We start from the raw sequence: 57,671 nt of genomic DNA on the forward strand, positions 1-57,671 counted from the left end.
ATAGGTTATCCTTTATAAGTTTTTTAATTTGCTGCTTGGAATCGGTTAAACGTGGAGGTTTAATATACATTTCGAAATCTCTGCTATATGAACAACCCGTAAAAAAGAATAAAAACAAAGTGATAACGCCAATAATTTTACAATTCAATTATTCCTTAGCCTCCGTTACTTCCATCTGTAGATGTCAAACTCTAAAACCTAAATGCAACTCATTTTTTCTTACAATTATAACATAAAACCCAAAATTTTGGCACGCTAAGCAAACTTTTTTCAAACAATAATATTTTCAAGGCGTTAGAATATTATAAAAACGCCTTCAAATATTAGGTTTTATTAATTACCTAAACATTCGAAGGCGTTCTTCATCTCATATTTTTCATACGATTATTTATCGTCTTATTTCTTTACACTTTCCTTAATCCATGGAAGCTTTCCGCCCACCTTTAAAATTTCCGCATCCAGTGCTGACAGTGTGTGGTTTAGCTCAACTTCAAATCCTTTTGTAACATTCTTAAGCTTTACCTCACCCTTCAAGTCTCCAATAGCGATTTCTATCTTGTCACCCAACTCTATCCTGTCATAATCTCCAGGATTTTTGAAAGTCAATGGTACAATTCCAAAATTAACGAGGTTCGCAAGGTGAATTCTTGCGAATGATTTAACAATAACAGCTTTTATTCCAAGATACTTTGGTGCTAATGCCGCATGCTCACGGCTTGAACCCTGACCGTAGTTTTCACCGCCGATTATGAATCCGCCGCTGCTTTCTAGTGCTCTCTTGTAGAAGTTCTCATCAACAGCCTCAAAAACGTGCTTGGATATCTCGGGAATATTGCTTCTTAACGGCAGGATCTTAGCTCCTGCGGGCATAATATGGTCAGTTGTTATATTGTCGCCTACCTTTAAAAGTGCTGAACCTTCCAAAACATCTGGAAGTTTATCAAAGGTTGGAAGAGGTTTTATATTAGGACCTCTAACAATTTCCACCTTAGCAGCTTCTTCTTGAGGCAGGGGTTTTAAAGTCATATTATCATTTATAAAGAATTTTTCAGGCATGCTAATTTTAGGACATTCACCTAAATCCCTCGGGTCAGTTATCTTTCCTGTAAGTGCTGCAGCAACTGCAACCTCAGGACTTGCAAGATATACATCAGCATCTTTCGTACCGCTTCTTCCTTCAAAGTTTCTGTTAAATGTACGAACAGATACTCCGGCAGAACAAGGTGCAGATCCCATACCTATGCAAGGTCCGCAGGAATTTTCCAGCATACGAACGCCAGCCTGGACCAAATATTTCATTTCACCGCTGTCTACAAGATGCTCAACCACTTGGCGTGATCCAGGGCTAACCATCATGCTGACATTTTCGTTTACAGTCTTTCCATTCAATGCATTTGCAACCATTTTTAGATCCCTTAATGATGAATTGGTACATGATCCAACCGCAACCTGGTCTACCTTTCTGCCCTGAACTTCTCTTACCTTTTTAACATTGCCCGGGCTGTGAGGTAAAGCGATCATCGGCTCTAAAGTACTTAAGTCAATATCTATTATTTCATCATATTGTGCATCATCGGAAGGAATAAGCTCTACCCACTGGTCGCCGCGTCCTTGTGCTTCGAGGAAAGCCTTTGTAACATCATCACTTGGGAATATACTTGTGGTACAACCTGTTTCTGTACCCATATTGGTGATTGTTGCACGGTCTGGTACCGACAAAGTCTTAACGCCTGGGCCAAAGTATTCTAAAACCTTTCCTACACCGCCCTTAACGTCGATCCTTCTTAAAACCTCAAGAATTACGTCCTTGGCAGAAACCCAGTCTGTAAGCTGGCCTGTAAGCTTAACACCAACAACCTTCGGGAACTTGATCCTGAAAGGTGCTCCAGCCATGGCAGCCGCAACGTCCAATCCGCCTGCTCCCATTGCAAAGCTTCCAATTCCGCCTGCTGTAGGAGTATGGCTGTCGGAACCGATCAACGTTTTTCCAGGACGTGCAAAACGCTCTAAGAATAGCTGGTGGCAAATACCATTTCCAGGTTTGGAAAAATATAAACCATATCTTTTTGCAACAGACTGAAGATAGAGATGGTCATCAGCATTCTTAAAATCTGTTTGCAGTGTGTTATGATCAACAAAGCTTACGCTTAGTTCTGTTTTAACTCTGTCCATACCTATGGCTTCAAATTGCAAATATGCCATAGTACCTGTTGCGTCCTGGGTTAAAGTGTTGTCTATGGTAATGGCAATTTCGTTTCCAATACTAAATTCTCCTTCAACCAGATGCTGTTTTAAAATCTTTTCTGTAATTGTTCCTTTCATTATCTTGACCTCCAAAATAAGATTTTATCTGTCTTTCATAGGTGTATATGCAACCTTTCCCAGCACATTTTTGTATGCCGGACGTATAATTCTTCCGCCATTAATAATTTCCTCCAAAAGATGGGCACTCCACCCTGCAATTCTTGATATTGCAAAGAGAGGCGTATACAATTCATGTGGGATTCCCAAGGATTTGTATACAAATCCTGAATAGAAATCTACATTGGCACTAACTACTTTATCAGATCTTTTCACCCTTGCAAATACCTCTGGGGAAAGTTTTTCAATCAGGGTGAAAAGGTTGTATTCTTCTTCATTACCTGTTTCCTTTGCAAGTTCCTGTGCTTTCTTTTTCAGCACTATGCCGCGAGGATCTGATAGGGTGTAAACAGCATGCCCCACACCATAAATAAGACCAGATCCATCATTGGCTTGCTTGTTTAAAATTTTAATCAGGTAATCGCTGACTTCGCCTTCGTCACTCCAGTTTTTGACGTTAGCTTTAATATTCTCCATCATTTGCATAACCTTTATGTTTGCTCCGCCGTGCTTTGGTCCTTTTAATGAACCTATAGCAGCTGCAATAGCAGAGTATGTATCTGTTCCACTGGACGAAACAACTCTTGTTGCAAAAGTCGAGTTGTTGCCACCGCCGTGTTCTGCATGGAGTACAAGCAGAAGATCCAGTATTTCCACTTCCGATCTTGTATAGCTGCAGTCAGGACGTATCATATGTAAAATATTTTCCGCAGTACTTGCACCTTCCTTAGGGCTGTGCAAAAACAGACTGTTCCCGTCATGATAATGGCTCTTTGCCTGGTAGCCGTATGCTGCCATAGCCGGGAATCTGGCAATAAGATCAATACACTGCCTCAAAGTGTTTTCAACACTTGTATCATCAGGATTAGAATCATAGGAATAAGAAGCTAGAACAGCTCTTGCAAGCTTGTTCATAATATCCCTGCTGGGTGCCTTTAAAATCATATCTTCTGTAAAGGCTCTTGGCAATTTTCTTCTCGAATCTAAAAGTGCAGAAAATTTATCAAGTTCTTCCTTGTTAGGAAGCTCTCCAAATAACAATAGATAAACGCACTCCTCAAAACCAAGACGTTTTTCATCCTGAAATCCTTTTACCAAATCAAATATATCTATGCCGCGATATCTCAGCCTTCCTTCTACAGGAACCTTTTCATTTTCATCCATTATGTAGGCATGAACATCTCCAACTTCTGTAAGTCCTACCAAAACTCCTGTTCCATCAGTATTTCTAAGCCCACGCTTTACATTATACTTAACAAACATATCAGACTCAATATTATTATTCTTTATTATCAGTTCAGAATAATCACTGTATAAACTTTCATAATTCATGATTATGTACTCCCTTCATAATTAAAATTATATATAAAATTTTTTAAATATTATTAAAATATTAAAAAAATCTAATTTCTTTATCTATGTTGCGAAAATCTCATTTATCATACTTCAAATGCAGTCTCACGGGCTTGACTCGCTAATGCAAGTCTTTTCTGCAATATATTTAGAGTTGTTTAGAAAAAACACTTTAATTTAATAGCATGTGCTATATATATTTGACTTTATAAAGTATTATGTATTAAGAAGTAATTGTTCAAAATGTATCTTTGTATCATTGTATACAATTATACACCATGAGTCAAGATAAATTTACTGCAATTTCTATATTAAAAGCTAGTATTAATACATGTAATAATACTAATAAATCTTTTGCTATTTTTTCAACCTCAATCTCTGTCGCAAGAAGCCTAAACATATATAAATGCTTCAATTTTACCAATTAGTTATTGGAAATTGGAGCATTTCAAATAAAAGTCCTGAATCAAGGCATGAATGAAAAATTACTTCAGCGTTGTATGCGGGTGTTGGCATTCCTTAATTATCCATATACCATAAAAGTCATATATCTGATCACATTAAAAATTTATCCCCATGACCGCCACCATAAAGTTGTTTGCCCCGTGTATAATTATTGGAGCCCACAGTGAGTCTGATTTTTTATATGTATACCCGAATAATATTCCCAAAGCCATTACCGGTATGACTTTAAATAAAGTAATACCTCCTTCGCTCATCAGCCATATGGGAAAATGTATTGTTACAAACAGTACTGAAACTATTATATTTGCCCACCAGAATTCTATGAATTCCTCAATCTTGTTTAGTAAAAAACCTCTGAATACTATTTCCTCAGTGAAACATGTCACAAGTACAACATTTATAATATTGTCCATTCTCATATTCATATTTAATCCAAACTTACCCCGTATGAACATTTTTATAAGGTTAATTCCTATAAGGGCTGCACCAATTCCAATCCCCCAAACCATTCCCGTCAAAATTCGATTATTAAGCTTTAGATATGTAAAAGGCTTATTGCCATCAAAATACATTATGTACATAAACACAGGTATCACCCATATAAAAACCTTTATGCCACCGTTTAGCAGAATTCCCGGCAGACCGGGATATTCCTTATAAATTATAGGTGACAATATGGTTCTATGCAGTGCCCACCCGACATAAAACAGCAAAAAATAAATTAATAAATAATGAACCTTGTGTGCTTTTACAAACGAAGTCACACCTTTTGTCAAATCACTTTTGTTATTCATACTGTCAATTCTCCATTCTGTTTTTAAGTTCCATAATTCTATCTCTTAATTCAGCAGCCCTCTCAAACTGCAAGTTAACGGCTGCATCCTTCATTTCCTTAGTAAGCCTGTCTATAATACTCTGTATCTGTTCCTTTGAATGTGCTTCTTCCTCACGATTAACCCCATACTCGGCTTCATCTTCTGCCGCTTTTGTAGCTTCAATAACATTTCTTACAGCCTTCCTGATAGTGGTTGGAGTTATGCCATGCTGTTCATTATATTCCATTTGGAGTTTCCTTCTTCTGTTAGTCTCATTCAATGCTTTACTCATGGAATCGGTAATTCTATCGGCATACATAATTACCTTACCTTCAGCGTTTCTTGCTGCTCTTCCAATAGTTTGGATCAATGAGGTTTCCGATCTTAAGAAACCTTCCTTGTCTGCGTCAAGTATTGCTACAAGGGAAACCTCCGGTAAATCAAGCCCTTCCCTTAAAAGATTTATTCCTACAAGCACATCAAAAACTCCAAGCCTTAAATCCCTTATTATTTCCATCCTTTCAAGGGTGTCCACATCTGAATGCAGATATCTGACCTTAAAATCCAGTTCCTTAAGATAATCAGTAAGATCCTCCGCCATCTTTTTTGTCAATGTAGTTACAAGAATTCTCTGATCTTTTTTAATCCTTTCACTTATTTCACCAATCAAGTTGTCTATTTGCCCCTTAATTGGATTTATAATCACTTCCGGATCAATAAGTCCCGTAGGCCTTATAATCTGCTCAGCAATCTGCACGGAATGCTCCCTCTCATATTTTGCAGGGGTAGCACTTACATAAATGGCTTGATTTACTCGCTCCTCATATTCCTGAAACTTAAGAGGCCTGTTGTCAAAGGCTGAAGGAAGCCTGAAACCATACTCAACCAATGACTCTTTCCTTGACCTGTCTCCATTATACATAGCTCCTATTTGAGGAATGGAAACATGGGACTCGTCAATAACAAGCAAGTAGTCGTCAGGAAAATAATCCATCAGGGTATACGGAGCACTTCCGGGAGTCCTTCCGCTGATGTGTCGTGAATAGTTCTCTATCCCTTGGCAGAAGCCAACTTCCTGAAGCATTTCCAGGTCATACCTAGTTCTCTGTTCAAGTCTGTGGGCTTCAAGTATTTTCCCCTGTTCCTTAAGCTCCTTGAGCCTTACATCCAATTCCTCTTCAATAGTAACAATTGCCCTTTCCATCTTTGCCCTGGTTGTTGCATAGTGAGATGCCGGAAAAATGGAAACATGGGAGCGTACTCCTTTAATCTCCCCTGTAAGGTGATCAATCTCAGTTATCTTTTCAATCTCGTCACCGAAAAACTCTACCCTAATTACATTTTCCGAAGATGATGCAGGGAATATATCCAGTACATCTCCCTTGGCACGGAATTTGCTTCTCTTAAAGTCTATCTCATTTCTTTCATATTGAAGGTCAACAAGACGTCTTATTACCTCATCCCTATCCTTCCGCATTCCAGGCCTTAATGAAATCATCAGGTCAGTATAATCCTCCGGGTCTCCAAGGCCATATATACAGGATACACTTGCCACGATAATTACATCTCTTCTTTCAAAAAGTGCTGCTGTTGCAGAATGACGCAGTTTGTCTATTTCATCATTAATTGAGGAATCCTTCTCAATATAAGTATCGGTTGATGGAATATAAGCCTCAGGCTGATAATAGTCATAGTAGCTTACAAAATACTCAACAGCATTATCAGGAAAAAACTCCTTGAACTCACTGCAAAGCTGAGCCGCCAGTGTTTTATTATGAGCTATGACTAGGGTTGGTTTTTGAACCTTTTCAATAACATTTGCAATTGTATATGTCTTCCCCGAGCCTGTAACACCTAACAGGGTCTGGTGTTTATATCCCTTAATCAAACCATTGCTCAAAAGCTCTATGGCTTTAGGCTGATCACCCTGTGGCATATACTCGGATTTTATTTTAAATTCCGGCATTGCTGGTTGCTTCCTTTCTATAGATAACTGTATAACATTTACAATTCATAAAAATCAATTATATTAAAAGTGTTAATGATGTTAATAGATTTATCACTTTTAATTTTGTTTAACATTTACCATATCCACACAATATTCCCCAAATTACCTGTGGATAATGTTGATAAGTATGTGTACAACTTTGTTTTATCGTAATATTCCTGTTGATAACTTTGTCGATTAAATTTCTTGTATATTAACTTTGATGTACACACCATCTTCAATTATAGCAAAAATATAACCTTTTTTCTCAATAATTTTAATAATTGCTTTTTATATATTAGCTTCCAAAGACCAGTTAGTGTAATCAATTTCGCCCCAAATCCTGACACCATTGCCTTCCCATAATCCTGTTTCATAATTGTACACAGAAGGGCCTTGTTCCGAATTCCAGTAATTGAATTGAGCCGAAACCTGAATCTTATCATTTTTATTATAAACACCATACTGCCGGCTCAGATCGAAATTGCTTTTTTCGACACTTACATTCTTCTCTGATTCGGAATAAATCCCAATATCCAAATTATTAAAATTCGTTAGTACAACACTAAAATATCCTCTGCATATTATGCCAAATTTACAGTTTTCTATCTCACTTTGTGCCATGTATAACGTTCCTGAATCGCTGATTAAAATACCTGCTCCATTAATATTGTTTATTTTACAATCCGATAAATTAACTAACCCATCATTATATACTCCGCTTCTATAAGGCACATGAACATTTCCTGGACCAGTCGGCGTAGGTGTCGTCATTTGTGTTGATGTGGGTGTTGCTGTGGATATGGATGTTACTGTTGGTGTTACTGTTGTTGTTGGTGTTACTGTTGTTGGTGTTACTGTTGTTGTTGGTGTTGCTATTGCTGTGGGTGTTGCTGTTGCCGATGGTATTGGTGTTCTTTTGATACAATTCTTGGTAGGAATATAGCAATAATTCGTAATAAATTCCCATTTTTTATTGCATGTGTCAATATATTTCCTGCAAAAATTTTCCCTGCAGTTTGATATGCAATTTGGTTTAGAAGCAAAGTTTGCATATTTGCATATTATAATGGGCTTACTTGGAGAAGTCAGTTTATTTTTATTTGCAGGCCGATATGTTTCTTTATGCTTACAAGTAGCTGTAGGCTTACAAACTCTTCTTTTACACTTTGGTGTGGGTGTTGAGACTGCTGGTGTTCTTGTTTGAGTTATTGTCGGAGTTGGATTGTATGTCCAGGTTGGAGTAAATTCAGAGCTTGGAGTATGTGTCGAAGTTGGTGTATTTGTTGAAGTTGGTGTATTTGTTGAAGTTGGTGCATTTGTCCAGGTTGGTGTGAAAGTTGGAGTATTTCCAATCTCATCTATAATATAACAATCACGAATTTCTACATTAACCCCGTTAAAAGCACCCGGTTTATTAACTTTTATTCCTTCAAACAAGGAATCTTCAACTACTGAATCATTCAATTGCAGCTGTCCTGATACAATAATTGGAGATTTCCCACATTTAAATGTTACTCCTATACCGTAAAAAGATCCACCTTCTGCAATTGATATACTGTTCCAATAATCATCAACATTTAACTTATTTAATACATCATTATCGGCATAAGATGAAAATACTATATGCTCACCAGTTCCCCCAATATCAGCCGCAATATTACCATATACCATTATTTTGGCATTTGGCTTAAGCTTTATTGTTGTACCTCCGGCAATACTTAGGTTGACATTCTCTGCTATTACCAATTCTCCCTCTATTACATAGGGGCTATTCTCCTTCTTCCACGTTTCATCCTCTGTTATTACCCTATTACTAAATATATTATCCTGTGCAAAACTTACATTAGAACCATTTTGTGTAATACATTGAATAATAAATACAAACAGAACTATAAATACTCCAATACCATTCTTCGTTTTATTCATAGCCGTCCCTCCCGTGATAATAATTCAACCATTTTGCAGCAAGCTTTATTGTTTGTCTGTACAAGTTATACCTTTATTTCCTATTCACATAAAAATTATGCTTGATATATATCAAGCATAATTACGATGCAGCTTTATTATATAATATATTTTCTTTTATTCCAAGTTTTTATAATTATGATTTACTTCCATTCACCTTTTGTCTTCCATTCATCCATCTTTCATTATAGTCATCAATAACATCCTTTGGATTATCGGAAATCAAATACTCATAAAACATATCATTCATATCTATACCTGCTGCATTTAACAACACATTAAATCTACTGGTATCGGTCATCATTGTTTTAGCAGGAATATCAAAAGACAGCAATTCATTTATTTCTGCAGGATTATTAGCAGAATTCTTGAATGGAGAAGCCTGTCCGATTGCCTTTGATATTCTCGATTCTTCCCAGGCATATTTTAAGAATGCTTTTGCTGCATCAATATTCATAGATCTCTTGCTTATGGCATATGTAAAGTCATTGTCAAGGATTATACTTTTCGTTTCAGGAAAAGGAAACATTCCTACATCTTTTGCCTCTGCTCCATTTTCTATAACCTGAGAAACAAACCATGATCCTAAAAACGTCATGCCCACCTTACCCTGCGCAAAATCTTTCTTCATCTGTTCCCAGTCTGTTTGGGTAATATCCGGTTCCAAATACCCTTTTATTTTCATATCCCTTAATGTTTTCAATATACTTAACACCGGACTGTCACCACTTAAAAACTGACTTTTTTCAGCTAATTCGTTTTCATACCCAGGATTATCCAACAACATCTTGGGATATCTTCTGGCATACCACCCGGAAGGCCACTTATCTTTTGCATTAATTGCAAGCGGCACAATACCGGCACTTTTTAACTTTTCACATGCCTTAAATAAATCCTTCATTGTCCGAGGCACCTCATTTATACCTGCTTTTTTAAATGCAGCCTTGTTATATATAACACCATCATAGTTAACTCCAACAGGAAGGCTATATACATGCTGGTTGACTAAAGCAAGGGGTATTGTAAAATTTTCTCTTGAAAATCCTATATCATCAAGCTCCACAAAATTATCACCCATATCTGGAAATATTTCAGTTACAGCCGATATATCCATAAGCTCATTAACAGCAAGCCTTGCCTTATAAATTCTATCATAATCCTTTAGCCCTTCGAATTCAATTATTATATCCGGATTTCTGATCATGAACTCTTCTGCCAACTGATTTAGCTGCTCAAGTTTATCAAGCCTGTTAGTACTAAAAATAATTTTTCTCTTGCTTTCAACACTTTTAGCATTCATAGACGTACTATCCATATCATTATTGATTCCGCAGCCTGTTATGAAAAGGGCAATCATTGCGGCAGCAGCAACACTTCTTAATAGTTTCATATTCATTTTCCCCTCCTTTTTCTGAATAAGGAATTAACGGATAAATCTTACCTATTTGGCTGAAGTGAATTTTAAACAAAACTTATTATTGATCCTTAATGAAATTAAAATGATTATTTTTATTAGAAAGTACAAAATTGCGGTGTTAAGACACCATTATCATTTAGATATTGAAAAAATGATAAGACATAATATATTAATATTATAGCAAATAAGTGCTGGATTCTTCAAGTAAATCATGAATCAGGAATCTATTCCCAGTAACCAACTAAAATTAGCATGACGATAATCATTATAGGATAAAAATTCAAAAAATCTAAAGGATAAAGGTGATATTAATATGTTAAACTGGTTTAATAACTTGAAAATTGCAAAAAAGTTATATGTTGGTTTTTGTGTAGTAATACTGGTTCTTGTAATATTATCAACTATAGTGTTCGTTAATTTTTCTAATTACACTAAAGCCAATGATTGGAATGAGCATACTTATGAAGTTTTGTCCGATCTAGATAATATTGTTACCAGTATGATTAACATGGAAACAGGTCAGCGTGGTTTTTCCATTACAGGAGATGAAAAATTCCTCGAGCCATATAATAAGGGAAAAACAGATTTTGAAAAATATTTTAATAATGTAAAGGAATTAACCAGCGATAACCCAAAGCAACAGGCAAATCTTGATAAAATTAAGCAGTTAAAAGAAGCATGGCAGCAAACAGCAGAAAGCAGTATTAATCTAAGACGTGAAGTGGTAAATAAGAATAAGGTTATGGATGATGTAATACGGGAAGAGTTGGCTGCTAAAGGGAAAACATATATGGATAACCTTCGAAGTATAGTAACAGAAAGCACCACCATGGAAAATGCCCTTTTAAAAGAGAGGGACGTTAATCAGAACGGCTTGGAAACTTCTACCAAAATGGTTCTCATAATTGGAACACTGGTTGCAATACTATGTGCATTATTTATTGCTTATTATGTAAGTAAAATTATTTCAGGCGGAATTCAAAAAATATCCAATGCTGCGAATAAGCTTGCAAATGGCGATATGAATATAAATATTGAAACATCAACAAAAGACGAAATAGGAGAACTATCCAATTCTTTTATTACAATGAGCGAATCAATAAGGAATTTAATCAAAGAAATCTTAAGACTTTCGGAAAATGCAATAGAAGGCCGCTTAAGCGTCAGAGGAGATGTAAGTGCATTTAAGGGTGATTACCGTAGTATTGTTGATGGCGTTAATAAGACACTAGATGCTGCTGTTGAGCCTATTAAAGAGTCAACTGCTGTTTTAAACGAAATATCCAAAGCTAACCTTCAGGTTGCTGTAGAAGGGGCCTACAAAGGAGATCATGCCATAATTAAAGATGCAATCAATAATACAATTAATGCTTTTAACGAAGTGTTGGGTAACATTAATTATGCCTCTGAACAGGTAGCAGCAAGTGCAAGGCAGGTTTCGGCATCAAGCCAGGCATTGTCACAAGGCTCAACCGAACAGGCAAGTTCCATTGAGGAAATTACTTCTTCCATCGAACAAGTTGCTTCACAAACCAGACAAAATGCAGTCAATGCTAATCACGCCAATGAATTTGCTTCTGCAGCAAAGGAAAATGCTGTTCACGGCAATGAGCAGATGTCTGAAATGCTAAAAGCAATGGCAGAAATCAATGATTCATCAAACAATATTTCAAAAATAATTAAGGTCATCGATGAAATCGCATTCCAGACCAATATCCTCGCATTGAATGCAGCTGTAGAAGCAGCAAGAGCAGGACAGCATGGCAAAGGATTTGCAGTAGTAGCAGAGGAAGTAAGAAACCTGGCAGCTCGCTCTGCCAATGCAGCAAAAGAAACCACTGCAATGATAGAAGGATCAATTAAAAAAGTAGATATCGGAACAAAAATTGCCAATGATACAGCCGCAGCATTGAACCAGATTGTAGAAGGTGTTGCAAAAGCTGCAGATTTAGTTGGTGAAATTGCTAAAGCCTCCAACGAACAGGCATCTGGAATTGCACAGGTGAACCAAGGCATTATGCAGGTTTCTCAGGTTGTACAGACCAATTCCGCTACTTCTGAAGAAAGTGCAGCTGCCAGCGAAGAACTCTCAAGCCAGGCACAGCTCTTAAAAGAGCAAGTATCAATGTTCAAACTGAAAAAAAGCAATCACTTAAACTATAAAGGAATTGATGATATTAGCCCCGATGTGCTAAAAATGCTAGAACAAATGAATAATGCCAAATCACCCGATACTCACAGTAATTTCAAGGCTTTAAGGAATATTGATCTAAATGAAAAGGAATTCGGTAAATACTAAATCAATTATGGAAATGGGAGCAAGCAGGGTCTATGCTTGCTCCCATTTCTTACTTCTAAACAAGTTCACTAATGAATAAGCTGTGCTCCCTTTGATGGTACGCCGCCCATATTGGTATCTGCTCCGTCAACTGTAAGATTACTACCATTAAACACCAGTGTTTTTCCTATTACTCTTCCCATTATAGTCTGGTTCGACCCGTTCATGGTAATGCTGCCGTTAGGTGCATAAACAATACCGTTTAAATTTATATTAGAGCCATTAATTGTAATTTTGCCGTTTTTAGAATAAAAACAAATGGAATCCTTCGTGGAATCATATAAATTGCTGCCGTTAAATGTTATATTACCGGTTACCAAAATACATCCTTCACCTCTAAAATGACTGCCGTTAACCGTCAAATCTCCATCAACATATATTGGCTCATTTACATTTACATACGATCCTGAAAACTCTTTGCTGGAATTATAATACTTCCCGCTTTTCTCTGCCTGTACCCTTATAGTTTCAGAGAAATCGGGCATTTCAACATATGGGCTGTTAGGCATCCTGTTGTTAATTTCTATTTGACTACCATTTACTACTACACTTTTTACTGCTTCACAAGCACCTGTTATTTTTTGTTTTGAACCGTTAGCTATAAAACCGGCATTAGTGTGGGAGTTCCCATTAACGTACATTTGGGACCCATTAATAATTAGATTTGTAGTAGTGCTTCCCGAAAACAACACATAATCCAACGCTTGTCCAATATTTCCCGATAAAGCGGCAGCATTGCACTTGGTACTTTTACCTTCCAATCCCAAAATCCTGGCAAAAAGATAATTGATTTTTTTTGTGCCTTCTATCGAAACCTCTGTACTGTCTTCCGAAAACGTAACCTTGACATCACTTGGAGTAAACCCGTTTTTTACTACATAGTCATTAACTACTTCCAAAGCCTTGCTTTGATTGGGCAATTCCTGCACTGCCGCTAAAGCTGCTGAATCTATAGCATTTTGCAGCTTCTGTCTACCAATTGCTACATTTCCTATGTCAACAACAATTGCACTCATTCCTAAAACTGCAGTAAGTGCAATTGAGAATATAACTATAGAGACACCCTTTTTGCTCTTTAAAAATTTAATATTCATATTTTCTTCACATCCCCATTTTAACCTTACTAAGGCATGAATGAAAAATTATTTCCATAAATTAATGTATTATCGCTATAATTTAATCTTATCAGATATCTTACATTTCATTAATAATACATTCCTATCATTTGTTATCCATATACAGTACTATTTTTATAGTCCATTATCCCTATAGCGAATCGGCAGCTTATAAAAGTTAAATATAATTATCAGCTGTTTAATTGTATATAATTGAATTTAGGTAGAATATAATTAAACTTGACAGAATTTATTATTGTGATATAATATTTTTAGATTAAATGTAAGAGATTATTAATACTTTTATATAGTATTCATATTTTGGGAGGTCACGATGAAAATAATTGATTTATTCAATAGTAAAAAGCCGGTTGTTTCCTTTGAAATATTTCCACCAAAACTTGATACCCCTCTAGATACTATTTTTGACACTTTAGAAAAGTTCAAGGCACTTGGCCCTGATTATATAAGTGTTACATATGGAGCCGGCGGTAGTCAGAAAGATAGAACCATAGAAATTTCCTCAAACATAAAGAATTCATATAATATAGAAAGTATGGCACACCTCACCTGTGTCGGACATTCAATTGAAGAAATTGATTATATAGTGGATTCATTGATAAAAAACAATGTAAAAAACATTTTAGCCCTTAGAGGCGATCCACCCGCTGATCAACCAGACTTCAATTTTGATAACAACGGTTTCAAATATGCATCGGAGCTTATATCACATATACGCAAAAGGAATAATGACCTTTGTATAGCTGCAGCGGCTTATCTTGAAGGTCATCCTGAGTGCCTTAAAATCAAGGATGATATGATCAACCTTAAGCATAAAACTGATGCCGGAGTGGATTTCCTTGTTACACAGCTTTTCTTCGATAACAAGTTGTTCTATGAGTTCCAGGAAAGAGCAGCAATTGTCGGCATAAAGTGCCCTGTAACAGCAGGAATAATGCCGATATTCAGCTCAAAAATAAAAGCCATGACTGCTAAGAGCGGTTGTTCAATACCTGCCAAGCTGGTACTTATGCTGGATAAATATCAGGATAACCCTGATGATTTATTAAAAGCAGGAATAGAATATGCCAGCATACAGATACGAGACCTAGTTGATAATAGTGTAGATGGAATTCACCTGTACACAATGAACAGGCCCAAATCGAGTGCAGAGATAATAAAAAATTGCGGATTGCTATAATAACAAATTTGTGGCGTGGAATACACCGTAATTTTCCAGATATTCAAAAATAGCTTAGGTATTAACAAATAATTAACTGGTCAACAGGGCATTTCAAAAAACACTTGAATAATGTATTTTTTGAAATGCCCTTATCTATTTGGATAGGTCATTTTATTCCCTATGTAAACACCTTATTCATCAGTCATTATAAACTCCTCAAACGTCATATCTCCGCTGTGTTTTACTACACCATCCATAATATCCTGCTCTGTAAAAACCTTCAGAAGCTTTAGATCTTCATCAAGAACATGAATAATATGAAACCTGTCAAAATCCAAGTTCCTTATAATATCCCCCATACGCATTGTTTTAACAACAACCAGATCCCTGGCCGGATATATACCTTTTTTTAATAATCTAGATCTTCTATATATAACATCTTTCATATTCATAATTGCTACCTCCCTTTTAAAACTCTTAAGCTCACCAAGAATAAAAATTCCAATGAGTACCAGGCAAAAGTTTGCCATATTATATGAAACAAGTACACAACCAACTATTATAAAAAACACTGATAAAACATAAGATACATAGCATATGTACTTATGTGCTTTATAGCTGCCTAACCTCGCACAAGCCAATTCAAATATAATCCTTCCTCCATCTAAAGGCATGACCGGCAGGAGGTTGAATACTGCGAGACAAATATTGAGGTAAGCGATTAATGTAAATATAGATTTATGATATGGAAAAGTGCTAGCAATTATAACAGAAATTAAGAATAAAAGTATATTCGTTAAAGGACCGCATAGGTAAATGATCAGTCTTTCAGTAATTATATTTTTCCCTTCAATTTCAGCCTTAAATCCAAAGGGGGATATTTTAATGAAGTTGACTGAGTTTCCAAAAAATGCTGCTGTAAAAGTATGGCCTAACTCATGCAGTAGCATGGAAAGATAGGCCATACAGTACTCTTTTGCATAACCACAGATAACCATAATGGTTATTGTAATAAGAAACAAAATCACAAAGTGATTTTGCAACCTTGATTGTTGTTGAGAGAAATTGTGATACAGAACACACCATAATTTGCCAGGCATTAAAAAATCCATTTCTATCTTTTTTACCAAAGCTTTCATTTTATTAAGCAAAATCATATTATTTTCCAATTTTTACATAATACAATGGATTTACCGCTTTATTGTCTTTCCAAATTTCAAAATGCAAATGCGGACCAGTAGAAGAACCGGTACTTCCTACCTTCGCTATGACATCTCCCTGTTTAACCATCTTTCCTTTTTTAGCAATTGTTACAGAACAATGTGCATAAAGAGTGATATATCCATTCTGATGATCAATCTTTACCAAATTTCCGAATGTAGAGCATGGGCCCGCTTCAATAACCTTCCCTGCCATTGCCGCTTTTATCGCTACACCGTAATTTGCCTTAATATCCACACCCTTATGCATTTCAACCGAACCTTTTATAGGATGTATTCTCTCGCCAAATTTAGAACCTAATGGAGCAATCAAAGGTGCAATAAACTTTAAATTTGTTTTATTAGTTATATCGCTCTTTTTTGTATCATTTATATTATTTTCATTAGCCTTTGGCTGACTTTTTTCAAGCTTTTCATCTGGATTATTTTCGTTGGCATCGAGCTTTTTGTCCTCAGTATCATGCTCATCCTCCTCAATTATCCCTCCATAATCAATTTTGGAAAAATCCTCATTATCCAATTGATATACCTGTGCACTAGCAGGAATAGCACTGTCTTCAGTACCGCTTATATCAATTGGCTTTTCCTCTTCATCTTTATTATTATCCTTGTTGAGATTGTTTTTCTTAAGCATATCAGTGAGTGAGTATATTTTGCCAAATATATCATTTATCTCAACGTTATACTCCATAACATAACTAACCTTATCAGTCAAAAAATCAGTCATGGGTGAATCAAAATTCATGACAGCACTCACAAGTAAAAAAAACACAAGCGATATAATTAACTGTTTGACAATGACAAAAGCTAACCTGTTATTATTTTCACCACTTTTTTTCTTTTTTCTGTTATATGTATTTCTACGCTGATATGGCCCTCTTGCCGTAGTATTATCCATTATTCTCATCCTTAGGGTATTGTATTTTATTATTGCAAGCTTGGTATTAAGGCATTTATACATCAAAAGTGTTATTAATCTTATATTTTAATTATATTAATTCGCAAAAAAATATATGCCACAATTTCCTAGACATCAACCTTGAATGTTGTTGAAATAAAAAATAACCGACTGTAATGACCAAATCTTTTGGCCATTACAGTCGGTTATTTAAAGTTTTGATATCGAACTGTAAAGTTATATATCAGTTCGATATCTATAAGACGCTGTTCTAATAACTTGGATTAATCAATTCCCTCCAGGCTAAATCCCCTCTGTCAAGACTCTTAATCAACATCTCAGCGGTAGCAACGTTTGTAGCAAATGGTATATTGTTAGTATCACAATGCTGTAAAAGTAATGTAATATCAGGTTCGTGAGATTTAGGAGACACCGGATCCCTCAGAAAAATCACCAAATCAATCTCATTATAAGCTACTCTTGCGGCTATTTGCTGCTCACCTAAAAGCCCAGGGGCACACATATTAATATTTAACCCTGTCTGTTCCATGATTACTGACCCTGTAGTACCAGTAGCAATCAGACTATGAGATTGCAGAATAGCTTTGTACGCTATACAGAAAGCTGCCATAAGCTCTTTCTTTGTATCATGGGCTATTAATGCTATATTCATTGAACTGTACCATCCATAAAATTTTGCGTTGAATTTTGTAATATAAAGAAATAACTTACTCTTAGTGACTAATACTTAATTATTTTCCACTATTTTTTACATTCCTAATTGGAATATTGGCAACCAATGCAGGAACAACACTATCTCCGTCTTCGCCTTTTGTCCTGGTAATCTGCAAATCTAAAGCACCTTCGTCAATCTCCATATAATTTTGAATTACTTTAATTATTTCACCTTTTACCATTTCAAGAAACTGAGGAGAAACATTCGCCCTGTCATGAATCAAAACGAGTTTTAATCTCTCTTTTGCAACATCTTTTGATGTCTTCGATCTACCAAACAACTTTGACAAATCCAATAACATATGTTTCCCTCCTTATTAATTAGCTTTCAAGCCCAATAGTTTTTTAAGCCTTACAACAAAACCTTCATCTGTATCCAAACTAAGCAAAGGAATTTCTTCCCCCAAAATCCTTCTTGTAACATTCCTATAAGCTTCACCTGCTAATGATTTACTGTCATTTACTGCAGGTTCCCCTCTATTGGTAGAAACAACTATCTTCTCATCATCAGGAACAACCCCGATTATATCAATGGCAAGTATGTCAACTATATCGTCAATAGACATCATGTCTCCACGCTTTACCATATCAACTCTTACCCTGTTTATAAGCAGCTTTGGGTTTCTAAGCTCATTTGCTTCCAAAAGGCCTATTATCCTATCTGCATCCCTTACCGCGGATACTTCCGGAGTAGTTACAACAATCGCTCTGTTTGCTCCGGCAATTGCATTTTTAAATCCCTGCTCTATACCTGCAGGGCAGTCTACTATAATAAAATCGAATTCGGCTCTAAGCTCATCACAGAGTTTAATCATTTGCTCAGGATTTACAGCTGACTTGTCCCTAGTCTGTGCAGCAGGCAGAAGAAAAAGCCCATCATAGCGCTTGTCCTTGATTAATGCCTGCTTTACCCTGCATGTACCTTCTACAACATCCACCAGGTCATAAACAATTCTATTTTCCAATCCCATTACAACATCAAGATTCCTAAGTCCTATATCAGTATCAACCAAAACTACCTTTTTACCATTAAGTGCCAACCCAGTTCCAATATTGGCAGTAGTAGTTGTTTTACCAACCCCACCTTTACCGGAAGTAACTACAATAACCTCGCCCATTTATTTATCCCCCTAAAATAATATCCTTGAAAGTCGCTATTTAACGTAAATATAAAGCACTTTATATAACCCTCTTTAAGGAAATTATCTCTTTAAACGCAACCTTAAATTATTAGATTATATTGAAATTATGATAAATCACAAATTAATTAAAATGATATGAACACAAAACACCCATATTAAAAATATATATTTCTTTTCATGTTTTGTCAATCAGGTATTGCCTTATTTGTGTTGTGGTAGATATCTTTCAATATATACTGTGTTATCCTTGATATAGGCAATCTCAGGAACAAATGTGACAACAGCTTCCTTTTCATCCGGCGGCCTCGTAATAACATCGGCAATCCTTAGCTGAGTAGGCTGTAAATTAAGTGCTGCTACCACAGCGTCCTTATTACCGTCGGCACCTGCATGAACTATTCCACGAAGAGATCCCATCACAATTACATTTCCTGCCGCTACTACCTCAGCACCCGGGTTTACATCCCCCAGTACAATTATATTTCCATCAAAGCTTAATAATTGACCTGACCTGAGGGTGCCTTTATGAAACCTGCATACTCCTTCATCAATACCTTTAAAGAATAAAATCTTTTTTATTTCAACCTTATTTAAAGGCTTAGGTTTGGATTCCTTAGCCTGTATCTGCTGCTCTGTTTCACGACTGAAGCTCTTTATCTTTGCACCGCTTTTGGATATTAAAAGCTCTAAAAGTTTGGCCTCTTCTTCCTTAGATAGGCTTCTACCTCTATATCTTACGTCAAGGATAGCTCCCTTAAAGAATTTCCCGGCTGAAGCTATTTTTTTCTCCATATGGGTATATATATTTCCAAAAACCTCATCTTCTTTAAGTATTACAGTAAGTCCATTTACAGTACCCTTAAATAATACACTACTTTCCTCCATCCATGATACCCCCACAGTTTTATATATTGAAATAAGGAATGACTAAAATATTACTTCAACTAAGCTATTATATCAAAATGATTTATATTTTTCTATCGTGTGAATTCAATTTGGTTTGTTTTTAATTTGTCATCCGATCTTGCCGAACCTGAGAGATTAAAATACTCTGTCATTATATCTACCGCAATGGGAGCAGTATTAGCCCCCCACGCACCATTCTCTACAACGACAGCAATTGCAATCTGAGGCTTATCTGCAGGAGCAAAGCAAACAAACAACGCATTGGATGATTTTGTTTTTTCATAACCGGTTTCCGCGGTACCCGTCTTACCGGCAACCTCTATTGGGAAATTCCTGAATGCAGATACCGCGGTACCACCTTCCTGCATGGTTACGGCCTTCATACCCTCTATGACAAGATCAAGGTTTTCCTTCTTTACGGGTATCTTTGTGTAGTCCGGCTTATTTTCCATTACCGTTGAGCCGTCGTACTTGACAACTTTCTTGATAAGGTGCGGACGCATGAGCTTGCCCCCATTTGCTATTGCTCCAATATAGTTTACCAACTGAAGCGGGGTAACTAAATTGTATATCTGGCCAATAGATGCCTGGGCAGTATCTGCTTTCCACCAATCTTCAATTCTTCCGTAGTTACGCTTAAACTCATCAGATTTTTTATATTCCCTTGATGCAAGAACACCTTTGCTTTCATCCTTTAAGTCTATACCTGTTCTTTTACCCAAACCGAACATGGTACCCCATTTACTTATATTATCTATTCCTGCTTCACAACCGACCTGTTCAAAATAAATATTGCAGGATGTTTCCATGGCTCTTTTTAAGGTAAGATTGCCATGGCCGTGTTTATACTCAAGGCATTTAAACATCCAGCCGTCGGCGTCAAAGTAGCCAGGATCATATCTAGTATTGTACCCCTTTGTTATTACCCCCGTTTCCAATGCGGCTATAGCCGTAAGAGGTTTAAAAGTTGAACCCGGAGCATAACGCCCGTTGATAACCCTATTCATTGTAGGCGACAACTTTGCAAGCTCGAATTTTTTAACATCATAATACTCTTCAATTTTCTTTTGTGCTTCCTTATCTTCAGGCTTTGCAATAAAGTTGGATGGATCATAGCTTGGATAGCTTGCCATTGCAAGGATCTCACCGGTATTTACATCCATGGCTACGGCAGATCCTGTCTTGGCATCACCGAAATTCTTTTTTCCATCAGCCTGACTTCTTATCTTTTCTAAATTCCTCTCAATGGACTCCATCGCAACCTTTTGTAAGTTCATATCCAAAGTAAGTTTTACAGTACTGCCGGGTATTGCCGGATTGGTCTCAAGTTCCTCAGTAAGCCTTCCTGCAATGTCCACTTCAATCTTCTTCTGTCCGTCTTTTCCTCTTAGATACGGCTCTGCAAACGCTTCAATACCTAGCTTACCTACAATCTCATCCTGCCTATAGCCTTCTTCCTTTAATTTTTCATATTCCTCTTCATCCATCGGTCTTACAAACCCGATTACATGACCGGCTGTTTCCCCCATGGTATACTTTCTAAAGGTTTCAACATCTGTATATATCCCAGGAAACTCCTGGTGCCTCTCTTCCAATTCTGCAACCGTTTCCCTGCTGACATCCTTCGCAAGACTTAGTGCTGTAAGTGAGGTAAACCCCCTTATAAGCATCTCATACCTGATACACATAATCTTATATGCATCCTCGACAGAATACTTCTTGTCAATATCAAACTTTTTCCTTAGAAACTGGTATGTCCCTTCAGGAGTGGACATTAAATCAACATTTTTCTTATTGGGATCCATATCCTTTTTCCAACTCTCCATTTTCTTACTGGAGCCGTTAATTGCAGACCCGAATGCGAATGGCTTAATTTTAAGGTATTTTTCCAGGCTTTTATCATAGTTGTCATTGTTTTTTTCAAATATGTTAACAAGCTTTAAAAGCATTTCGTTTCTATCATCATTATTCATTTTTGTCTTAATAATTTGGATTGTATAACCCACCCTGTTAACGGCAAGGGGAACCCCATACCTGTCCTCAATATTTCCCCTAGGTGCAGACACTCGCCTGATATTAGGCAATTTTCTCTGGGACTCTTCATCATACCTTTTACCGTTTATTATCTGGAGGTTCACCAGCTGAACCAGTATTACAGCCCCGAACAGTATAAAGAATAATGCTAAAAGATTATATCTATCCTTGAAAAATTCTTTCATAAAATATCACCCATTTTAATATTTTTTACCCCTAGTACTTTCTTAATGATTTTTGTGATTTATTTATCCGTCTCTCTGCTTTAACTACTATATAAAATATTATGATAGCCGAAGCTGTATTATATAATGCCTCTGGAAATATAATTTTGGTAAAGATATTCAAAAAATCAGTATTACCTTTAAGAAAAACACCAAAGAAATAGACCAAGGTTTCATAAACTATGCTGGATGAAAAGGTAAAAAACAATGCCACAAAAACATTATCCCGATATATCCTTTTGTTTAACGAACCTACTATAAGACCGAGATACATGCCTAATAAGGCATAAAAGCCAATGACTTTGCCCGAAACTATGTCCTGCGTCAAACCTGCAAAGAAGCCCAAAATGGCTCCTTCAATATTTCCCCGGAGCAAAGCAACACTAACTATAAACACTAGCAGCAGGTTAGGCATTACATTATTAAAATTTATATATTCTAAAATGGTTGTTTGCAGTAGTATGGCTATAAATACTCCTGTTACTGCAATAACAATACGTGACCTCATAATAGCTACCCGCAAAAATTATTTTTTACTCTTTAATACAAAAACATCTTCAAGTCTTCTGAAATCAACAACAGGCTCAATTATTGCATATCTGTCAAGCTCATTATTTACCTGCCTTATTTCCTTGACCTCACCAATTTTTATTCCCTTAGGAAATATTCCTCCTATGCCCGATGTCTCAACACTATCTCCAACTGCTATGTCAGCACCAGGCCTTATGTTATACATTTTGCATAACCCCTTATCTCTAAGGGATATTTCACCTTTTACATCTACATACTCACTGTTCTTGGTAATTCTTGCACTTACAGCACTATCGATATCTATAATTGAGATAACCTTTGACGAAAAAGGTCCCGACACCATTACTCTTCCTACAAGGCCTCTACTTGCCACAACTACACTGTTATTATTAACATTATTGTTGCTTCCTCTATCTATCGTAAAGATGTTAAACCAATTTCCAGGATCCTTCGCAATTATGTTGGCACTTATATAATCAAATTCTTTCAGCTGATTTTTAAGGTTCAAAGCCTCCATTAGCACATCGTTCCTGCTTTTCAGCTTCTTAAGGTCTTCATTTTCCTTTTCCAGCTCATCAATTCTTTTCTTTAACTTTTCATTCTCTTCCCTTACAACTTTGTTATCGTTAAAAAAAGATAATGTTTTATCAACTTTGTTCCCACTAAAGGTCAATACATTTTGAATAGGTGAAACAGCCGTATTAAAGAGATTACTAAACCAAGCAAGCTTGCTGTTGTTTTGTGAGGTAATACCCATTACAATGAACAAAACAACGGTGATTACAAATAATAAAAAAGGTTTTTTCTTTAAAAGGCGTAGCACATAACGCCCCCCCTTCATGCCCACACTGAATATTTCTAAACATCAGAAATTTGTTATTTCAACTTTTTTGGTGAAATAAGAACTTTTTTCAACGTCTCAATTTCATCTAAAACCTTACCTGATCCCATCGCAACACAATCCAAAGGGTTTTCTGCAACAGAAACAGGCATGCCTGTTTCTTCTCTTATGAGCCTGTCAAGCCCGCTTAATAAAGCTCCCCGCCTGTCAAGGTTATACCCCTGTCCATAATATCTGCCGCAAGCTCGGGTGGAGTCTTTTCAAGGGTATATTTGATAGAGTCCACAATAGAATTAATAGGTTCCTTAATAGCTTCAGTAATCTCGGATGATGTAATCTTAATATTTTTAGGAAGTCCTGTTATAAGATCTCTTCCTCTAATCTCCATGGACTCATCCTTTGGTTTTAAATATGCAGCTCCTATGTTCACTTTTATTTCTTCAGCTGTTCTCTCGCCTATCATTAGGTTATATTCCTTTTTGACATAATGAACAATGGCTTCATCCAATTCATCCCCTGCTATTCTAAGGGATTTGCTCGTCACTATACCACCAAGGGATATGACCGCCACCTCACTTGTTCCGCCTCCAATATCAACAACCATACTTCCGGATGGTTCTTCAACAGGAAGGTTGGCACCAATCGCAGCAGCCATAGGCTCCTCTATAAGGTATGCCTCCTTTGCACCTGCTGAAATGGTGGCTTCTTCAACAGCTCTTTTTTCTACTTCAGTTACTCCCGATGGTACACAAATAACAACCCTCGGTTTACTGAAAAGCCCTTTTGACATAGCTCTTTTTATAAAATATTTCAGCATGCTTTGTGTTATATCAAAGTCTGCTATAACACCATCCTTCATCGGTCTGATTGCAACAATATTGCCTGGTGTCCTGCCTATCATACTTTTGGCTGCATCGCCAACTGCAAGAATATCTCCTGTACGCTGATTAACAGCAACAACAGAGGGTTCTCTTACAATAATACCTTTTCCTTTTACATGTACAAGTGTATTTGCCGTACCTAAATCAATACCTATATCTCTTGCTAAAAAGCCCATTACCTTTTCTCCTCCCATAACCGCTTCTAATTAAAACCACATTTTGATTTACAGCTGTATATTCCCCATCAGTAAATCTACACCGAAATTTCTCATCATAGCATTCAATTTATTAAGTGGAAGCCCTACAACATTAAAGTAGCATCCTTCGATTCTCTCAACAATCATGGCACCAACGCCCTGAATCCCATAGGAACCAGCTTTATCCATTGGTTCTCCCGACATAATATAAGCTCTGATCTCCATATCCGATAAACTTGTCATTTTTACAAGAGTCTTTTCGTAATCCAAAATTTCCGCTTTGCTGTCTGAATCAATTATTGCAACGCCTGTTATAACTTCATGCCATTGCCCCTGTAAAGCCTTAAGCATTTCAAATGCCTCATTTTCATCTGTCGGCTTGCCCATGATTCCGCCTTTTACCACAACTGTATCTGCTGCTATAACCAGTGAGTTCTTATAATTTCTGTTTACAATATCAAGTGCCTTCTTATGAGCGATATCAACAGTATAACTCTCTGGTCCCAACTCTCTTATATTTGCTTCATCAATGTCCGCAGGTACTACTTCAAACTTAAGTCCGATTCTTTTTAAAAGTTCCGACCGCCTGGGCGATGCGGATGCAAGTATTATATCCTTCATACATATCCTCATAAAATCTGTTCTTGTTAAAGCACTATAGAACGAATTGTACCTAATAATCCTTTTGTATGATAAATTCCATCAAAATAACATTCATTATTACTTTATCATCAAACCATATTATATCTATTTAACACATAATTTTCAACAATGCTATAAATATTTCGAAAATAGTTTGATGTAATTATACTATTTGACTAATTATATTAAAATGGGAATTGAACCCATCTTTAAGAATAGTTCTTAATGAATGGATTCTTTCACCTTTGCTGCAATATGATCAAATTTGTCTAAAATCTTACTCATCTCTGCCATGTTCAGGTCCTCAATCAGTCCATTTTCACATCCTGCCTGTTTTAGGAATTCTTTTCTAAGATTTTCGTTATCAGGATCTATCCCTGATGTTTTCATCTTCACCTTAAGGTAATTAATCTGCCTTGCTGTAGCTTTTTTATTAACAGCGGCTTCGCTATCCAGATTCCTTGCAGTATTAGACTGTGTCGTATTGGCTGATGGTGCATTAGCGGTTGATGCATTAACAGTTGGAGCATTAATCTTTGACTGAACCTTTTTAAACTCCTCATCAAGAAGTCTTACCTCTCCGGGAAACAGCCAATCATTTTCTCCCATCAACTTTCTGATAACTCTGTCACAAGCACCTGTAATTGTTTTCTCAAGACCAAACTCCTTATCATCGATCAATTCTTTTGCAATTAAAAACTTTTCCTTGTCCGACAAAGTAAGTTCCATATCATTCTTAATCCTAGGTTTATTGTTATCTCTTAACACCCTTCCGGTTTCGTCCCTTACAAGGTTCTTTGACTCAATCTTTTCTGCCAAATAATTCTGATACCTGTTAAAAAAATCTAAGTGTTTCCCATCTACAATTGATTGTCCGCTGTTTAGATCCTTGCCTACAACTTTTACAACATATGTAGGCAATTCTACAGTCCCTACACCTGGAAACTCTTCTCTATTTTCCCTCAACACACTTATTTCTATACTTTCTATTGATATTCCCTTTTCCTTAGCCTTTTTAAAAAGTCCCTCCGCCTTATATCTCAATTCTCCGCTACCGCCCCTATAAAAGTCTTTGTCCTTTGAATATACCACATCAACAGTTTTTATATTATTATCTCCGTAGAGCTGGTTCTCATTGTTTTCAACCATAAAACACCCTCCAAATAAATTGACATCTATATTTAGTAATTTAATCATTCCTTAATTATTATTTGATTAAATAAACGATAATAGTAAAGTTTTTATTGTATACACTTGAAATAGGTGCAGCATGAACCATAATTTTCTAGAGATAAATAAATTCAATAATGTTAATTTTTTTTACTTCTCTTTTTTATGTTTTGGAAGTATAATATATTTAAGTAAATATAAATACTGTCAAGTAAATATTCGATTTATATATTATATAAATTACGCACCTTGATATATATTATTTTCTATAATGTATAAAGGCATTTCAAAAATACATTATCAAGTATTTTTTGTGTAATATCATTAATTCAGCTTTTTGAAATGCCCGGTTGGCCAGTTATTTATTTATTAATACCTAAGACATTAATTGATTTGAATAGGATTTTATCAATTCTTTGGCAAGAACAAAATCACTTGAGATTTTGAAAACGTGACTATGTCATGAAAAATATGTCAATAGATTGTGGTGATGCGTATGAAGATAGAAAAAATAAATGATAACAAAATAAAGGTTACAATATCCAAAGATGATTTGGATGAAAGAAATATAGATTTATCAACCCTAAATTATAATTCCCCGGCTACACAGGAATTATTCTGGGATATGATGGAACAGGCAGAAATTGAATATGGTTTTAATTCTTCCGATTCCCAGCTTTGTATTGAAGCAACTCCAGATTCTACGGAAGGTTTTGTCATAACAATAACCAGAATTGATGAAGACAATGATTTTGAGTCTATTCAGAAGTACATCAAGAACAGATTTAAAAAATCTGATTTAAAAGCTAAGAGAAAAAACAAAAAAATTTGGTCTTCAGTTTTGATATATTCCTTCAGCACATTCGAAGATGTACTGGCACTTGCGAACAAAATATCCTTGATTTATTCAGGCGAGAGTACCCTATATAGATATAAGAATTTCTACTATTTAGTACTTACACGTTACAGTTTTGGAAATACCGATACCAAAACTTTAGAAGCTATGATGAGCGAATTTGGAAGGAAAATTACCAATGCAGCGTTTTATGAGGGATATCTCAATGAATATGGTACAAAAATTGTTGAATACAATGCCTTTGAAACAATAAAATCCTATTTTTAATCTAATATTTATATGATAATTAATGATAAAAACGACTTTCCCTTCTTAAGTTTTCAGGGGAAGTTATTTTTATTTCGGGCTATTATTATCATTGTTGCCGGCTCCTCCTATTTGTACTATGGAATCAGCCGGCTTATATTTTTGCTTATACAACACTTTTTTATCAACAACTATGCCTTCCTTTTCAGTTTGAAGGCTAACCTTAACTAATACCCCTTCCTTTCCGCTGCTAATAATCTTTTTGTCCCCTGGTTCAAGACTCTCATCCTCAACATTAATGACGGCCTGAGGATACCTGTCCTCAATATCAACCTTCAAGTTACTAACTACAGATTTATCTTTCTTTTTGCCTGCAATGCTTACAGTTATCTTATTATTCTTTACCGATGAAAAATCATAATGGGATTTTCCATACTGTTAATAAATTTGAAATCAATAGTATCTCCAAACACAACAACATCAAGACCTGGCTCAATATAGTCCACTGAGGATTCATGAGATACCCTGGTTACACCCGCCCTGTCAATATCAGTTAACAGTAGGGCTGCATACAGTGTTGATGCTACTTGGTTATACCCCTCATTATTCTTTTCCATAATTGCAGCTTCTTTTCTCAAATAGTTATTAAATGAAAACTCAACCGGCTTATCTCCGCTAGTAGCAGCACCATTAAGCCATATCTTGTTTATAGCTTTGGATGCAAGCTTTATATCCCCTACATTTTGGTCGGATTTTATCTCTGTAGAGTAGGTCGCAATAACATCTTCAATAGCCTTTAGTTTCTCCTGTGAAAATTCAGGCTCAATAATATTGATTTCATAATTTTTTTTATAATCAAATACTATTGGAGTATTAACATTTTCAGAAATTGATTTTATTATTTTTTCAATTGAGTTTTCAATATTCAGAACAACACCATTTTGACTGTCATCCTTTGTCAGCCTTCCATCTAGAAGGTAAATATTTGCATTCCTCGATTTCTTCTCTATAAGGGCTGCAAGGGACATGAGATTTTGCCTGAGCTTGTCATTGTTATAGTATATTTTTAGCGGTGCTTTGACTGCTTTTTGAACAAAATAACCATATATTATTCTCTCAAAAGCACCTCTGCCTTTTTTGGAAATTGCAAAATCCACAGTTTCTTGAGCCTTTGGATATAATTCTATATCAGAGCATTTTATCTTAAAACTTTTATTTGTATTTTCCACATTACATTCAATTTTAATATATTCATTTTTAAAAATGTTACCGTAATACTCTTCAATCTTTTTGGCAGCTTCCTGCTTTGGTAATCTACCAATATCAATTTGCCCAACACTGATACCGGGAGGAACCTTATCTTTGGTCAACACACCTGCCACCAAAAGACCTGCCGTTGATACTAATGCCGTTATAAGAAATATTAAAAAAGTTAGTGCTATGGCAAATTTCCATCTTTTCAACTATTTCACTCCCAAATACGTTTGTTTTAGCAATTTCCTAAATATTAAAAAACTTTATACCTTAAACAAAGTATAAAGTTTTATATCTTTCACGATTTTTAATGTCTAGGTAATACCTGACTACACATATTAGGCTTTATTGTTCATAACCAGCTCTATAAGCTTTCCATTGTTTTTTGCTATATCTATCATGTCTTCATTTATAATTTCCCCTGAGCTGACTATAACCTTGCCTGCATTATCAGTTATGGTTTTGGTTGCTTTTCTCCCATTAAGATACTGTTTTTGACGTTGTTCAAACAAGCTTTGAGTGCTTGTCTTAAGCTCTGAATTTGTATTGGCATACCCTTGATTTGTACTACTTTTTACATTCTGATCCATGTTTGTTTGATGCTGAACCTCTTCATTGACGGTTATTTCTTCCTGCATAAAAGATTCTGTCTCTTCTGTTTTTATTAAATCCGTTTCATCAATGTAGCTTTGCAAAGGTTGATTCATCCGATCAACATTATTTTCCGGTACCTCAGCAGAAGTATATAAGCTATTGTCTTCATTCACATTTGTATTTGATTCTTGAGCCTCTTTAAAAAAAGTATCCCCTTCTTTAGCTAACAGTCCATCTATATCGGCGGTTAATTCATCTATAGCTTTACTTATTCCCTTAACATCCTCTTTAATAGAAACATTATCTATAGTGGTCGAATTTTTTTTTTCGTTTTCAGGTTGGCCCTCTCCAGAACTAAGCTGGGATAAGTTATCCAACAACTTACTTTCAACATCTTCTGTAACAACAATTAAATTTTTACCAAAAGTTATTACATTATTCCTTGGAATTATCCTTACCTTTTTGTGAGTTATATCGGCAATATACTCAAGGCCAGTAATCCTGCAGTTATTATCTTCATCAAAGTAAAAATCTCCGATTTCCCCGATTAACCGACCCTTTTTAGTAAGAACCTTGGAACCTTTGACTTGAATGTTTTTCTGCAGTAGGTCTATTGCGGCAGGTATCCTACCTATATCGTTAATAGCACTATCGTTTTCTATGGTAAGTGCATATTCCCCCATTCCCAAAACGCTTGAGGTTGAAATAACCCGTGCACTCAATATCTGAATACCGCTGTCTACAACTATGTAGTCAACTGTACCTTCAATAGCGTTTACAAGAATACTTTTAACCTTGCCTACTTCAACTCCATCAGAAATGCTTATTATGGGCAAACCTAATACTTCCTGAGTTTTTTTCATTACCGTGGAACCCCCTTCTAAAGCTGCTTTTTATCAAACTGCATTAATTTATTATAAATTACTGATAATCTGGGTCTTAACATCTTCATTCATAATACTTCCATAATTGGTAACATAACTCTCCAATATATCTTTTGCCAAATCAGACTTTCCTAGCTGCTTGTACAATACGCATATATCTAACACCAACCAAAATACTACCTGGTCCTCAATATCATGTTCAAGTGCATACATGTAATTTAAAATTGCTCCCTCTAGATCTCCTGAAGCTTTTAAAAGGAACGCTTCATCAATCAATCGGTCAACGCTGCTAGCCTCATTAGTATTATCAAAATTATCAGTTTCATCAATAGTATTTACATTAGTCTCGTCACTTATGTGGCTAAATAGGTTAGATTCTATATTTTCTTCAATCTCAGGCTCTTCGCTATCAATTTCACTTGTTCCTTCTAATACTACTTCTTCCTGGGTTATTATTTCAATTTCTTCGGAATGTAATTCTAGGATTTCTATTTCTTCTTCAATATTTACTTCTTCTAAAGCCTCAGGCTCCTCTATTTCAACTTCATTAATAGCGACTTCTTCTAAGGCCTCCGGTTCTTCTACTTCAACTTCATTAATAGCAATTTCTGCTATAGCTTCGAGCTCTTCTATAGCCTCTAGCTCTTCACTATCACTTTCATCTATTGCCTCAATTACTACTTCTTCCTGGGTTATTATTTCAATTTCTTCAGCATGCAATTCTGAGATTTCTATTTCTTCTTCAATATTGACTTCTTCTAAAGCCTCAGGCTCCTCTATTTCAACTTCATTAATAACCACTTCTTCTAAGGTCCCCGGTTCTTCTACTTCAACTTCATTAATAGCAATTTCTTCTATAGCTTCGAGCTCTTCTATAGCCTCTAGCTCTTCACTATCACTTTCATCTATTGCCTCAATTACTACTTCTTCCTGGGTTATTATTTCAATTTCTTCAGCATGCAATTCTGGGATTTCTATTTCTTCTTCAATATTGACTTCTTCTAAAGCCTCAGGCTCCTCTATTTCAACTTCATTAATAGCCACTTCTTCTAAGGTCCCCGGTTCTTCTATTTCAACTTCATTAATAGCAATTTCTTCTATAGCTTCGAGCTCTTCTATAGCCTCTAGCTCTTCTATAGCCTCTAGCTCTTCACTATCACTTTCATCTATTGCCTCAATTACTACTTCTTCTTGGGTTATTATTTCAATTTCTTCGGTATACAACTCTGGAATTTCTATTTCATCTTCGATATTGACTTCCTCTAAAACCTCAGGCTCCTCTATTTCAACTTCATTAATAGCGACTTCTTCTAAGCCCTCCGGTTCTTCTACTTCAACTTCGTTATAAAAATCTTCCTCGACAAGGTACTCGACGCTTTTGACAGCTTCTTTGGATTGATTATCCTTAATATCAAAACTTTGCCCACTAACATTAATAGTATCTATACCAATTGTATCAATATTTTTCTGACTGTCAACAGGTTTTTGTAATATATTTTGTCCAAACTCTACAGCCCTTGCAAAACAGGGACATGGTAATTACTTGCACAACTGTTTTCTATTGGTGGCGACTCATTTGTAACAGGCTCTAACGCCGGAGCACCCCTCCATGATAGTAATTTATGGATCATTGCCCAAATAGGAACATTTTTTCTTTCACCATTTGCATCATCTTCACTTATTGCTATAGTAGACAAATATACAGAAATTATTAAAATTCCTCCTAAATACACGATAAAAATAACTGTAAATGAAAAACCTGTCCACAAATTAATATGTAATATCTCATTAATTCTGGTAGTTATGTTTAAAATCAACCCAGAAATTATTGGAAAAAGACTGCTTAAAAGAGCGACCAACATAGTGCACAATACAACTGCCATAACCTTATGCTTCTTTGTCATGCTTTTCTTATCCAGAAAATTTGCAAATAAAACAGATGACATTACAGCCAGCGTTATCGTAACTACAAAATACTGGTACATAAAGGCCCCCTTATAGTTTTTATAGTAGTTCCACATACATTAAAAAACTAATCCATTTTCTTACCATAATTCACTATACAGATTAAGAAAGACGCACTTGATACATATGGCATGTTAACGGAAAACTTTCCAAACATTACCTACCAGCTAATAATTACTTTATCCCCCTGAAAAGAACTAAATTGAAATCACCATAAATCTTGCATTTAACGTATAAACGCACAAACCAACAGATTATATAGTATAATTTTTGAAATGCCTTATAAAAATTTATAATGTAAATAATAATATCTTAAAGCTTTACATTTATATATATATAAATTAATATAATATTAACATTTTTACAAGTAAAATTTTAAAATTTATTATATTTTCGGACAAAATTCTCGCAAAATTAGCAGCAAATTTAGACATTTTTCTTCGAAAGCAGGTTATATATGATATTAAGTAAATTTGATAAATTTCTAATACACAGACAAAGCCTGATTGAGCAGTACACAAAAGGTGACATGACAAAGGATGAATTTATTGAAGCAAACTATGCTTATATTAACTCGACAGATCTTGTTCCTTTCAAGAAACTTGACAATGTGAAGAAGGCCATCTTTAATTATCAATACTACAACGTTATTGCTAAATACTATCAGAAACGTGCCCATGAACTAAGCCACAAACATGGTGCAAAAGATGATTTCCTCGAGCAGGCTAACTATTTTTACTCCAAGAAAGACCATGTTACGTTAAAACTATTACAGCTTATAGATTATCAAGGTGTTGAAGCTTATTATGTTAGAGTTAAGTCCCCTGCTTTAAAAAGAAAACTTTTCGAAATAGTTTTAAAGGACTATGATAGTCTTATTTTGCACTCAAAAAACGAAACACTACTAAACACACTTATAAGAGAAAATGTCTTTATAAACGAAACTAGGACGTCTCTCGTCGATGATTATATAAATAAACGCTATTAAAAGAATGATTGAAATATTACTTCCCGTTTTGAGCGTGTGTTCACGAGTTAAGTTAACATGAAAGCGAAATTATACGGGAAGTTATATTTTCAACATGCTTAAAGAATGATTGAAATATTACTTCCCGTTTTGAGCGTGTGTTCACGAGTTAAGTTAACACGAAAGCGAAATTATACGGGAAGTTATATTTTCAACATGCTTAAAGAATGATTAAATATAAAGCCATTAACCATAGAACTCCGTTTTATCTATGATTAATGGCTTTATTTATGCCTTTTAATCAGGCTTACTGTTCTATATTGATAATTCCCTTTTCCAGGCTGGTAACTGCTGCCTGTTCCTCTGCAATTACCTCATCGGACAACTTATCCGGCATCTTGTTTTTCAATCTTTTGAAGTTTGGCTTGGCTAGAGCTGTGCTTATAACCGTTTCCATATCTGAAGCAAGCACAAACTTAACCTTCTTTCTTACATTTTCCGGAATATCATCAATATCCTTCTTATTGTCCATTGGTACAATAACAGTATTAATTCCAGCTCTATGTGCTGCAAGAACCTTTTCCTTAAGTCCCCCGATTGGAAGCACCCTTCCCCTTAGCGTTATTTCCCCTGTCATTGCAACATTCTTCTTAACTGGAAGCCCTGTCAGTGCAGATATCATAGCAGTAGCCAATGTGATTCCTGCTGAGGGACCATCCTTCGGAATAGCACCTTCAGGTACATGAATGTGTATATCAAATTTATTGTAAAAATTCTTGTCAATATGAAGCTGATCCGCTTTAGATCTAATAAAGCTCATAGCAGCTCTCGCAGACTCCTTCATAATATCTCCCAAATGTCCTGTAAGTTCTAACTTTCCGTTTCCATCCATAAGTGATACTTCAATGGATAAAGTATCCCCTCCAACAGGTGTCCAAGCCAAACCTGTAGCTATACCTGCTTCATCCTTCTCATTTGCCTTATCATACCTGAATTTCTTAGCTCCCAAGTATTTTTCCAGCTTTTCAGAAGTTATCTTGATAGTCTTGCTCCTGGAAGAAACAATAGTCCTTGCAGCTTTCCTGCAAAGATTTGCAAACTCTCTTTCAAGACTTCTTACACCAGCTTCCCTGGTGTAATAGTTTATTACATCCCTTGCAGTATTTTCATCAATCTCTATGTTCTTTTTATCAAGTCCATGAGCCTCAATCTGCTTTGGTATAAGATATTTTAAAGCAATATTAACCTTTTCTTCCTCTGTATAACTGGAAATGTGAATAACTTCCATTCTGTCCAACAGCGGTCTTGGTATAGTCTCCAGGCTGTTTGCCGTAGTAAGGAACATAACATTTGAAAGATCAAATGGAAGCTCCATATAATGGTCACGGAAAGCAAAGTTCTGCTCACCGTCTAAAACTTCCAGCATGGCAGAAGCCGGGTCCCCTCTGAAATCACTGCTCATTTTATCGATTTCGTCAAGTAATATGAGCGGATTTTTAGTGCCCGCCTGTTTCAATGAAGCAATAATTCTGCCTGGCATAGCACCTACATAAGTACGCCTGTGTCCTCTAATCTCCGCCTCATCTTTTACTCCACCCAAAGACATTCTGACATAATTTCTGTTTAGAGCACGTGCTATTGACTTTGCAATAGATGTTTTACCTACTCCCGGAGGTCCTACCAGGCAAAGTATCGGTCCTTTCAAATTATTCTTAAGCTTTCTAACAGCTAAATACTCAACTATCCTATCTTTAACTTTTTCAAGACCATAGTGATCTTCATCAAGTATTTCTTCAGCCTTTTTCAAATCGATTACTTCTTCTGTTTCCTTATTCCAAGGCAAATCAAAAACCCAATCAAGGTATGTTCTTATTACAGAACCTTCAGCAGACCCGGACTGCATTTTTAAAAGACGGTCTAATTCCTTAAGAACCTTTTTTTCAACTTCTTCAGGGAATTCCGCTTTCTTAAGCTTCTCCTTATATTCTTCAACCTCGCCGGTAACGCCTTCCTTATCACCAAGTTCGCTCTGGATAGCTTTTAACTGCTCTCTCAAGTAATATTCCTTCTGCATTTTGTCTATTTGCTTACGAACCTTGGTATTAATGTTTTTCTCAATCTCAAGGATTTCCATTTCCTTCAAAAGAATTTCCAGTATTTTTTCCAATCTGATTTTTGGATCGAACTCGTTTAATATTTCCTGCTTCTGTTCAACCTTCAAAAATATATTGGAAGCAACCATATCGGATAACTGTCCCGGATCTTCAATTGTTGTGATGGACAGCACTGTTTCAGGAGATATCTTGTTACTAAGCCCTACATAATCTTCAAAAGCTGATAAAACTCTCCTTTTTAAGGCTTCGATCTCTACACTCTGCTTATCATCGTTCACATATATTTGCTCTTCCACCTCAGCTGCAAAAAACGGTTCATTTTGGGTAAACTCAGTGATTTCAGCTCTGCTTACCCCTTCCACAAGGACCCTAATCGTATCTCCAGGAAGCTTTAATAGCTGTTTTACCTTGGATATTGTCCCTACATTATAAACATCTTCTTCACCGGGAGAATCATTTTTTGCTTCTTTTTGTGTGACCAGAAATATAAGTTGATTGTTAATCATTGCTTCCTCTAATGCTTTAATTGATTTTACCCTGCCTACATCAAAGTGCAAGATCATATACGGAAATACCGTAAGACCTCTTAATGGCAATAAGGGCAAAATATGCTTCTTTATTACTTTTTTTGATTCGTACATTCGACACCCCTCCGCTTACACAAATTTAAACGGTACATATTTCCAATACCACATTCTACTACAATTTTCTCAATTCAAACAAATGCAGCTTTTATATTATATAAAACAACTTTTTTCGAGAGTAAGGAACATTGTTACTATTATAAACTTTTAATCGGTTTATTTCAATTATCTTAATCTGGAATACCTGGAATGATAAATTACAAATATCATTTAGTAACCTTTTTATGGCAAATGCCTGACTTAGGTATTAACATTTTTCTTATAATAATATCGTCATGAAAGAATAATTAATTATATCTAATTTTAGGGTATTTGTGCTCACAATTTAGGATTTCCCTTTCTAATTCTGTACAGTTGTTCTAGATTCTCTTCAGACAATGCCTTTCCCCCTCCAAGCATCTCCGAAAGAATAAGTACCTTTGCAATGCTCTCTGCTGCCTCCAACTTGTAGAATGCTTTATATACATCCTCTCCCATAGATAAAACGCCATGATTTGCCAGCAAAATAACATCATAATTTGCTATAAATTCCTCTACACCTCTAAATATGTCATCAGTTGACTGTGTCCCATAAGCAGCAAGAGGTATTTTATCAAAAAATACAATCATTTCAGGATATGCCTTAGTCTCTATTGATTTGTTGGCAACAGCATAGGCTGTAGTATATGGTGAATGGGAATGGATAATGCCATTGATATCAGGTCTATTGATATAGGATAAAGCATGCAGTTTCCATTCTGATGAAGGTTTCAAGTTACCCTCAATAACATTTCCATCAAGGTCTATAACAGGAATCTTTTCTTCTTTTAAAAGACATTTTGGAAAACCACTAGGTGTTATACAAATATAATTGCCGTTTCTTATTGATATGTTTCCTTCATATGTATTCACCATTTCTTTATTGTATGCTAACTTTGCAATCTCAATTAATTGGCTTTTGATGTGCTCCAACATTTATATGCCCTCCTATAACCATTTTCTCTTTTTAAAAAATAAAATCATACTTATAAAACATACCCCCATTACCATCAAAACAAACAAATAACCGTATCTAAATTTCAGCTCAGGCATGTATTCAAAATTCATACCATAGACGCCTGCAATAAAAGTTAGAGGCATAAAAAGAACAGAAAATACTGTTAAAAACTTCATGATTTCATTCATTTTATTGCTCGCAACCGACAGATACAAATCAACGATCCCTGACAGAATATCCCTGTATGTCTCGATTGTATCCATCATCTGAATAATATGATCATATACATCTCGGAGGTAAATACTTGTTGTATTGGATATTAAGCAGCACTCACGCCTTTGGAGCCCTCCAACAACTTCCCGCAATGGCCAAATAGCCTTATGCATGTATAACATTTCTCTTTTAAGTCCATGTACCTTTCTAAGGGTTTCAGGCCTGGGAGATATAACCATGGAATCCTCCGATAACTCAATCTCTTCCCCTGTTTTTTCAAGGACTAGAAAATAGCTGTCCACTATTAAATCCAATATGGCATATAAAAGATAGTCAATTCCCATTTTTCTTATATTGCTGATTCCCTTTGATATCCTTTCAATGAGAGGAATAAAAAAATTGTCCTTATTCTCCTGAAAGGTGAGTAAATAATCTTTTCCTATTATTATACTAACCTGCTCAGTTGTAATCTCATTGATATTATTATCAAAATATATCATTCTGACAACAATATATAAATATCCTTCATATTCTTCTACTTTAGGTCTTTGTCCTGTATTCTGGATATCCTCTAAAACCAAAGGATGAATACCATAAAAACTGCCTATGCTGTTAATGATATTTGAATCGTGAATGCCGTCTAAATTAATCCACCTGTAGGATGCATCCTTTTTCTTAGAAAGAGCAGCCTTTATTGGTAATGACTTTTCTATAGATAAATTATTGTCATCATAATCTACAACAGTAACAGCCGGATGTTCATTTTTTATTTCACCTATATGAATAAGGGTTCCAGGCGGCAATCCGGCTTTCTTGTACGTTCTTCCGACTTTCTTCGGCATAATATCACCCTTTTAATAAAACTTTAATGTAGTATATCATATTCTTTTACATATCAATACCTATAATTATTTAAAATATTAGCCCATCCAGTTTTAAGTTTTCATAAAAATATTTTTTTGCAATTTTCAATTATAAATCTTGCAAAATTCTTTTGATATTTCAACTGAATATGCTATAATATAAATGCTTATTGATTAATGTTAGTATTTTATACCATGGTGTTGTGGTCAGAAATTATTATATATATTAAAAGTTTAATATGGCATATATGCAAATCTCGCTGACAACAGCATTTTTAAATAAATATTATGCACCGGAGGTTTAGTATGAAATTTACAAAAATGCATGGAATCGGAAACGATTATATTTATGTTAATTGTTTGGAGGAAACAATAGAAAATCCCTCAGAAGTCTCAAAAAAAATAAGCGACAGGCACTTCGGCATAGGATCGGACGGCCTGGTAATGATATTACCGTCTTTGACAGCAGATTTTACAATGAGGATGTTTAACTCGGACGGTTCAGAGTCTGAAATGTGCGGCAATGCCATCAGATGTGTGGGGAAATTTGTATATGATAACAAGTTGACCGATAAAACCACAATATCTATTGAAACACTGGCAGGTATAAAAATTCTTGATATGCAGATAACAGATAATAAAGTAACTCTTGTTAAGGTTGATATGGGTGAACCTATATTATCTCCAGAAAAAATACCTGTTGTAAGCAGTAAGGACATTGTTATATCCCAACCTGTTCAGATTGGATCTGACATATATAAAATAACCTGTGTATCAATGGGAAATCCCCATGCGGTTACCTATGTGGATGACGTTATAAACTTCCCATTGGAAGAAGTAGGACCAAAAATGGAAACACATAATATTTTCCCAAGAAAGGTTAATGCGGAGTTTGTTGAGATAATAGACAGAAACACACTAAAAATGCGGGTATGGGAAAGAGGTGCAGGTGAAACTCTTGCGTGCGGAACCGGTGCCTGTGCTGTTCTTGTAGCATCCTGTCTCAATGGCTTGTGTGAGAGAAAGGCTGTTATTAAGCTTCTTGGCGGTGATCTAATTATTGAGTGGAATGAAAATGACAATCACGTTTATATGACAGGTCCTGCAACTAAGGTATTTGATGGCGAAATAATTATATAAAGCAAAATTTATATATTTTAAATATAAAGTAAATCTGGAAGGAGATATTTATGGCTTTAGTAAATGAAAATTATTTAAAGTTACCTGGAAGTTACTTGTTTGCAGAAATAGGCAGAAGGGTGGCAAAATTTAAGAATGATAATCCTGACGCAGATATTATCCGTTTAGGTATTGGGGATGTTACAAGAGCACTTCCTCCGGCAATAATTGAAAGCCTCCATAAAGCAGTTGACGAAATGGCTGATTTACAAACATTTAAAGGCTATGGACCTGAACAGGGTTATGATTTTCTTATACAAAAGGTAATTGAATATGATTATACTCCAAGGGGTATAAAATTGGACAACGACGAGGTTTTTATAAGTGACGGTTCAAAATGTGATACTGGTAATATTCAGGAAATATTCGGTTTGGACAATATGATCGCTGTTACCGACCCTGTTTACCCTGTTTATGTTGACACCAATGTAATGGCGGGTAGAGCTGGAGTTCTCGGCTCAGATGGTAAATTTGACAAGATTACCTATATTCCTTGTACTGCAGAGAACAAATTCATACCGGAGCTTCCTAAAAACAAAGTAGATATAATATACCTATGCTTCCCTAACAACCCGACAGGTATGACAATACCAAAATGCGAGCTAAAAAAATGGGTTGATTATGCAAAAGCAAATAAGGCAATCATTCTTTATGATGGTGCATATGAGGCATACATTCAGGAATCTGATATACCTCACAGCATTTATGAGATTGAAGGTGCTAAGGAAGTTGCAATTGAATTCCGCAGCTTCTCAAAAAATGCAGGTTTTACCGGTACAAGGTGTGCATATACTGTTGTTCCGAAGGAAGTTATGGCTTACACTAAGGACGGCGAAGCCATACAACTTAATAAGCTGTGGAACAGAAGACAGACAACCAAATTTAATGGTGTACCATATATCATCCAAAAGGGAGCTGCTGCTGTATATACTGAAGAAGGCCAAAAACAAATAAAAGCCCTGGTTGATTATTATATGACCAACGCTGCTATAATTAGGGAAGGCATAAAATCAATTGGACTGGAAGTCTTTGGCGGTGTAAACGCACCATATATATGGCTTAAAACACCAAACGGCATGGACTCATGGTCTTTCTTCGATAAACTTCTCACTGAAGCAAATATTGTAGGAACTCCAGGAGTAGGTTTTGGTCCGAGCGGTCAGGGATATTTCAGGCTTACAGCCTTTGGCAGCAAGGAAAATACAGAAAAAGCCATTGAAAGATTTAAAACCAGATTGAAAATATAATTAATAATTTATTATAAGATTAATCACTGTTAATATAAATAGCATATATTGACCACTTGTTTATTCCCATATAACATACAAGTGACTTGAAGCTTTAGTCACTTGTGTGTTATATTTTATTTTAGGCATATTTAAAGATCGCTGTCATTATACAATAATTATGCCGATATAATTTAAAGATTAAAAGTGATTGAACTTTTGAGCCATATTAAAAGCCATTTTATGGAGGTAAGTCTAATGGACCCTTTTTCACACGCTGTCATCGGTACTGCTTTATCAAAGGCAGTGGGTTATGGTATTAATTTTTCAGCACCAGAAAACATAGGACTGGTAGTAGGTTCTGTCTTCCCTGATATAGACATCGTTTTAAAAAAGTGGGGTAATTATGTATATTTAAAAAATCACCGAGCTGCAACACACTCAATAATAGGCCTTATAATATCGTCATTATTTATTTCCGTAGCACTAAGGTTAATTTATCCGGCTTCAAGCTTTCTTAGTATTTTTCTGTGCTCCATGATAGGCTGTTTGTCCCACACAGTTTCCGACATATTAAACTCCTATGGTGCAAAATTCCTCTGGCCCTTTTATAAGAGGAAATTAGCATTAAATCTTATAGTAATTATTAATCCTTTGGTAATACTTTTCCTTTTAGGGTATATATTCGGCAACAGCAGTACGGGTTTATTATCCATTCTTATATTGGGATTGTATCTACTACTGAGGTTGTTATATAAACTACTTATAAAAGATGAACTTAAAAAGGCTTATCCATCTATGAGAATTACAGCAGTCATACCTTCAATGCTGGCTACCTTCAGATGGCATTTTGTTTTGGAGGATAAGGAAGTGTTACTTGTTGGAGAAAAGAATATATTGAATGGAAAATAAATATTATAGAAAAATTCTCTAAACTTCATTATAATAAAATTGACAAGGCCTTAAATTCGACATTAGGCAGGTTTTTTACGGATTTTACTCCTGTTTTTCATGTATCGGCCGAATCAATTGGAGAAATAAACCGCTATACATTTACCGACCTTAGGTATTATTATAGAAATAATTTCTATCATCATGGTGTGCTTGAAATGGACAAGGAGGATTCAATTGTAAAATCATCATTTAAGCCATATACAATGAACAAGGAAAATAAAATTCCGGAAAGTCTTCAATGATTCACTAATCCGGTAATAGAGCATTATTATAATATTAAGCATAAAGTAAAAGGTGAGGTTTTTATGTCTGACAAAGTAATATCTAAAGAGGATATTAAAAACTTAATTAAAAAACCAAACATGTATCGAGTTATTCTATTGAATGATGACTACACTACAATGGAATTTGTGATAAATGTTTTAATGGTAGTTTTTCATAAAAGTATTACAGAAGCAACCCTAATTATGTTGGATGTCCATAAAAAGGGTAAAGGCATTGTTGGCTTGTATACCTATGACATTGCATTAACTAAGATAAATCAGGTTGAAAGTATGGCAGCAGAATCAGGATATCCGCTAAAATCTATTATGGAAAAAGAATAAGGTATAAAAAACTTTAACATTTACGACCTAGATAATAGGAGGTTAAAATGAATTTGGACAATATCGCTGATAAAATAATCTACGCGGCATATAATGAAGCAAAATTTAGAAATCATGAGTATTTTACTCCTGAACATATATTATACTCTTCACTGTTTTTTGAAGAAGGAAAAGATATCATTTTAAATTGTGGCGGAGACATTGAAGGTATAAAGAACGACCTTGACAGATTTTTCAAGGATAATATGGATGCCATTGATAATGCAGAACCTGCAGCTTCTGATGGGGTTAACTCTGTCATAAATAACGCAGCGTTCCATATGGTATCATCCGGCAAGGATCTTATAAAAATAGGCGATATTTATGCCTCGATTTTAGATCTGGAGGAGTCCTTTTCTCATTATATTCTGGAAAAAAACGGAGTAACAAGGCTAAATGTACTGCGTTATATTTCCCATGGTGATTCCGATATGGATTCGGATTCTGAAGAATTTATAGAGGAAATGGAAGAAGAAATAGAAGAGGAAATGGGGTATTCTGATACCGATGATAAACCCAAAAAACAGAAATTCCTTGAAAAGTATACCGTAAACCTGATTGAAAAGGCTAAAAACGGTGATATAGATCCCCTTATCGGAAGGAAGGATATCATACAGAGAACTATTCAGGTTCTTGCAAGAAGAATTAAAAACAACCCTGTGCATGTAGGTGATCCGGGTGTTGGTAAAACAGCAGTTACCGAAGGCCTTGCCAGCATGATATATAATGGAGAGGTTCCTAAATCTCTTAAGGACAGCAACATTTATTCTCTTGATATGGGTTCATTGCTTGCAGGAACCAAATACAGAGGGGATTTTGAAGAACGAATTAAAAAGTTTTAAATGAAATTGAAGAGCTAGGCAATGCTATTGTATATATTGATGAAATTCATAATGTAGTTGGAGCAGGATCTGTTTCAGGTTCAATGGATGCATCAAACATATTAAAGCCCTTTCTTACCTCGGGAAAGATGAGATTTATAGGCTCAACCACCTATGAAGAGTATAAAAAGTATTTCGACAAGGACAGGGCATTATCAAGAAGATTTCAAAAAATTGAGATACTTGAACCATCCATTGACGAAACTAAACTTATATTAAATGGATTAAAGGAAAAATACGAAGGCTTCCATAGCGTTAAATACACAGATGAAGCCATAAACTTAGCTGCAGAATTGTCTGCAAAATATATTAATGACAGGTATCTGCCTGACAAAGCTATTGACCTCATTGATGAATCCGGTGCTTATGCCAGATTGACCGGAAATGAAGATGAAGAAATATTAATTACAGGTAAGGACATTGAGAGAACACTTTCCCAAATTGCCAAAATACCCGAGCAAAGTATTTCAGGTAATGAAATCTCAAAACTTAAAGACCTTGAGATGAACCTTAAATCAAATATATTTGGACAGGATCATGCTATTGAAACAGTTGTCAGGGCTATAAAAATGTCTAGGGCCGGGTTTCTTGAGGGAGAAAAGCCTGTTGCTTCACTACTTTTTGTCGGTCCTACAGGTGTCGGTAAAACAGAAATATCAAAACAACTGGCTAATTCAATGGGCATACCTCTTGTCCGTTTTGACATGAGTGAATACCAGGAGAAGCACACAGTAGCAAGGCTCATTGGTGCACCTCCCGGATATGTAGGCTATGAAGAGGGCGGCCTATTGACAGACTCTATAAGGAAAACACCATATTGTGTATTGCTCCTTGATGAAATAGAAAAGGCTCATCCCGACATTTATAATGTGCTTTTGCAGATTATGGATTATTCAACTTTAACAGATAATACCGGAAAAAAAGCTGATTTTAGGAATGTTATCATCATAATGACGTCCAATGCAGGGGCAAGAGAAGTTGGAAAAGCATTGATCGGCTTTGAAAACAAGCAGGTTGATAAAAGCTCTATTACAAAAGAGGTTGAACGCACTTTCTTACCTGAATTCAGAAACAGGCTTGATGAAATAGTCGTGTTTAATCATATCAATGAAGAAATGGCTTCTCTGATTGCAAGAAAGGCAATGCGTGATTTTGAAGCAAAGCTCATTTCAAAGAATATTAGCCTTAAGGTAACTGAAGGCTGCTATAAATGGCTCTCTAATAAAGGCCTTTCATCAATTTTCGGTGCAAGGGAAATATTAAGAGTGGTTCAGGATAAGGTTAAGACACTGCTCGTAGATGAAGTACTTTTTGGAAAGCTTAGTAACGGCGGTACTGCTGTCATAGATGTAAAAAATAATGAAATTTTTATAACATATAAACATACGAAAAGGAAGACCTAAAATGCCAGTTTATCTACTATCAAATAAACTTGTTTTTCCACATCCTTCACTATCAAACGAAGACGGTTTGCTAGCAGTTGGAGGTGACTTATCATGTGAAAGGCTTTGTCTTGCTTATGAAAACGGCATATTTCCATGGTATTCCGAAAAGCCGGTGTTGTGGTGGTCTCCCGATCCACGTTTTGTACTTTTTCCAAAGGACCTCAAAGTATCGAAGTCCATGAAAAAATTCCTAAAAAAAGGCTATTACAAAGTAACCTTTGACACATGCTTTAAAGATGTTATTACAAACTGCGGATATACACGCAAGGATGACACTTGGATCGACAATGATATGATTGAAAGCTATTGTACCCTGCATAAGCTTGGAATAGCTCATTCAGTCGAAACCTGGTACGAAGATAAGCTTGTAGGCGGTTTATACGGATTATCAATGGGAAGTTGTTTCTTTGGTGAATCCATGTTCTCAATTATGGATAATGCTTCTAAAACAGCCTTTATAAAGTTAATTGAAACAATCAATTTTTCTTTAATTGATTGTCAAATATATTCACAGCATTTAGAATCATTAGGTGCAATTAATATAAAAAGATCTGAATTTTTGGAACTCCTTGCCCAAGGCCTTGAAGAAACATCGAAAATAGGCAGCTGGAGCCATCTTAGCAATTAAAATCAAACGTCAAAAAGGGATGCACCCAAGAAGAGTTTTGCTGCATCCCTTAATATATTATTCTAAAATCGTACCATCGGAATCCACAGTAATATTTGACATATCACTGCTAAAGCTTTGATCTGACTCCTCCATATCAAGTCCTGAACCAGACTTTTTAGAATTATTCTCCTTACTTGAATCTTTGCTTGATTTATCTTTAACAGATTTATCTTTATCAGAATTATCCTTATTTGAATTGTCTTTATCCTTATTCGGGTCATTTTTACTTGTTTCGGATTTATTCTGGTTATCTTTATCTTTTTCTGGATCATTATTGTCTAATTTATCTTTGTCAGCAATGCTATCATTATCTGAAGAGGATGCTCCCAAATCGCTGGAACTTTCTGCAGTTTCTGAATCAGATGTAACCTCATTGCTTATAATTGATACATTTCTCGGAAAAGCTGCATCAAACTTAAAGAATCCCTTATATGTCTCACACACTTTACCATTAATTAAAAATTTAACCTCTTGGATATCTTTTATCTCTGTCAATGAATTAACAATTGAATAAATTGTCAGCCTCTCAGCTTCCTTTCCGCCTGGATGTTTATCGACAAAATCCTTGGATAGATTAACAGTAGCTACTCCTGATTTAATAGGCACACTGCTTTTTATCAGTTTTGTATCTTCAGGTATGGTAGCTTTTAATCCCTTTTTGGTAGGTCCATTGATAAGCTCTTTAACAACAATACCAGCCAGATTATTTACACTTTTTTTGGCTTCACTAATTGGAATATGTCTTACTTCAAGCTTTAGCTTGGAACTGTCTTCATTTGCAAAATACAGGTGAATGGGTACTTTATCGGAAAGTTTTTTCGCTTCTTCCTCACCTATAGCAACACTGCTTGCAGGCTGTAATTCATCAGACCCATCCTTTTCAATTCCAAGCTTCTGTAAAATACCACACCCAACAAACACTGATACAATAAATAAACAGCATATGATGATACTTAACGTTTTTCGCACTGTCCGGCACCTCGCAAATTATTCTTTATAGAATATTTCTATGCCGACCATTCTTGTGATATTCATTTAGGAATAACTAAATTTATTAATCATACCTTAATACAGACTTTTATCTTGCTTATCAACACCTGTAAGTATCTGTTCTGTGGAACTTGTACCTAATCTATGGCACCCCAACTCAATAAATCCAATTGCCTGATCCAGTGTTTTTATACCTCCAGAAGCTTTAACCTTAATATGAGGCCCTACAACATTCTTCATCAGAACAATATCATTTGGTGCTGCCCCACTGCCGTTAAATCCGGTTGATGTCTTCACATAATCGCTTCCTGCTTCCTCTGAAAGCCTGCAGGCAATTTTTTTATTCTCATCGTCAAGCAATGAGGTTTCAATTATTACTTTTAAAATTACATTTTTTGAATGTGCCGCCTTTGCCACCGCTTCAATATCATTTTTGACATAAATGTAATCACCTGATAGAAGCTTTCCGATATTTATTACCATGTCAAGCTCTAAAGCACCATGTTCAATAGCCTCAAAAGCTTCAGCCACCTTACATGCCGTTGTTGTTCCACCATGCGGAAAACCGATAACCGTGCTTACCATTACATCTGAACCTTTTAGAAAGCTATGTGCCAGCTTAACATGGCACGGCTTCACACATACAGACGCTACATCAAATCTCAATGCAATATTACATTCTCTCTCTACATCAGCATCTGTAGCATCTGGCTTTAATACTGCATGATCAATTGTTTTAGCAATTAATTTATTATCCAAGATTCAACCTCCGTTTAATCATTATATCTAAATTAAGTCATTCCTAATCACAAATATCTTTAGAGGAATTAAATAGAATATTAATGATGTCCACCACTTCATCATCTACAACTTTATAACAGACCTCCAACCCATTTCTTTTTCCTTCAATTATTCCAGCTGTTCTTAACTTAGCAATATGTTGAGAAACTGTAGACTGAGGCAAACCAAGGCATTCCTGAATCTTTGTAACATTGCAATTGTTTCCAATCAGCCCTTTAACGATGCATAACCTCTGAGGATGAGAAATGACTTTTAACTTTTCAGCTTTTTCTTCATATTTTTTTAAATCTTCCACACCACTAACCTCCGTTTAGAAATAATATTCCAACGGATAGTATTATACCATAACATTTACCATCAGCATAGTTTATCCATGGATTTCAAATAGCTTTTGTATATTTGTCTGCAAAATGGCTTGCACAATAACTATCAGGCTTGATTTTCGGAACAAAGTCCAACCCCTTAACCATTCCCACCATCTCATTAATCAATGATTTCGTCTTTCCCCGAGTACCGATATCTATATGGAATTCAAACGAAACATTATCACTTCCAACCGCTTTTCTAATGTTTTGAATCTTTTCTTCATTAAACATATACGCCAACTGCAAAGTTAAACATGTTTCCAAGTATATTTTCTCTCTTAAATTAGTAATAGCTCTCGGATATTCAGTTTTGTGCAGAAAGCCGGTTGCACCCCTTCCTACTCTGTGAACATGAACACAAGACACAAATACCGTATGACTTCCAACCTGCGAGTCTGTACCGATAGAAATTTTATACAAGCTATTTATGTCCGACTTTATAAAATTGATTATGCTTTCGTATACCTGGTTAAAATTTAGATAGTCACTGTTTAATCCCCTAAAAACCGTTTTGTCATCAATTATTAGTAAATCCTCATGCAACACGTGGAATATCCCTCCTTTATATCAAGGCTTAACCAAATTATTAAAGCTCTGTGAAATTTAATCACAGAGCCTTTTATACAGATTTAAATAAATGCTTGTATACAAAACAGCACTAAAGTACAAATTGATTTTTTGTAGTCTTTTTCCTCAAACTTCATACCAATCAACTCCGAGGAGATTTAATTGAAATACTACCCAATGTAAAACTCAATAAAACTTTTTATATATAAGATAATATTATCATAGCAATAATCCAATCTCAAGAACAAAATCAGGAAATGATTTTGCAACCTTAATCGTTGTCGTGGGAAGTTTTGGTGTAGAATACACCTTAATTTCCTAGACATACAAAATCAGGAAGCGGTATTCCTTACAAACTCAATTATCTTTCTTCCTGCTAAAGCACCCTGTCCTACCGCAGTAGCTATTTGCTTGAATCCTCCCGTGCAGTCACCGGCGGCAAATAACCCGTCTATATTAGTCTGCATATCGGAATTCACAAGAATGGAGCCATCCTGGGTAAGAACCCCAAGTTTTCTTGCGAAGTCGATACTTGAAGCACTCTCATATGCAACAAACAGACCATCAATGTTCTTCTGATCACCATCATTAAATACTATCCTTTGCAGAAAATCCTTGCCTTCAATGCTTACAACCGGCTTTTTATTCATATTAAACTTTTTTGCCTCATTCTGGAATTCTTTTGAAAATTCAGGAGCAAAACCATTGGTAAAAATTGTGATATCCTTTGTATATGCCAGAAGTTCCAAAGCCTCATGTACTGCATAATCCTTATACCCAAGGACTCCAACCTTTAAATCATTATAGAAAAATCCATCGCATGTGGAACAATAACTGACTCCATTCCCTTCAAATTCCTTTAAGTTTTTGATGTTTATTTTCTTTTGTTTTTGTCCGGTTGCCATCAGAACTGCTTTAGCAGAAAACTGTCTTTTAGCCGTTGTAACCAAAAAGTTCTCATCCTTTTTGATTTCAATAACTTCATCTTCAACAATTTCTCCTCCAAGCCTTAAGGCCTGTTCTACTCCCTGCTTTAATAAGTATTGTCCGCTTATAGGTTCTGAAAAGCCATAATAGTTTTCTATCTTTTCCGTCTTTGCAAGAGCACTTTCATTCATACCTATAATGAGTGTTTTCAGATTTGCTCTTATTGTATATAGGGAAGCTGATATTCCAGCAGGACCCTTTCCGATTATAATAACATCATACATTCTATTATCCTCCATAGTGTATCTTAAAAACAGTTAAGGTATGATTTAAAAATCACTTCCGTTTTATTTGTATTATAAATATTTTACCACCATATTAAATAAAGTGTAACATTTTTTTAGCTTTCATAATATTATGTAAATATACAAGTCACTATAAGGGAGTGATTTTAATGACTTCATATAAATCTAAAGATTCCAACACTGAGCTGTTATTTTTTATAATCATTTTTTTACTGCTTTTTTACGATGACAGTTTCTTAAGAACCCACAAAATAGGATGCTCTATAAAGTCAACAAATAAAGACAGTTCAATATTATTCTTTATATTAGTATTTTTACTATTGTTTTATTAAGTATAGTTATAGTGCCCAATTAACAATTTGTTATATTAAAATGTAAAGATTAACCATTTTAGGCATGTTGAAAATATAACTTCCCGTATAATTTCCCTTTCGTGCTTACTTAACTCGTGAACACACGCTCAAAAGGAAGTAATATTTCAATCATGCCTAAATATAATTTGTTAGTTCCTAATATAATAAATTGTAACATAAATGGATCTATATTCATTTATTACAAATATAGTTAAATGGAAAGGGCTGATGATTATGAATAATCCATTCAATAAAAAACTGAGCGAACTCTTTGGCAAGATGGATGAAAAGGTATTGCAGGCAAGGCTTTCTGCCGCCATGGATATGCTTCAAAAAGGAGATGCTGAAGAGTTGGCCAAAAAACTTAACAAGGTTGATAAAGAAGAACTCTTAAGTAAAATAAATGAGATTGATGATTCCAAGCTCAAATCCTTGAACCTCAATAAAGATGAACTGAGCAAAAGGATTAATGAGGAGGATCTCTCCAAATTATCTGCACTCATAGGTGACCGTGGAGATGAAATTATAAGTAGAATTAAGGAATTAATAAACAAATCCTGAATATACTTATACAAAAGCTCTTTAGGAGGAACATTGGATGAGCGATGACCTTAACAAGAAAATTAGGCAAATTACTGATATATTAGGCCAGGAAAACCTTCCTGATAATGTAAAGGGGCTTCTTACTCTTCTAGCTGGATCAGATAAATCAAATGAAAAAGAGGCCCCTAAAGAACTGCCTTCCGAGCCAATAAGAAATGAAAGCAGAAGCCACAGTGAAATGGAAGAAAACATGGAAATGCTTAGCAGGGCAAAAAAAATATTTGATAAGATCAATACTAAGGATGATCCAAGAATTAACCTCCTCTATTCAATGAAGCCTTTTCTTAACAACAATAGACAAAAAAAACTCGGAACTTGCATTAAACTGCTGCAAATGTATAATTTGTCGAAGTTGATGGATGATACCGATAAAAGCTTTTTATAGGAGGAGGGTATTGAAATGATTTACAGAAAAAAGCCTCCTACCAACATAAGATTCACTTATCCAGGGCCAAAGCAAAAAAGCACCTTTGATAATGAATATCATGAAGATAGTTTGCCGCAGGAACTTAAAGATATTCCGCTTCCTAATTTAGACTCCGAAAGCCCCTGCCAAAATCAAGGCAGGAGATGGAATAAAAACATACCATCGCCACTACAATTTTTACATAACAATATTGGTATTGAAGAGATAATTATACTAGGCACAATTTTTTTGTTGATAGAGGAGTCAATAGAAGATGAAATACTTCTTATAATCCTTATATATCTATTATTAGCGGGATTTGAAAGAAATTAGAATGAATAAATAAGGGGCATTTCAGCTTTTTGAAATGCCCTATTGCAAAATCCGTAGGATTTATTCATACTCCACATCTTGCGGAACATAACTTTCTGCAATTTTGTATACAGAAAACACATATGTTATAAAAAAACCAAAAAACAAAGTATTGAAAACCCAATTAGCTATAAAGCCAGCAAATTTCTTTATGTTCATGGCGAAATCAGCATCGGCGGAATTGACATTAATTTTGGCGAGGAAAAAATGACAAACCATAAATACAACTATAAATACTATGTACCTAACAGAAATTTTCCAAAAAAACTTATCCGCATTTTCCTTACCTGTCAGAAACCATCTCCTACTGTTATTTACTGATGCAGGAAACCAGAAACTGATATATGTACTGTAAAACATAAAAATGAGAAAAATAACACCTATGGTAATTACATCAACAAAAGCTGCAACTACTGTTAAATCCGCTCTACCTGAAAGCCAAGATTTTGTGATTATAACAGCAGGAACCGATGCAACTAAAGTAACAATCAGAACAATAATACTAACCAAAACTGCCCTTAAAGAAACAAATGATATTCTTAAGAAAAATTTCTTTATTCCTTCCAGGAATTCACCTTTGTATTTTTCCTTTTTTCCGACAGCATTATTGATTACATTGAAATAACCGCTAAAAATAAGACCTATCAATATAGACGCAAACAATAAAATCAATATAAAACCAATCAGTGCCTTCAATGCCGTTCCAGGATTCATCATAATATTTAATAAAATCTGAATGGAATAAATGATCATATCCAGAAAATCGCCCTTACCCAACCTGTTAAATCCCATTAAAAGAGCTGTCAGTGGATTTCTTGAATCTATAATGCTGTATACTAAAGCAATAAATCCAAAATACACCAATATAAAAGGCCGCCTTATAATTGATTGCACAGCCTTACCCAAAACCTTCATAATCCATACCTTCTTTCGCACAAATAAAACAGTTAAAACAACTCAATTATTATATCATACGGATAATTTTCAGTAAAGCTTCTCAACAAGGGATTTATAAGGTTTATCTCTTTTTAATTTTTTCTACCAGATACGACCTATCATACTTGCTTCCTTTAAACGGGATGTCTTTAGACTCACTGTTCGGATCAATTAAATCGCGACCATCTGTCTTTAATTTAAAAGAAATACCTGAATTGTTAAGAACTGTTGGAGCAATATCTAAAAATGATGCTGCTTCACGTTCATTTTTAAATTTTTTATTATCAGGAGTAATTATAATCAATGGTACAAATTCAAAATGTTTGTCGTCTTCTTTAAAAGAACCTTGCCAGTATAAATTTGAATAAAGGTTAGGAGCATGATCTCCGTATATTAAAATATAGGTATCATCATTTCTGATTTCTTCAACAAAATTTTTAATGCATTGATCAACATATGACATTGAGTTAAAATAGTTTTTAATTAGCTGAATTTCTATATCGTCATAGATGCTTTTACTAAAATAACGATTAACATTGGAAAAAGGCGTATGGCTTGTCATAGTTATTACATATGCAAGGTATGGCTCTTCCAGTTTCTTTATGGTTTCTGAAGCAAATTTAAACAGATCCTTATCAGGTGCTCCCCACCCTTTTTGTTTTAAACCCATTTTATCAATATCATAAAATTCATGAAATCCCATTTTAGGAAATGCTGAATCCCTGTTAAAGAAAACATCTGTGTTCCCGTGAAACGCAACGTTAGTATAGTATCCATCCTTCAGCTTTTTTAGCATGGAATTATTATACTTGTAATTTGATAGCTTGATAGATGGAAATTCATCTAAAGGCTCTATACTGTTAATTATTGAAAACTCACTGTCTGAAGTGCCTCCCCCCTTATGATAGCTCATTACATAAGGGTAATAAATATTTTTGTTGGCCAGTGAGTTAAGGTATGGCATTATATATTGATTCTTGTACTTTGTATTTACGATTATGGAATCCATAGCCTCCACCTGTATAAGTACAAAATTGGGGTTTTCCAATGAATTGTCGTCTTTAATCATCTGGCTGCCATATACAAATTGTTTAATAAACTGGTTTTCACTGCTTTTAATCCAAACATTTACTAGACTATTAGCCACAGTTCCGTACCATTGGACTATTGGTGACTCACCTTTAAACTTGTCGCTCATTAGAGTAGTGATAAAGTTTTTATTGTTATAATAAGTAATCTGTACTTGAACAATAACCGCTATTGTGACTAGTACAGCAACTATTCTGTACAGGAGTAATTTTTTTCTTAATTCACGTACTTTAATATAATTAAAAGCAATAAATAAAAAAGCAGGCACATCAATAAAAGCAATTAACATCTTAAAGCTCAACGGGGCAGATGAATTCTTAGCAGCTTCAAACCCCTCACTGAAAAGCGATATAAATTGCATAACGTTTAGATAGCTGTGATAATACAGATAGTATGAAAAATTAACTAATATGTAAACTATCTGTATAAGGTAAGCCAGTATAAACATGAACCTTGACTTGAAGCTCAAAACTAATACATAAGAAAGGAATACTACGACAAATGACATAATAAATTTATTCTTGAATGCATCTGCCGTTTGGGTAGGAATAATATAGTAATTGAAAAGTGTTACTTTTAATGCATTTAGTAGAAAAAATAACAGCACTGCAATTAAAATTATTATTCCTGACTTACTTGTAAGTATTGTGAAGACTTCCTTTTGGTTTTGGATAAATTTTTTAAACACTTCTTTACCTCTTTGACCCCGTAGTTTTCTCGTACGCAATAATATTTTTAAAAGCGACTAGATTTTTAACATATTTACATAAGGGCATTTCAAAAAACACATTATTCAAGTATTTTTTATGGAATATCATCAATTCAGCTTTTTGAAATGCCCCATTGACCAGTTAATTATTTGCTAATACATAATTCAATTTTATATTTATTTCATCAAAGTATCAAGATCATTATATATAATTTATCATTACTAAATATTTTTCATGCTCAGTGAAATCCTCTTTCTCTGGACTTCTACAGATAAAACCCTTACTTTCACAATATCTCCCACTGCAACAACTTCCATTGGATTTTTTACATATCTGTCACATAATTCCGATATATGGACAAGTCCATCCTGATGTACACCTATATCAACGAAAGCACCAAAATCGGCAACATTTCTAACTGTACCTGTGAGTATCATTCCAGGCTTCAAGTCCTCAATATCCAATACATCAGTCAATAAAACCGGCTTGGGAAGCTCATCTCTCGGATCACGTCCGGGTTTTAGAAGTTCATCCATTATGTCTCTTAAAGTAGGAACACCAACACCAATTTCCTCTGCTATGTTTGTAACTCCTCTTTTACTTACTTCCTCTTTTAACCCCTTAAGGTTGCCGCTAGACACATCATCCAAGGCAAATCCTGTAAGTTTTAACAGCTTTAAAACAGCATCATATGACTCGGGATGTACAGCTGTGTTATCCAATATATTTTTTCCGTCCGGAATTCTTAAAAACCCTGCACATTGTTCAAAAGCCTTGTCTCCAAGCTTCTTAACCTTTTTTATCTCCTGTCTTTTAGTGAACTTTCCGTTTTGCTCTCTATATTCAACTATATTTTTCGCTACTGTACCGTTTATTCCTGATACATACGAAAGAAGTGACGGTGATGCAGTATTAAGGTCAACTCCTACACTGTTAACAGCATCTTCAACCACCCCGCCCAAAGATTCTCCAAGCTTTTTCTGATTCATATCATGCTGATATTGACCAACTCCTATTGATTTGGGGTCAATTTTAACAAGCTCGGCAAGCGGGTCCTGGAGCCTTCTGGCGATTGAGGCTGCACTTCTTAATGCCACATCAAAATCAGGAAACTCCTCTGCTCCAAGCTTGGATGCGGAATAAACAGAAGCACCTGCCTCACTGACCACCATATAATATATTTTTTTGTCAATTTCTTTCAAAAGCTCCGATATGAATATTTCGGATTCCTTTGATGCTGTTCCGTTGCCTATTGAAATAATATCTACATTATGCTTTTCTATTAAGTGCTTAAGAACCTTTTTTGCTTCCTCTGTCTTGTTTTGAGGCGGTGTGGGATAGACAACGGTAGTCGCCAAAACCTTTCCTGTATCATCAACAACACAGATTTTACAGCCTGTCCTATAAGCTGGATCAAGTCCAAGAACGACCTTGCCCTTTACCGGAGGCTGAAGCAGTAAATTCTTAAGATTTGCCGCAAAGACCTTCATAGCTTGTTCTTCTGCACGATCTGTAAGCTCATTCCTCACTTCACGCTCAATTGATGGAAAAATCAATCTGCTGTAGGAATCTTCGGCTGCCCTTTCAACATAGTTGGATGTTACAGATTTTGTTTTTTTAACGGTATGTGCCTTCAGGTAATTGATAGGGAGCTCTTCCGGTACAGAGATTTTTACCTGTAAAAACTCATCCTTTTCTCCCCTGTTTATAGCCAATACCCTGTGATTTGCAATCTTTTGCACAGGTTCTTTGAAATCATAATACATTTTATAAACTGATTCCTCTTCCTTTTTGGCTTGGGAAATAATTGTTCCCGATTGGAAGAAAATATCCCTGATTGATTTTCTGAATGCTGCATTGTCTGAAATATTCTCCGCAATTATATCCATAGCCCCATTTAATGCATCATTTACGGTATTCACTTCTTTCTCCGGATTTATAAAAGGTTTTACTATATCATCAATAGGTCTATCCATTATTCTTTGTTCAAAAATAATATCAGCTAAAGGCTCAAGACCTTTTTCCTTAGCTACTGTAGCCCTTGTCCTTCTTTTTGGTCTGAAAGGCCTGTAAATATCATCAATTTCCTGCACCGTATTTGCTTTTGCTATGGCATTTGCCAATTCATCAGTCAATTTCCCTTGTTCATCAATAAGTCTTTTTACCTCTTCCCTTCTTGCTTTGAGATTTCTAAGGTAAACAAGCCTTTCATAAAGCTCCCTTAAAACCTGATCATTCAGCTCACCTGTAACTTCCTTCCTATACCTTGCTATAAAAGGAATTGTATTACCTTCATCAATAAGCTTAACCGTGTTTTGAACCTGAAACAGCTTTAAATTGAACTCCTTGGTTAATTGCCCGATTATATCAGCCATATGCTCCTCCAATGTATTAATTGATAACACTTTTAATATATTATATATATTTTTTAATATTAATCAATATTAAAAGTGATTAATATTGATTAATACCTAATGTAACACAGTAAATTCAACAACTACGAATAATATTACTTTAAAACAATGTAATATTATTTGTGTTAGTTATGTAAAAAATGAGTTTAATTTTTTTATAATAAATGTTATTATAATTTAAACAAGCAAAATAGCGGAAATAAACATTTATAGTGTATTATTATGATATTAGTTGGTCTTAATATATAAATATTATGTATGAAAGGTAGTGAATTAAATTGAGTATACTGGTTACAGGCGGAGCAGGATACATTGGAAGTCATACAGTAGCAGAATTATTGGAAAATAAAGAGGACGTCATAATATTGGACAGCCTGGAAAGAGGTCACAAAGAATCTGTACTAGGTGGAAAGCTCATAATTGGTGATCTTAGAGATAAGGAATTTATAAATAAAGTATTTAAAGAAAATGATATCGAAGCTGTTATACACTTTGCGGCATATATAGAGGTAGGAGAAAGTACTGTCGATCCACTTAAATTTTACAACAACAATGTTGTATCAACATTAAATCTTCTAAACGCCATGAATGAAGCTGGAGTTAAGAAAATTGTGTTCTCTTCTACTGCAGCAACTTATGGAGAACCTGAAAACATTCCCATTCTTGAAACCGATAAGACATTGCCTACCAACCCTTATGGTGAAACGAAGCTTACTGTTGAAAAAGCATTAAAATGGGCTGACAGCTGCCTTGGTATAAAGCATGTAATATTGAGATATTTTAACGCCTCAGGAGCTCATATGAGCGGCAAAATCGGAGAGGATCACAATCCTGAAACCCATCTAATACCATTAATATTGCAAGTGGCTCTCGGCAAAAGAGAAGACATAAAGATATTCGGAACTGATTATCCAACTCCTGACGGAACATGTATAAGGGACTATATCCATGTTACAGATCTTGCAAATGCCCATGTGCTTGCTCTTAATAAGCTTAGAAACGATAACAGCAGCCAAATTTACAACCTTGGTAACGGCAAGGGCTTTTCCGTTAAAGAAGTAATTGAAATTGCCCGTAAGGTAACAGGCCAGCCAATTAAGTCTGTTGTTGCACCCAAGCGTACAGGGGATCCTGCCATACTTGTTGCATCTTCAGAAAAGATCATTAAAGAGTTAAAATGGGCTCCTCGCTATAACGATCTAGAAACAATAATTGAAACAGCTTGGACTTGGCATAAAACCCATCCTAAAGGCTATAATATATAAATAATTATTTATGATGAGTGAAAAATTATTAACTAAATCAGAAAGGTAGTGACACCATTGAGATTGGATGGTAGAAATGATGCACAGCTTCGTCCTGTGAAAATAACCAGAGGCTATATAAAACATGCAGAGGGATCTGCTTTAATCGAAGTTGGAAATACAAAAGTAATTTGTACTGCTTCTATCGATGATAAAGTTCCACCCTTCAAAAAAAACTCAGGTGAAGGCTGGCTGACTGCAGAATATTCTATGCTGCCACGTGCCACCCAAACCAGAAACGCCAGGGATATAAGTAAACTTAAGCTTAACGGAAGAACTCAGGAAATTCAGAGATTAATAGGCAGAGCTATAAGATCAGTAATAAATTTCAATATTTTAGGTGAAAGAGTAATAACATTGGATTGTGATGTTATTCAAGCTGATGGAGGTACAAGGACAGCTTCCATTACAGGTGCTTTCGTTGCTACTGTTGAGGCATGTAAATATTTAATAGATAATGGCATAATTACCAAAACACCAATTATGGATTATGTTGCTGCAACAAGCGTAGGTATAGTATTTGGTCATGAA

Annotated in this window: 49 protein-coding genes and 2 pseudogenes (2 of these 51 cut by a window edge); 15 read left to right on the forward strand and 36 right to left on the reverse strand. The window is 35.3% G+C overall.

Annotated elements, in window-relative coordinates; genetic code table 11:
* The 7 genes from Bccel_RS11190 to Bccel_RS11220 all read right to left on the reverse strand — a co-directional run.
* A protein-coding gene (locus tag Bccel_RS11190; RefSeq protein ID WP_152965984.1) for a hypothetical protein crosses the window boundary here: on the reverse strand, window positions 1-148 show its 5' end (the start). 641 nt of this gene lie to the left of the window's left edge; only the first 148 of its 789 coding nucleotides appear in the window; it begins with the start codon at window positions 146-148; its stop codon lies beyond the left edge, outside the window.
* Between the two features lie 248 nt (window positions 149-396).
* On the reverse strand, window positions 397-2,322 hold the full coding sequence (locus tag Bccel_RS11195) for an aconitate hydratase (protein ID WP_036941725.1): 1,926 nt from the start codon (window positions 2,320-2,322) through the stop codon (window positions 397-399).
* A gap of 24 nt (window positions 2,323-2,346) precedes the next feature.
* Window positions 2,347-3,693, reverse strand: coding sequence for a citrate/2-methylcitrate synthase (locus Bccel_RS11200; RefSeq protein WP_036941722.1), 1,347 nt, complete (start codon window positions 3,691-3,693; stop codon window positions 2,347-2,349).
* 581 nt (window positions 3,694-4,274) lie between these two features.
* Window positions 4,275-4,973 (reverse strand): CPBP family intramembrane glutamic endopeptidase, encoded by a 699-nt coding sequence (locus Bccel_RS11205; RefSeq protein WP_036941720.1) that lies wholly within the window; start codon window positions 4,971-4,973, stop codon window positions 4,275-4,277.
* Window positions 4,974-4,977: 4 nt separating this feature from the next.
* Window positions 4,978-6,960 carry an excinuclease ABC subunit UvrB gene (uvrB, locus tag Bccel_RS11210; protein WP_036941718.1) on the reverse strand — a complete coding sequence of 661 codons (1,983 nt, stop codon included), beginning with the start codon at window positions 6,958-6,960 and terminating at the stop codon, window positions 4,978-4,980.
* 312 nt (window positions 6,961-7,272) lie between these two features.
* The gene (locus tag Bccel_RS29635) at window positions 7,273-8,910 is read right to left on the reverse strand and encodes a right-handed parallel beta-helix repeat-containing protein (protein WP_036941716.1); all 1,638 of its coding nucleotides are present in this window, start codon (window positions 8,908-8,910) and stop codon (window positions 7,273-7,275) included.
* 175 nt (window positions 8,911-9,085) lie between these two features.
* Window positions 9,086-10,345 carry an ABC transporter substrate-binding protein gene (locus Bccel_RS11220; RefSeq protein ID WP_036941713.1) on the reverse strand — a complete coding sequence of 420 codons (1,260 nt, stop codon included), beginning with the start codon at window positions 10,343-10,345 and terminating at the stop codon, window positions 9,086-9,088.
* 334 nt (window positions 10,346-10,679) lie between these two features.
* Between Bccel_RS11220 and Bccel_RS11225 the strand changes: the two genes are divergently transcribed.
* Window positions 10,680-12,665 carry a methyl-accepting chemotaxis protein gene (locus Bccel_RS11225; protein WP_036941711.1) on the forward strand — a complete coding sequence of 662 codons (1,986 nt, stop codon included), beginning with the start codon at window positions 10,680-10,682 and terminating at the stop codon, window positions 12,663-12,665.
* A gap of 68 nt (window positions 12,666-12,733) precedes the next feature.
* On the opposite strand, the gene Bccel_RS11230 is transcribed toward Bccel_RS11225, so the two are convergent.
* Entirely contained in the window at window positions 12,734-13,798 is a 1,065-nt protein-coding gene (locus tag Bccel_RS11230; RefSeq protein WP_050753380.1) for a TadE/TadG family type IV pilus assembly protein, read from the reverse strand.
* A gap of 355 nt (window positions 13,799-14,153) precedes the next feature.
* On the opposite strand from Bccel_RS11230, the gene metF reads away from it, so the two are divergent.
* Window positions 14,154-15,020 (forward strand): methylenetetrahydrofolate reductase [NAD(P)H], encoded by an 867-nt coding sequence (metF, locus tag Bccel_RS11235; RefSeq protein WP_036941708.1) that lies wholly within the window; start codon window positions 14,154-14,156, stop codon window positions 15,018-15,020.
* A gap of 173 nt (window positions 15,021-15,193) precedes the next feature.
* Here the strand turns inward: metF and Bccel_RS11240 are convergent, their stop codons facing one another.
* The 12 genes and pseudogenes from Bccel_RS11240 to Bccel_RS11295 all read right to left on the reverse strand — a co-directional run bounded on the left by Bccel_RS11240 (window position 15,194) and on the right by Bccel_RS11295 (window position 26,402).
* Window positions 15,194-16,030, reverse strand: a complete 837-nt coding sequence (locus Bccel_RS11240) for a site-2 protease family protein (RefSeq protein ID WP_160317714.1) — start codon at window positions 16,028-16,030, stop codon at window positions 15,194-15,196.
* Window positions 16,031-16,160: 130 nt separating this feature from the next.
* Complete coding sequence (locus Bccel_RS11245; RefSeq protein WP_050753382.1) at window positions 16,161-17,120, reverse strand: M23 family metallopeptidase; 960 nt, start codon at window positions 17,118-17,120, stop codon at window positions 16,161-16,163.
* Between the two features lie 271 nt (window positions 17,121-17,391).
* Window positions 17,392-17,793, reverse strand: coding sequence for a methylglyoxal synthase (locus Bccel_RS11250; protein ID WP_036941705.1), 402 nt, complete (start codon window positions 17,791-17,793; stop codon window positions 17,392-17,394).
* A 79-nt stretch (window positions 17,794-17,872) separates the two neighbouring features.
* Complete coding sequence (gene minE, locus Bccel_RS11255) at window positions 17,873-18,157, reverse strand: cell division topological specificity factor MinE (RefSeq protein ID WP_036941702.1); 285 nt, start codon at window positions 18,155-18,157, stop codon at window positions 17,873-17,875.
* A gap of 15 nt (window positions 18,158-18,172) precedes the next feature.
* Window positions 18,173-18,973 (reverse strand): septum site-determining protein MinD, encoded by an 801-nt coding sequence (minD, locus tag Bccel_RS11260; RefSeq protein ID WP_036941699.1) that lies wholly within the window; start codon window positions 18,971-18,973, stop codon window positions 18,173-18,175.
* A 225-nt stretch (window positions 18,974-19,198) separates the two neighbouring features.
* Window positions 19,199-19,882, reverse strand: coding sequence for a septum site-determining protein MinC (gene minC, locus Bccel_RS11265; RefSeq protein ID WP_036941697.1), 684 nt, complete (start codon window positions 19,880-19,882; stop codon window positions 19,199-19,201).
* A 92-nt stretch (window positions 19,883-19,974) separates the two neighbouring features.
* Entirely contained in the window at window positions 19,975-22,122 is a 2,148-nt protein-coding gene (mrdA, locus tag Bccel_RS11270; RefSeq protein WP_036941694.1) for a penicillin-binding protein 2, read from the reverse strand.
* A 31-nt stretch (window positions 22,123-22,153) separates the two neighbouring features.
* Window positions 22,154-22,669 carry a rod shape-determining protein MreD gene (mreD, locus tag Bccel_RS11275; RefSeq protein WP_152965987.1) on the reverse strand — a complete coding sequence of 172 codons (516 nt, stop codon included), beginning with the start codon at window positions 22,667-22,669 and terminating at the stop codon, window positions 22,154-22,156.
* An 18-nt stretch (window positions 22,670-22,687) separates the two neighbouring features.
* The gene (gene mreC / locus Bccel_RS11280; protein ID WP_242853120.1) at window positions 22,688-23,515 is read right to left on the reverse strand and encodes a rod shape-determining protein MreC; all 828 of its coding nucleotides are present in this window, start codon (window positions 23,513-23,515) and stop codon (window positions 22,688-22,690) included.
* A 53-nt stretch (window positions 23,516-23,568) separates the two neighbouring features.
* A pseudogene (locus Bccel_RS11285) lies at window positions 23,569-24,590 on the reverse strand (rod shape-determining protein).
* A 48-nt stretch (window positions 24,591-24,638) separates the two neighbouring features.
* Entirely contained in the window at window positions 24,639-25,232 is a 594-nt protein-coding gene (locus Bccel_RS11290) for a Maf family protein (protein WP_036941685.1), read from the reverse strand.
* Between the two features lie 243 nt (window positions 25,233-25,475).
* Window positions 25,476-26,402, reverse strand: coding sequence for a hypothetical protein (locus Bccel_RS11295; RefSeq protein ID WP_050753383.1), 927 nt, complete (start codon window positions 26,400-26,402; stop codon window positions 25,476-25,478).
* A gap of 517 nt (window positions 26,403-26,919) precedes the next feature.
* On the opposite strand from Bccel_RS11295, the gene Bccel_RS11300 reads away from it, so the two are divergent.
* The gene (locus Bccel_RS11300) at window positions 26,920-27,546 is read left to right on the forward strand and encodes an adaptor protein MecA (RefSeq protein WP_036941682.1); all 627 of its coding nucleotides are present in this window, start codon (window positions 26,920-26,922) and stop codon (window positions 27,544-27,546) included.
* Between the two features lie 69 nt (window positions 27,547-27,615).
* Here the strand turns inward: Bccel_RS11300 and Bccel_RS11305 are convergent, their stop codons facing one another.
* The 5 genes from Bccel_RS11305 to Bccel_RS11325 all read right to left on the reverse strand — a co-directional run bounded on the left by Bccel_RS11305 (window position 27,616) and on the right by Bccel_RS11325 (window position 32,242).
* Window positions 27,616-27,864, reverse strand: coding sequence for a G5 domain-containing protein (locus Bccel_RS11305; RefSeq protein WP_050753384.1), 249 nt, complete (start codon window positions 27,862-27,864; stop codon window positions 27,616-27,618).
* A gap of 62 nt (window positions 27,865-27,926) precedes the next feature.
* Complete coding sequence (locus Bccel_RS11310) at window positions 27,927-28,988, reverse strand: peptidoglycan binding domain-containing protein (RefSeq protein WP_050753385.1); 1,062 nt, start codon at window positions 28,986-28,988, stop codon at window positions 27,927-27,929.
* A 129-nt stretch (window positions 28,989-29,117) separates the two neighbouring features.
* Complete coding sequence (locus Bccel_RS29640; protein ID WP_152965988.1) at window positions 29,118-30,236, reverse strand: PRC-barrel domain-containing protein; 1,119 nt, start codon at window positions 30,234-30,236, stop codon at window positions 29,118-29,120.
* Window positions 30,237-30,287: 51 nt separating this feature from the next.
* Window positions 30,288-31,481 carry a hypothetical protein gene (locus Bccel_RS11320; RefSeq protein ID WP_050753386.1) on the reverse strand — a complete coding sequence of 398 codons (1,194 nt, stop codon included), beginning with the start codon at window positions 31,479-31,481 and terminating at the stop codon, window positions 30,288-30,290.
* Between the two features lie 284 nt (window positions 31,482-31,765).
* A complete protein-coding gene (locus Bccel_RS11325; RefSeq protein ID WP_050753387.1) occupies window positions 31,766-32,242 on the reverse strand; it encodes a hypothetical protein in 477 nt (158 codons plus the stop codon).
* 437 nt (window positions 32,243-32,679) lie between these two features.
* Between Bccel_RS11325 and Bccel_RS11330 the strand changes: the two genes are divergently transcribed.
* Complete coding sequence (locus Bccel_RS11330) at window positions 32,680-33,210, forward strand: DUF6648 family protein (protein ID WP_036941676.1); 531 nt, start codon at window positions 32,680-32,682, stop codon at window positions 33,208-33,210.
* A gap of 286 nt (window positions 33,211-33,496) precedes the next feature.
* Here the strand turns inward: Bccel_RS11330 and lon are convergent, their stop codons facing one another.
* The 3 genes from lon to corA form a co-directional block, all read right to left on the reverse strand.
* Window positions 33,497-35,944: an endopeptidase La gene (gene lon / locus Bccel_RS11335; RefSeq protein ID WP_036941674.1), complete on the reverse strand. Its 2,448-nt coding sequence runs from the start codon at window positions 35,942-35,944 to the stop codon at window positions 33,497-33,499.
* Between the two features lie 321 nt (window positions 35,945-36,265).
* Window positions 36,266-36,901 (reverse strand): class II aldolase/adducin family protein, encoded by a 636-nt coding sequence (locus tag Bccel_RS11340; RefSeq protein WP_036941671.1) that lies wholly within the window; start codon window positions 36,899-36,901, stop codon window positions 36,266-36,268.
* A 12-nt stretch (window positions 36,902-36,913) separates the two neighbouring features.
* Complete coding sequence (corA, locus tag Bccel_RS11345; RefSeq protein ID WP_036941668.1) at window positions 36,914-37,978, reverse strand: magnesium/cobalt transporter CorA; 1,065 nt, start codon at window positions 37,976-37,978, stop codon at window positions 36,914-36,916.
* 327 nt (window positions 37,979-38,305) lie between these two features.
* On the opposite strand from corA, the gene dapF reads away from it, so the two are divergent.
* From dapF to aat, 6 genes and pseudogenes are all read left to right on the forward strand, one after another.
* Window positions 38,306-39,139 carry a diaminopimelate epimerase gene (gene dapF, locus Bccel_RS11350; protein ID WP_036941665.1) on the forward strand — a complete coding sequence of 278 codons (834 nt, stop codon included), beginning with the start codon at window positions 38,306-38,308 and terminating at the stop codon, window positions 39,137-39,139.
* 50 nt (window positions 39,140-39,189) lie between these two features.
* Window positions 39,190-40,425, forward strand: coding sequence for an LL-diaminopimelate aminotransferase (locus Bccel_RS11355; RefSeq protein WP_036941662.1), 1,236 nt, complete (start codon window positions 39,190-39,192; stop codon window positions 40,423-40,425).
* Between the two features lie 237 nt (window positions 40,426-40,662).
* On the forward strand, window positions 40,663-41,316 hold the full coding sequence (locus Bccel_RS11360; protein WP_050753388.1) for a metal-dependent hydrolase: 654 nt from the start codon (window positions 40,663-40,665) through the stop codon (window positions 41,314-41,316).
* 347 nt (window positions 41,317-41,663) lie between these two features.
* Window positions 41,664-41,963 carry an ATP-dependent Clp protease adaptor ClpS gene (locus Bccel_RS11365; RefSeq protein ID WP_036941660.1) on the forward strand — a complete coding sequence of 100 codons (300 nt, stop codon included), beginning with the start codon at window positions 41,664-41,666 and terminating at the stop codon, window positions 41,961-41,963.
* A 47-nt stretch (window positions 41,964-42,010) separates the two neighbouring features.
* Window positions 42,011-44,286 (forward strand): annotated as a pseudogene (gene clpA, locus Bccel_RS11370) (ATP-dependent Clp protease ATP-binding subunit ClpA).
* Window position 44,287: 1 nt separating this feature from the next.
* Window positions 44,288-44,956, forward strand: a complete 669-nt coding sequence (gene aat, locus Bccel_RS11375; protein ID WP_036941654.1) for a leucyl/phenylalanyl-tRNA--protein transferase — start codon at window positions 44,288-44,290, stop codon at window positions 44,954-44,956.
* Window positions 44,957-45,013: 57 nt separating this feature from the next.
* Here aat and Bccel_RS11380 read toward each other — a convergent pair whose 3' ends face one another.
* From Bccel_RS11380 to Bccel_RS11400, 5 genes are all read right to left on the reverse strand, one after another.
* Window positions 45,014-45,967 (reverse strand): GerMN domain-containing protein, encoded by a 954-nt coding sequence (locus Bccel_RS11380; RefSeq protein ID WP_050753389.1) that lies wholly within the window; start codon window positions 45,965-45,967, stop codon window positions 45,014-45,016.
* A 96-nt stretch (window positions 45,968-46,063) separates the two neighbouring features.
* Window positions 46,064-46,747, reverse strand: a complete 684-nt coding sequence (gene deoC, locus Bccel_RS11385; RefSeq protein ID WP_081926914.1) for a deoxyribose-phosphate aldolase — start codon at window positions 46,745-46,747, stop codon at window positions 46,064-46,066.
* Window positions 46,748-46,790: 43 nt separating this feature from the next.
* Window positions 46,791-47,084 carry an ArsR/SmtB family transcription factor gene (locus tag Bccel_RS11390; protein ID WP_036941646.1) on the reverse strand — a complete coding sequence of 98 codons (294 nt, stop codon included), beginning with the start codon at window positions 47,082-47,084 and terminating at the stop codon, window positions 46,791-46,793.
* An 85-nt stretch (window positions 47,085-47,169) separates the two neighbouring features.
* A complete protein-coding gene (locus Bccel_RS11395) occupies window positions 47,170-47,700 on the reverse strand; it encodes a ribonuclease H-like YkuK family protein (RefSeq protein ID WP_050753390.1) in 531 nt (176 codons plus the stop codon).
* A gap of 353 nt (window positions 47,701-48,053) precedes the next feature.
* Window positions 48,054-48,932 (reverse strand): NAD(P)/FAD-dependent oxidoreductase, encoded by an 879-nt coding sequence (locus tag Bccel_RS11400; protein WP_036941643.1) that lies wholly within the window; start codon window positions 48,930-48,932, stop codon window positions 48,054-48,056.
* Window positions 48,933-49,540: 608 nt separating this feature from the next.
* Here Bccel_RS11400 and Bccel_RS11405 point away from each other — a divergent pair.
* The 3 genes from Bccel_RS11405 to Bccel_RS11415 are packed head-to-tail and all read left to right on the forward strand — an operon-like array spanning window position 49,541 to window position 50,648.
* Window positions 49,541-49,867 carry a hypothetical protein gene (locus Bccel_RS11405; RefSeq protein ID WP_036941640.1) on the forward strand — a complete coding sequence of 109 codons (327 nt, stop codon included), beginning with the start codon at window positions 49,541-49,543 and terminating at the stop codon, window positions 49,865-49,867.
* Between the two features lie 37 nt (window positions 49,868-49,904).
* Window positions 49,905-50,294, forward strand: a complete 390-nt coding sequence (locus tag Bccel_RS11410; RefSeq protein ID WP_036941637.1) for a hypothetical protein — start codon at window positions 49,905-49,907, stop codon at window positions 50,292-50,294.
* 15 nt (window positions 50,295-50,309) lie between these two features.
* Window positions 50,310-50,648, forward strand: coding sequence for a hypothetical protein (locus Bccel_RS11415; RefSeq protein WP_036941634.1), 339 nt, complete (start codon window positions 50,310-50,312; stop codon window positions 50,646-50,648).
* A 60-nt stretch (window positions 50,649-50,708) separates the two neighbouring features.
* Here Bccel_RS11415 and Bccel_RS11420 read toward each other — a convergent pair whose 3' ends face one another.
* From Bccel_RS11420 to Bccel_RS11430, 3 genes are all read right to left on the reverse strand, one after another.
* Window positions 50,709-51,602, reverse strand: coding sequence for a hypothetical protein (locus tag Bccel_RS11420; RefSeq protein WP_036941631.1), 894 nt, complete (start codon window positions 51,600-51,602; stop codon window positions 50,709-50,711).
* Window positions 51,603-51,705: 103 nt separating this feature from the next.
* Window positions 51,706-53,400, reverse strand: coding sequence for an LTA synthase family protein (locus tag Bccel_RS11425; RefSeq protein ID WP_050753391.1), 1,695 nt, complete (start codon window positions 53,398-53,400; stop codon window positions 51,706-51,708).
* Window positions 53,401-53,643: 243 nt separating this feature from the next.
* The gene (locus tag Bccel_RS11430; RefSeq protein WP_036941630.1) at window positions 53,644-55,797 is read right to left on the reverse strand and encodes a Tex family protein; all 2,154 of its coding nucleotides are present in this window, start codon (window positions 55,795-55,797) and stop codon (window positions 53,644-53,646) included.
* A gap of 317 nt (window positions 55,798-56,114) precedes the next feature.
* Here Bccel_RS11430 and galE point away from each other — a divergent pair, with 317 nt between their 5' ends.
* Window positions 56,115-57,101 (forward strand): UDP-glucose 4-epimerase GalE, encoded by a 987-nt coding sequence (gene galE / locus Bccel_RS11435; RefSeq protein WP_036941627.1) that lies wholly within the window; start codon window positions 56,115-56,117, stop codon window positions 57,099-57,101.
* Window positions 57,102-57,158: 57 nt separating this feature from the next.
* Window positions 57,159-57,671: the 5' portion of a ribonuclease PH gene (gene rph, locus Bccel_RS11440; protein WP_036941624.1), read on the forward strand. Its footprint extends 258 nt past the window's final position; 513 of the gene's 771 nt are visible here — the first part of the coding sequence; its start codon is at window positions 57,159-57,161; its stop codon lies beyond the right edge, outside the window.

Source organism: Pseudobacteroides cellulosolvens ATCC 35603 = DSM 2933 (genome assembly GCF_001262605.1).
Lineage (GTDB): Bacteria > Bacillota > Clostridia > Acetivibrionales > DSM-2933 > Pseudobacteroides > Pseudobacteroides cellulosolvens.

What these genes read in the sequence shown, in the direction of transcription:
- Bccel_RS11195 (WP_036941725.1), bottom strand. Translation starts at nt 2,322, where the DNA reads ATGAAAGGAACAATTACAGAAAAGATTTTAAAACAGCATCTGGTTGAA.
- Bccel_RS11200 (WP_036941722.1), bottom strand. Translation starts at nt 3,693, where the DNA reads ATGAATTATGAAAGTTTATACAGTGATTATTCTGAACTGATAATAAAG.
- Bccel_RS11205 (WP_036941720.1), bottom strand. Translation starts at nt 4,973, where the DNA reads ATGAATAACAAAAGTGATTTGACAAAAGGTGTGACTTCGTTTGTAAAA.
- uvrB (WP_036941718.1), bottom strand. Translation starts at nt 6,960, where the DNA reads ATGCCGGAATTTAAAATAAAATCCGAGTATATGCCACAGGGTGATCAG.
- Bccel_RS29635 (WP_036941716.1), bottom strand. Translation starts at nt 8,910, where the DNA reads ATGAATAAAACGAAGAATGGTATTGGAGTATTTATAGTTCTGTTTGTA.
- Bccel_RS11220 (WP_036941713.1), bottom strand. Translation starts at nt 10,345, where the DNA reads ATGAATATGAAACTATTAAGAAGTGTTGCTGCTGCCGCAATGATTGCC.
- Bccel_RS11225 (WP_036941711.1), top strand. Translation starts at nt 10,680, where the DNA reads ATGTTAAACTGGTTTAATAACTTGAAAATTGCAAAAAAGTTATATGTT.
- Bccel_RS11230 (WP_050753380.1), bottom strand. Translation starts at nt 13,798, where the DNA reads ATGAATATTAAATTTTTAAAGAGCAAAAAGGGTGTCTCTATAGTTATA.
- metF (WP_036941708.1), top strand. Translation starts at nt 14,154, where the DNA reads ATGAAAATAATTGATTTATTCAATAGTAAAAAGCCGGTTGTTTCCTTT.
- Bccel_RS11245 (WP_050753382.1), bottom strand. Translation starts at nt 17,120, where the DNA reads ATGGATAATACTACGGCAAGAGGGCCATATCAGCGTAGAAATACATAT.
- Bccel_RS11250 (WP_036941705.1), bottom strand. Translation starts at nt 17,793, where the DNA reads ATGAATATAGCATTAATAGCCCATGATACAAAGAAAGAGCTTATGGCA.
- minE (WP_036941702.1), bottom strand. Translation starts at nt 18,157, where the DNA reads ATGTTATTGGATTTGTCAAAGTTGTTTGGTAGATCGAAGACATCAAAA.
- minD (WP_036941699.1), bottom strand. Translation starts at nt 18,973, where the DNA reads ATGGGCGAGGTTATTGTAGTTACTTCCGGTAAAGGTGGGGTTGGTAAA.
- minC (WP_036941697.1), bottom strand. Translation starts at nt 19,882, where the DNA reads ATGGAGGAAAGTAGTGTATTATTTAAGGGTACTGTAAATGGACTTACT.
- mrdA (WP_036941694.1), bottom strand. Translation starts at nt 22,122, where the DNA reads ATGAAAGAATTTTTCAAGGATAGATATAATCTTTTAGCATTATTCTTT.
- mreD (WP_152965987.1), bottom strand. Translation starts at nt 22,669, where the DNA reads ATGAGGTCACGTATTGTTATTGCAGTAACAGGAGTATTTATAGCCATA.
- Bccel_RS11290 (WP_036941685.1), bottom strand. Translation starts at nt 25,232, where the DNA reads ATGAAGGATATAATACTTGCATCCGCATCGCCCAGGCGGTCGGAACTT.
- Bccel_RS11295 (WP_050753383.1), bottom strand. Translation starts at nt 26,402, where the DNA reads ATGGTTGAAAACAATGAGAACCAGCTCTACGGAGATAATAATATAAAA.
- Bccel_RS11300 (WP_036941682.1), top strand. Translation starts at nt 26,920, where the DNA reads ATGAAGATAGAAAAAATAAATGATAACAAAATAAAGGTTACAATATCC.
- Bccel_RS29640 (WP_152965988.1), bottom strand. Translation starts at nt 30,236, where the DNA reads ATGAAAAAAACTCAGGAAGTATTAGGTTTGCCCATAATAAGCATTTCT.
- Bccel_RS11325 (WP_050753387.1), bottom strand. Translation starts at nt 32,242, where the DNA reads ATGTACCAGTATTTTGTAGTTACGATAACGCTGGCTGTAATGTCATCT.
- Bccel_RS11330 (WP_036941676.1), top strand. Translation starts at nt 32,680, where the DNA reads ATGATATTAAGTAAATTTGATAAATTTCTAATACACAGACAAAGCCTG.
- lon (WP_036941674.1), bottom strand. Translation starts at nt 35,944, where the DNA reads ATGTACGAATCAAAAAAAGTAATAAAGAAGCATATTTTGCCCTTATTG.
- Bccel_RS11340 (WP_036941671.1), bottom strand. Translation starts at nt 36,901, where the DNA reads ATGTTGGAGCACATCAAAAGCCAATTAATTGAGATTGCAAAGTTAGCA.
- corA (WP_036941668.1), bottom strand. Translation starts at nt 37,978, where the DNA reads ATGCCGAAGAAAGTCGGAAGAACGTACAAGAAAGCCGGATTGCCGCCT.
- dapF (WP_036941665.1), top strand. Translation starts at nt 38,306, where the DNA reads ATGAAATTTACAAAAATGCATGGAATCGGAAACGATTATATTTATGTT.
- Bccel_RS11355 (WP_036941662.1), top strand. Translation starts at nt 39,190, where the DNA reads ATGGCTTTAGTAAATGAAAATTATTTAAAGTTACCTGGAAGTTACTTG.
- Bccel_RS11360 (WP_050753388.1), top strand. Translation starts at nt 40,663, where the DNA reads ATGGACCCTTTTTCACACGCTGTCATCGGTACTGCTTTATCAAAGGCA.
- Bccel_RS11365 (WP_036941660.1), top strand. Translation starts at nt 41,664, where the DNA reads ATGTCTGACAAAGTAATATCTAAAGAGGATATTAAAAACTTAATTAAA.
- aat (WP_036941654.1), top strand. Translation starts at nt 44,288, where the DNA reads ATGCCAGTTTATCTACTATCAAATAAACTTGTTTTTCCACATCCTTCA.
- Bccel_RS11400 (WP_036941643.1), bottom strand. Translation starts at nt 48,932, where the DNA reads ATGTATGATGTTATTATAATCGGAAAGGGTCCTGCTGGAATATCAGCT.
- Bccel_RS11405 (WP_036941640.1), top strand. Translation starts at nt 49,541, where the DNA reads ATGAATAATCCATTCAATAAAAAACTGAGCGAACTCTTTGGCAAGATG.
- Bccel_RS11410 (WP_036941637.1), top strand. Translation starts at nt 49,905, where the DNA reads ATGAGCGATGACCTTAACAAGAAAATTAGGCAAATTACTGATATATTA.
- Bccel_RS11415 (WP_036941634.1), top strand. Translation starts at nt 50,310, where the DNA reads ATGATTTACAGAAAAAAGCCTCCTACCAACATAAGATTCACTTATCCA.
- Bccel_RS11420 (WP_036941631.1), bottom strand. Translation starts at nt 51,602, where the DNA reads ATGAAGGTTTTGGGTAAGGCTGTGCAATCAATTATAAGGCGGCCTTTT.
- Bccel_RS11430 (WP_036941630.1), bottom strand. Translation starts at nt 55,797, where the DNA reads ATGGCTGATATAATCGGGCAATTAACCAAGGAGTTCAATTTAAAGCTG.